The sequence below is a fragment of the Prosthecodimorpha staleyi genome (genome assembly GCF_018729455.1).
Classification (GTDB): domain Bacteria; phylum Pseudomonadota; class Alphaproteobacteria; order Rhizobiales; family Ancalomicrobiaceae; genus Prosthecodimorpha; species Prosthecodimorpha staleyi.
Window position 1 is genome coordinate 115094 of record NZ_JAHHZF010000014.1, and the last position, 57671, is coordinate 172764.

52 protein-coding genes and 1 tRNA gene (2 of these 53 running past the window's edge) are annotated in these 57671 nt (G+C 67.9%); 7 read left to right on the forward strand and 46 right to left on the reverse strand.

Going from position 1 to position 57671, the window contains the following annotated elements:
* On the forward strand, positions 1–518 hold the final stretch of the coding sequence (locus KL771_RS24420; RefSeq protein WP_261971115.1) for a CTP synthase. The gene continues 1111 nt to the left of window position 1, outside the view; only the last 518 of its 1629 coding nucleotides appear in the window; its start codon lies beyond the left edge, outside the window; its stop codon occupies positions 516–518.
* A 130-nt stretch (positions 519–648) separates the two neighbouring features.
* Here the strand turns inward: KL771_RS24420 and KL771_RS24425 are convergent, their stop codons facing one another.
* From KL771_RS24425 to KL771_RS24460, 8 genes are all read right to left on the reverse strand, one after another.
* The gene (locus tag KL771_RS24425) at positions 649–1617 is read right to left on the reverse strand and encodes a tripartite tricarboxylate transporter substrate-binding protein (RefSeq protein WP_261971116.1); all 969 of its coding nucleotides are present in this window, start codon (positions 1615–1617) and stop codon (positions 649–651) included.
* Positions 1618–1661: 44 nt separating this feature from the next.
* Positions 1662–3164: a tripartite tricarboxylate transporter permease gene (locus KL771_RS24430; RefSeq protein WP_261971117.1), complete on the reverse strand. Its 1503-nt coding sequence runs from the start codon at positions 3162–3164 to the stop codon at positions 1662–1664.
* Positions 3157–3753 (reverse strand): tripartite tricarboxylate transporter TctB family protein, encoded by a 597-nt coding sequence (locus tag KL771_RS24435; protein ID WP_261971118.1) that lies wholly within the window; start codon positions 3751–3753, stop codon positions 3157–3159. The genes KL771_RS24430 and KL771_RS24435 overlap by 8 nt, the downstream gene beginning before the upstream one ends.
* A gap of 162 nt (positions 3754–3915) precedes the next feature.
* On the reverse strand, positions 3916–5592 hold the full coding sequence (locus KL771_RS24440; protein ID WP_261971119.1) for a hypothetical protein: 1677 nt from the start codon (positions 5590–5592) through the stop codon (positions 3916–3918).
* 273 nt (positions 5593–5865) lie between these two features.
* Positions 5866–7560 carry a methyl-accepting chemotaxis protein gene (locus tag KL771_RS24445; protein WP_261971120.1) on the reverse strand — a complete coding sequence of 565 codons (1695 nt, stop codon included), beginning with the start codon at positions 7558–7560 and terminating at the stop codon, positions 5866–5868.
* Positions 7561–7798: 238 nt separating this feature from the next.
* Positions 7799–9475: a methyl-accepting chemotaxis protein gene (locus KL771_RS24450; RefSeq protein WP_261971121.1), complete on the reverse strand. Its 1677-nt coding sequence runs from the start codon at positions 9473–9475 to the stop codon at positions 7799–7801.
* A gap of 456 nt (positions 9476–9931) precedes the next feature.
* The gene (locus KL771_RS24455; RefSeq protein WP_261971122.1) at positions 9932–11023 is read right to left on the reverse strand and encodes a S1C family serine protease; all 1092 of its coding nucleotides are present in this window, start codon (positions 11021–11023) and stop codon (positions 9932–9934) included.
* A 94-nt stretch (positions 11024–11117) separates the two neighbouring features.
* Complete coding sequence (locus KL771_RS24460; RefSeq protein WP_261971123.1) at positions 11118–12149, reverse strand: cysteine synthase A; 1032 nt, start codon at positions 12147–12149, stop codon at positions 11118–11120.
* Between the two features lie 348 nt (positions 12150–12497).
* On the opposite strand from KL771_RS24460, the gene KL771_RS24465 reads away from it, so the two are divergent.
* Both KL771_RS24465 and KL771_RS24470 read left to right on the forward strand, forming a co-directional pair.
* A complete protein-coding gene (locus KL771_RS24465; RefSeq protein ID WP_261971124.1) occupies positions 12498–13136 on the forward strand; it encodes a ChrR family anti-sigma-E factor in 639 nt (212 codons plus the stop codon).
* Between the two features lie 112 nt (positions 13137–13248).
* Positions 13249–14052 carry an SDR family NAD(P)-dependent oxidoreductase gene (locus KL771_RS24470; RefSeq protein ID WP_390867637.1) on the forward strand — a complete coding sequence of 268 codons (804 nt, stop codon included), beginning with the start codon at positions 13249–13251 and terminating at the stop codon, positions 14050–14052.
* A 69-nt stretch (positions 14053–14121) separates the two neighbouring features.
* On the opposite strand, the gene KL771_RS24475 is transcribed toward KL771_RS24470, so the two are convergent.
* The 6 genes from KL771_RS24475 to KL771_RS24500 form a co-directional block, all read right to left on the reverse strand.
* Complete coding sequence (locus KL771_RS24475) at positions 14122–15645, reverse strand: MFS transporter (protein WP_261971126.1); 1524 nt, start codon at positions 15643–15645, stop codon at positions 14122–14124.
* A gap of 65 nt (positions 15646–15710) precedes the next feature.
* Positions 15711–16952, reverse strand: coding sequence for a class I SAM-dependent methyltransferase (locus KL771_RS24480; protein WP_390867640.1), 1242 nt, complete (start codon positions 16950–16952; stop codon positions 15711–15713).
* Between the two features lie 35 nt (positions 16953–16987).
* A complete protein-coding gene (locus KL771_RS24485; protein ID WP_261971127.1) occupies positions 16988–17878 on the reverse strand; it encodes a DUF1365 domain-containing protein in 891 nt (296 codons plus the stop codon).
* Complete coding sequence (locus KL771_RS24490) at positions 17875–19176, reverse strand: NAD(P)/FAD-dependent oxidoreductase (RefSeq protein ID WP_261971128.1); 1302 nt, start codon at positions 19174–19176, stop codon at positions 17875–17877. The genes KL771_RS24485 and KL771_RS24490 overlap by 4 nt, the downstream gene beginning before the upstream one ends.
* Positions 19177–19219: 43 nt before the next feature.
* Positions 19220–20689, reverse strand: a complete 1470-nt coding sequence (locus KL771_RS24495) for a cryptochrome/photolyase family protein (protein WP_261971129.1) — start codon at positions 20687–20689, stop codon at positions 19220–19222.
* 124 nt (positions 20690–20813) lie between these two features.
* Positions 20814–22031: an acyl-CoA dehydrogenase family protein gene (locus KL771_RS24500; protein WP_261971130.1), complete on the reverse strand. Its 1218-nt coding sequence runs from the start codon at positions 22029–22031 to the stop codon at positions 20814–20816.
* A gap of 214 nt (positions 22032–22245) precedes the next feature.
* Between KL771_RS24500 and KL771_RS24505 the strand changes: the two genes are divergently transcribed.
* A tRNA-Val gene (locus KL771_RS24505) sits at positions 22246–22320 on the forward strand.
* Between the two features lie 479 nt (positions 22321–22799).
* On the opposite strand, the gene KL771_RS24510 is transcribed toward KL771_RS24505, so the two are convergent.
* From KL771_RS24510 to KL771_RS24525, 4 genes are all read right to left on the reverse strand, one after another.
* Positions 22800–23183 carry a hypothetical protein gene (locus KL771_RS24510; protein WP_261971131.1) on the reverse strand — a complete coding sequence of 128 codons (384 nt, stop codon included), beginning with the start codon at positions 23181–23183 and terminating at the stop codon, positions 22800–22802.
* A 37-nt stretch (positions 23184–23220) separates the two neighbouring features.
* The gene (locus KL771_RS24515; protein WP_261971132.1) at positions 23221–23388 is read right to left on the reverse strand and encodes a hypothetical protein; all 168 of its coding nucleotides are present in this window, start codon (positions 23386–23388) and stop codon (positions 23221–23223) included.
* Positions 23389–23982: 594 nt separating this feature from the next.
* Positions 23983–24525: a hypothetical protein gene (locus KL771_RS24520; protein ID WP_261971133.1), complete on the reverse strand. Its 543-nt coding sequence runs from the start codon at positions 24523–24525 to the stop codon at positions 23983–23985.
* Positions 24526–24903: 378 nt separating this feature from the next.
* Complete coding sequence (locus KL771_RS24525) at positions 24904–25314, reverse strand: hypothetical protein (RefSeq protein WP_261971134.1); 411 nt, start codon at positions 25312–25314, stop codon at positions 24904–24906.
* Between the two features lie 239 nt (positions 25315–25553).
* On the opposite strand from KL771_RS24525, the gene KL771_RS24530 reads away from it, so the two are divergent.
* Entirely contained in the window at positions 25554–25919 is a 366-nt protein-coding gene (locus tag KL771_RS24530) for a hypothetical protein (protein WP_261971135.1), read from the forward strand.
* A 121-nt stretch (positions 25920–26040) separates the two neighbouring features.
* Here KL771_RS24530 and KL771_RS24535 read toward each other — a convergent pair whose 3' ends face one another.
* The 12 genes from KL771_RS24535 to KL771_RS24590 form a co-directional block, all read right to left on the reverse strand.
* Entirely contained in the window at positions 26041–26724 is a 684-nt protein-coding gene (locus KL771_RS24535; protein ID WP_261971136.1) for a glutathione S-transferase family protein, read from the reverse strand.
* Positions 26721–27707, reverse strand: a complete 987-nt coding sequence (locus KL771_RS24540; RefSeq protein WP_261971137.1) for a DMT family transporter — start codon at positions 27705–27707, stop codon at positions 26721–26723. Before KL771_RS24540 ends, KL771_RS24535 begins: the two co-directional genes overlap by 4 nt.
* Positions 27708–27786: 79 nt before the next feature.
* Positions 27787–28488 (reverse strand): glutathione S-transferase N-terminal domain-containing protein, encoded by a 702-nt coding sequence (locus KL771_RS24545; RefSeq protein WP_261971138.1) that lies wholly within the window; start codon positions 28486–28488, stop codon positions 27787–27789.
* 21 nt (positions 28489–28509) lie between these two features.
* The gene (locus KL771_RS24550) at positions 28510–29118 is read right to left on the reverse strand and encodes a TetR/AcrR family transcriptional regulator (protein WP_261971139.1); all 609 of its coding nucleotides are present in this window, start codon (positions 29116–29118) and stop codon (positions 28510–28512) included.
* Between the two features lie 163 nt (positions 29119–29281).
* The gene (locus KL771_RS24555) at positions 29282–30895 is read right to left on the reverse strand and encodes a gamma-glutamyltransferase family protein (RefSeq protein ID WP_261971140.1); all 1614 of its coding nucleotides are present in this window, start codon (positions 30893–30895) and stop codon (positions 29282–29284) included.
* Positions 30896–30912: 17 nt separating this feature from the next.
* Positions 30913–31887, reverse strand: coding sequence for an ABC transporter ATP-binding protein (locus tag KL771_RS24560; protein ID WP_261971141.1), 975 nt, complete (start codon positions 31885–31887; stop codon positions 30913–30915).
* Positions 31884–32900: an ABC transporter ATP-binding protein gene (locus tag KL771_RS24565; protein WP_261971142.1), complete on the reverse strand. Its 1017-nt coding sequence runs from the start codon at positions 32898–32900 to the stop codon at positions 31884–31886. The genes KL771_RS24560 and KL771_RS24565 overlap by 4 nt, the downstream gene beginning before the upstream one ends.
* Positions 32897–33811, reverse strand: coding sequence for an ABC transporter permease (locus KL771_RS24570; protein WP_261971143.1), 915 nt, complete (start codon positions 33809–33811; stop codon positions 32897–32899). The genes KL771_RS24565 and KL771_RS24570 overlap by 4 nt, the downstream gene beginning before the upstream one ends.
* 1 nt (position 33812) lies before the next feature.
* Positions 33813–34730: an ABC transporter permease gene (locus KL771_RS24575; RefSeq protein WP_261971144.1), complete on the reverse strand. Its 918-nt coding sequence runs from the start codon at positions 34728–34730 to the stop codon at positions 33813–33815.
* Positions 34731–34748: 18 nt separating this feature from the next.
* Positions 34749–36269 (reverse strand): ABC transporter substrate-binding protein, encoded by a 1521-nt coding sequence (locus tag KL771_RS24580; RefSeq protein WP_261971145.1) that lies wholly within the window; start codon positions 36267–36269, stop codon positions 34749–34751.
* A complete protein-coding gene (locus KL771_RS24585) occupies positions 36266–37114 on the reverse strand; it encodes an IclR family transcriptional regulator (RefSeq protein WP_261971146.1) in 849 nt (282 codons plus the stop codon). Before KL771_RS24585 ends, KL771_RS24580 begins: the two co-directional genes overlap by 4 nt.
* A gap of 54 nt (positions 37115–37168) precedes the next feature.
* Complete coding sequence (locus tag KL771_RS24590) at positions 37169–38782, reverse strand: GMC family oxidoreductase (protein WP_261971209.1); 1614 nt, start codon at positions 38780–38782, stop codon at positions 37169–37171.
* A 189-nt stretch (positions 38783–38971) separates the two neighbouring features.
* Here KL771_RS24590 and KL771_RS24595 point away from each other — a divergent pair, with 189 nt between their 5' ends.
* The gene (locus KL771_RS24595) at positions 38972–39316 is read left to right on the forward strand and encodes a thioredoxin family protein (RefSeq protein WP_261971147.1); all 345 of its coding nucleotides are present in this window, start codon (positions 38972–38974) and stop codon (positions 39314–39316) included.
* Here the strand turns inward: KL771_RS24595 and KL771_RS24600 are convergent.
* The 10 genes from KL771_RS24600 to KL771_RS24645 are packed head-to-tail and all read right to left on the reverse strand — an operon-like array spanning position 39294 to position 49128.
* The gene (locus tag KL771_RS24600; protein WP_261971148.1) at positions 39294–40076 is read right to left on the reverse strand and encodes a BtpA/SgcQ family protein; all 783 of its coding nucleotides are present in this window, start codon (positions 40074–40076) and stop codon (positions 39294–39296) included. The two genes, KL771_RS24595 and KL771_RS24600, sit on opposite strands and share 23 nt — an antisense overlap.
* The gene (locus tag KL771_RS24605; RefSeq protein ID WP_261971149.1) at positions 40073–41107 is read right to left on the reverse strand and encodes a carbohydrate kinase family protein; all 1035 of its coding nucleotides are present in this window, start codon (positions 41105–41107) and stop codon (positions 40073–40075) included. The genes KL771_RS24600 and KL771_RS24605 overlap by 4 nt, the downstream gene beginning before the upstream one ends.
* A complete protein-coding gene (locus tag KL771_RS24610) occupies positions 41104–42237 on the reverse strand; it encodes an SIS domain-containing protein (protein WP_261971150.1) in 1134 nt (377 codons plus the stop codon). The genes KL771_RS24605 and KL771_RS24610 overlap by 4 nt, the downstream gene beginning before the upstream one ends.
* 25 nt (positions 42238–42262) lie before the next feature.
* Positions 42263–43069 (reverse strand): ABC transporter permease, encoded by an 807-nt coding sequence (locus tag KL771_RS24615; protein ID WP_261971151.1) that lies wholly within the window; start codon positions 43067–43069, stop codon positions 42263–42265.
* Positions 43066–43980: an ABC transporter permease gene (locus tag KL771_RS24620; protein ID WP_261971152.1), complete on the reverse strand. Its 915-nt coding sequence runs from the start codon at positions 43978–43980 to the stop codon at positions 43066–43068. The genes KL771_RS24615 and KL771_RS24620 overlap by 4 nt, the downstream gene beginning before the upstream one ends.
* On the reverse strand, positions 43977–45035 hold the full coding sequence (locus tag KL771_RS24625; protein ID WP_261971153.1) for an ABC transporter ATP-binding protein: 1059 nt from the start codon (positions 45033–45035) through the stop codon (positions 43977–43979). The genes KL771_RS24620 and KL771_RS24625 overlap by 4 nt, the downstream gene beginning before the upstream one ends.
* Positions 45036–45043: 8 nt before the next feature.
* Positions 45044–45910, reverse strand: a complete 867-nt coding sequence (locus KL771_RS24630) for a carbohydrate kinase family protein (RefSeq protein ID WP_261971154.1) — start codon at positions 45908–45910, stop codon at positions 45044–45046.
* A gap of 8 nt (positions 45911–45918) precedes the next feature.
* Entirely contained in the window at positions 45919–46983 is a 1065-nt protein-coding gene (locus KL771_RS24635) for an SIS domain-containing protein (RefSeq protein ID WP_261971155.1), read from the reverse strand.
* Positions 46984–47009: 26 nt separating this feature from the next.
* Positions 47010–48050, reverse strand: coding sequence for an ABC transporter substrate-binding protein (locus tag KL771_RS24640; RefSeq protein ID WP_261971156.1), 1041 nt, complete (start codon positions 48048–48050; stop codon positions 47010–47012).
* A gap of 34 nt (positions 48051–48084) precedes the next feature.
* Positions 48085–49128, reverse strand: a complete 1044-nt coding sequence (locus KL771_RS24645) for an extracellular solute-binding protein (RefSeq protein ID WP_261971157.1) — start codon at positions 49126–49128, stop codon at positions 48085–48087.
* A gap of 396 nt (positions 49129–49524) precedes the next feature.
* Between KL771_RS24645 and KL771_RS24650 the strand changes: the two genes are divergently transcribed.
* Positions 49525–51063, forward strand: a complete 1539-nt coding sequence (locus KL771_RS24650; protein WP_261971158.1) for an amidohydrolase family protein — start codon at positions 49525–49527, stop codon at positions 51061–51063.
* Between the two features lie 324 nt (positions 51064–51387).
* Here the strand turns inward: KL771_RS24650 and KL771_RS24655 are convergent, their stop codons facing one another.
* The 6 genes in view from KL771_RS24655 to KL771_RS24680 are tightly spaced (at most 38 nt apart) and all read right to left on the reverse strand, a layout consistent with a single transcriptional unit that may run on beyond the window.
* Complete coding sequence (locus KL771_RS24655; RefSeq protein WP_261971159.1) at positions 51388–52977, reverse strand: isochorismatase family protein; 1590 nt, start codon at positions 52975–52977, stop codon at positions 51388–51390.
* Positions 52978–53015: 38 nt separating this feature from the next.
* Positions 53016–53864: an MBL fold metallo-hydrolase gene (locus tag KL771_RS24660; protein ID WP_261971160.1), complete on the reverse strand. Its 849-nt coding sequence runs from the start codon at positions 53862–53864 to the stop codon at positions 53016–53018.
* 10 nt (positions 53865–53874) lie between these two features.
* Entirely contained in the window at positions 53875–54756 is an 882-nt protein-coding gene (locus tag KL771_RS24665; protein ID WP_261971161.1) for an amidohydrolase family protein, read from the reverse strand.
* On the reverse strand, positions 54753–55868 hold the full coding sequence (locus tag KL771_RS24670; protein WP_261971162.1) for a vWA domain-containing protein: 1116 nt from the start codon (positions 55866–55868) through the stop codon (positions 54753–54755). Before KL771_RS24670 ends, KL771_RS24665 begins: the two co-directional genes overlap by 4 nt.
* The gene (locus KL771_RS24675) at positions 55865–56749 is read right to left on the reverse strand and encodes an AAA family ATPase (RefSeq protein ID WP_261971163.1); all 885 of its coding nucleotides are present in this window, start codon (positions 56747–56749) and stop codon (positions 55865–55867) included. The genes KL771_RS24670 and KL771_RS24675 overlap by 4 nt, the downstream gene beginning before the upstream one ends.
* A gap of 3 nt (positions 56750–56752) precedes the next feature.
* Positions 56753–57671, reverse strand: partial view of a xanthine dehydrogenase family protein molybdopterin-binding subunit gene (locus KL771_RS24680; RefSeq protein WP_261971164.1) — the 3' portion only. 116 nt of this gene lie beyond the right edge of the window; 919 of the gene's 1035 nt are visible here — the last part of the coding sequence; its start codon lies off the right edge, out of view — the gene reads right to left on this strand; its stop codon occupies positions 56753–56755.

The following is a 57671-nucleotide window of genomic DNA, read 5'->3' on the forward strand; positions in this document are numbered from 1 at the left end:
GGCGCGGCATCCCCTATTTCGGCATCTGCTTCGGCATGCAGATGGCGGTGATCGAGGCGGCGCGCAGCCTGGCCGGCGTCGAAGGCGCCAATTCCAGCGAATTCGGCCCCTGCGACGAGCCGGTCGTCGGCCTCCTGACCGAATGGGCGCGCGGCAACGAGCTGGAGCGGCGCGCCGAGGGCGGCGATCTTGGCGGCACCATGCGGCTCGGGGCCTATACGGCCAAGCTCGCGGCCGGTTCCAAGATCGCGGCCTGCTACGGCGCGACCGAAATCTCCGAACGCCATCGGCATCGCTACGAGGTCAACATCGCCTATCGCGACCGTCTGGAAGCGAACGGCATGCGCTTCGCCGGCATGTCGCCGGACGGCGTGCTGCCCGAGACGGTCGAACTGGTCGACCATCCCTGGTTCGTCGGTGTCCAGTATCATCCCGAACTGAAGAGCCGGCCCTTCGAGCCGCACCCGCTCTTCAAGGCCTTCGTCGCCGCCGCCAAGACGCAGAGCCGGCTGGTCTGAGAGACACCGCAGGGCCGGCCTGACCGGGCCGGCCTCGGCCCTCCACAGGCCTTGCGGGAACTTCTGAAAATGCAAAGGGCCGGAGGCGGTTTGCCGCCTCCGGCCCTTGTCGTCTTTCAAGGCCGGACGATCACTTCTCGCCCATGCCCTTCAGGATCGGGTTCCAGCGGGCGACTTCGCTTTCGACCAGCTTCTGCAGCGCGTCCGGCGTGCGGCCGGCCTTGTCGGGGATGACGCCGCCGAGTTCGAGCAGGCGCTTGCGGGTGTTCTCGTCGTCGAGCGCCTTGTCGAGCGCGGCGGCCAGCTTGGCGACGATCGGGGCCGGGGTGCCCTTCGGGGCGAAGACCGCGTTCCAGGCCGAGACCTGGTAGTCGGGCAGGCCGGCTTCCTTGGTGGTCGGCACGTTCGGCAGGGCCGGGGAGCGCTCCGGGGTGGCGATCGCATAGGCCTTGATGGTGCCGGCGGCGATCTGCGGGGCGACGTTGACGATCTGGTCGGCCATGTAGTCGACCGAATTGGCCATCAGGTCGTTCAGCGCCGGGCCGGTGCCGCGATAGGCGATCATGGCCGGCTTGATGCCGAGCTGGGCATTGAGCAGCACGCCGGTCGAATGAGAGACCGAACCGACGCCGGCATGGGCCATGTTGATCTTGGCCTCGTTGGCCTTCACATAGGCGATGAAGCCCTTCAGGTCCGGCGCCGGGAAGTCCTTCTTGGCGACGATCAGGATCGGCGTGCCGGCGGCCAGCCCGATCGGGGCGAAGTCCTTGGCCGGATCATATTTGAGGTTGGGATAGAGGGCCGGCGCGGCGCCGTGGGTGCCCATGTGGCCCATCATGATCGTGTAGCCGTCCGGGGCCGCCTGGGCGCCGCGCGTGATGCCGGTGGTGCCTCCAGCGCCGGCGACGTTCTCGACCACGACCTGCTGGCCGAGCGTCTTCGACATGTGGTCGCCGACGATGCGCGCCACCACGTCGGTGGGTCCGCCCGCGGCGAAGGGCACGATCATGGTGACCTGACGGACCGGATAGTTGTCCTGAGCCAGGGCTGCGGTGCCGAAGCCGACCACGGCGGCGACGGCGATAAGCAAGGATTTCATCGAGGTACCTCCCATTGTTGATTTGAAGCGCGAAGTCCCGGCCGTCACTCGGTGAAGACCTCGTCGCGTTCCCGGCGGATCGACGGGAGCAGGGCGACGGCGAGCGCCGCGAAGGCGATCACAAGCAGCACGGCACTGATCGGACGTTCGAGGAAGATCATCGGATCGCCGCGCGACAGCGACAACGCGCGACGGAGGTTTTCTTCCATCAGCTTGCCGAGCACGAAGCCGAGCAGCAGCGGCGCCGGTTCGAAGCCGACCTTGATGAAGCCGTAGCCGATCAGCCCGAACAGCGCGATCAGCATCACGTCGATCGGCTGCGAGCCGATCGAATAGATACCGATGCCGCAGAAGATCAGGATCGAGGGGAACAGCAGCCGGTAGGGCACCTTCAGCAGCCGGACCCACAGGCCGACCAGCGGAAGGTTGATGATCAGCAGCATCAGGTTGCCGACCCACATCGAGGCGATCATGCCCCAGAACAGGTTCGGGTTCTTGGTCATCACCTGCGGGCCGGGAATGATGCCCTTGATGGTCATGGCGCCGACCATCAGGGCCATCACGGCGTTGGGCGGGATGCCGAGCGTCAGGAGCGGGATGAACGAGGTCTGCGCGCCGGCATTGTTGGCACTTTCCGGGCCGGCGACGCCCTCGATGGCGCCGCGGCCGAAGCGGCTCGGGTCGCGCGCGATCTTCTTTTCGACCGCATAGGAGGCGAACGGGCCGAGCACCGCGCCGTTGCCGGGTAGAATACCGAGCACGGCGCCGAGAGCCGTGCCGCGCAGCACGGGATTGACGCAGTCCTTGAGGTCCTGGAGGCTCGGCAGCAGGCGGCCGATCGGCCGGCGGACCACGTCGCGCGACTCGCTCTCCTCCAGGCTGCGCAGGATCTCGGCGATGCCGAACAGGCCCATCGCCAGCACCGCGAAATCGATGCCCTCGGCCAGGAAGGCGAGGCCGAAGGTCATCCGCTCCTCGCCGGTCTCCAGGTCGTTGCCGATGGTCGAGAGCAGCACGCCGAGCACGATCATCGAGATCGCCTTCAAGATCGAGCCGCGGGCCAGCACGACCGCGAAGACGAGCCCCATGACCATCAGCGAGAAGTATTCGGGTGCGGTGAACAGCAGCGCGAGCCGGCTGAGCGGCGCGCCGAGCGCGGCGATCAGCAGGGTCGCGACCGTGCCGGCGAAGAAGGAGCCGATCGCCGCGACGCCGAGCGCGATGCCGGCCCGCCCGTTGCGGGCCATCATGTGGCCGTCGATGGCGGTGACGACCGAGGTCGCCTCGCCGGGGATGTTGACCAGGATGGCGGTGGTCGAGCCGCCATACTGGGCGCCGTAATAGATGCCGGCGAGCATGATCAGCGCGCCGACCGGGTCGATGTTGAAGGTGATCGGCAGCAGCATCGCGATCGTGGCGATCGGGCCGACGCCCGGCAGGACGCCGATCAGCGTGCCGACCAGGCAGCCGATGAAGCACAGCAGGATGTTCTGCAGCGTCAGGGCGACGCCGAAGCCGAGCGCCAGATTGGCGAGGAAATCAGACATGGGCCTTCTCCCGGCGAGCCGCGGCGAAGGCCGGGATGGCGGTCAGGGCGCCGAGCACCACATAGGCGCCGGCGATCGCGCGCAGGACGTCGTGATGCGACCAGCCGGCCGGGATGCGGTCCTGCAGGGCCTGCGGATAGACCGGGATGGCCAGATTGAGCAGGTCGCCGAACAGGATGATGCAGAAGGCGGTCAGGATGAGAGAGAGCGGGATCAGTTCGAGGAGGCGGGATTGCGGGCTCGCCTGCCCGCCGATCAGCATGGCGAGCGGCCCGGCGACCGCCAGGCCGAGGCCGGGCGTTACCACGAAACCGAGATCGAACGGCCGGATCGTCAGTCCGAACACGACCAGGCCGAGCGGAATCAGGATGGCCGGGCGCAGGTGCAGCCCTTCGACACGGGCATCCGGCTTCACGAACCCGAACACGACCAGAAGCAGGCCGCACAGCCCGAGCAGGGCCGCCAGCATCTTCGGCATCATGGCCGGCCCCATGGCCCGCATGGTGCCGGCGGAGAGCGGAGAGATCACCCACCAGGCGAAAACCGCCAATGCGATCAAAACGATGCCGCCGAGAATGCTCTGGTTCATTCCGCCGCGCCTGTCCGGCGCCGGACTCCCCTCGTGACCTGCCATCCCGGCCCTCCCATTGCTGCAGCGCGGAAGGTCCGGTCATTGCCGTCCCGAGACTTTCCGCACCGCGCCTCCCGGGCTCTTCATAGCAGACCTGAGGAGTAAGGAAACAGATAGCTCTCAGGGGCTTGCCGGGGCGACCGCCAGCGGAACCCGGATCGGCATGGCCGGATCGGAATCCTTGATGAGCGCTTCGACCGGAACATAGACGAGATCGTAGTCGCCCGTCTCGTCCGGTGCCTGCAGGCGGGCGGTTCGGGCGCGCGCTGCGAGCGTCGCCACCGGGGCATCCGACAGGCTGGTATAGCCGCGCCGCACGATCGCGATCCGGTCGCCTTCGGCTGCCGGCAGCGAGACGGCGAGATCGAGCCAGGTCCCGGGGCGCACATCGCGCGGCGGGGCGACGAAGTCGGGGCCGCCTGTGACCTCGATCACCCGTTCGGCAACCGGCAGGTCGGCCTGGCCGACATGGACCAGCCGCAACTGGCTGCGCCCCGGCGGCAGGCGCCACAGCGCCCGCGTCGGACCGGGTGTCGTCACCGTATCGGTCGGCCGGAAGCCGGGCCAGCCGGCGGGAACGAAGGGGCGGATCTCGAGCCGCAGTGCCGCCGGCACCTCGCTCGCCCAGCCGAGTTCGACCGGCTCGCGGAAGCGCGCCGACGCCGGCCCGATCACCCGGACGGCGGTCGGGGCAACCTCCAGGGTCGTCTCGGCCAGGGGGGCGTCGTCACCGTTGATCTCCAGCCTGAACCGTCCGCCGGAGAGCGGCGCGACGAAGTCGATCGTCTTGCCGGCATCGACGAAGCCGGAGGCGACGTTGCGGCGATCGCCCTCGGCCTCGCGCATCCCCCAGGTCGCCGGACGGGCGAAGCTGCCGGTGACCGGAAGCCTCAGAGAATCGCCCCCGCGAATCCGTTCGGGCAGATCGATCCGGGCGTCGCTCGGGCCGACCTCGACCACCCAACGCGCCACCCGCAGGATCGGCGCGCAGGACAGATAGGACGCGATATGGCGCCCGGGCCGGGCGCTTGCCTCCAGGCTGACCTCGCGTCGCGCACCGAGCGCTTCGGCCTTGCGGGGATCGCCGCCGCGCGCGCCGACGCGGGCCATCACGGCGAGGCCGTCGGGTGCCGCCGGGTTCGACCAGGCGAGCCGGATGCGGCTCGCGGCCGGGGGCATGGCCTCGACCGGGACGGGCTCGATCGCCGGCGCGATCCGGTCGAGCGGGATCGTCATCTCGGCCTGACCGCCCTCGACGACCGTGGCGGTCGCCTCGCCCCAGCGCATCGGCTGCGTCCCGAGCGCGACACGGAAACGATAGGCGCCGGCCGGCAGCGTCATCGCGGTGCCCGATGGGACCTGCTCCAGAAAACGATCGTCCGGATCGCGGATCGCCGCCACCTGCGCGGCCGCGGCCACCGCACCATCGCGCGGATCGAGGGCGCGGACCGTGATCGTGCCGCGCGGCGCGTTCAGGAGTTCGTCGCGCGAGAACAGGGCCGGGATGCCGTACCAGGGCATGAACACGGTCAGGAACAGGGCGCCGGTCGGGTTCGGCCCGCGCACCGGGCGGAAGCCGCCGGCCGGGCATTTCGGCGCGACGGGGGCGCCGAAAGCGGCCGGCACCGGGCCCGCGAAGGCCGCCGGGACCTCCGCCTCGTCGCTCCAGGCGGTCGGTGCCGCCTCCCAGCCCTTGAACAGGTCGCGCAGCACGAAGCTGGCGAAGGCCAGGAAGGCGAGGCCGGCCAGGGCGGCGAGCCCGAACAGCCAGGCGACGAGCTTCAATAGAAAGCGCATGGGCGGCAGCACTCCGGCGGACTCGGGATCGCTTCGGGCGGACGGCGGATGCAATCTGCCACAGCCGGGGCGCCCCTGTCCGATGCCGGCCGGGGCGTCGGGCGGCATGTCGATTGCTTTTTGGGGCGCCGGTCCGGCGGGGAGGGGCGGGACCGGGGAGCGCGATGCCGAGGCGGATCGCGATGCCTGTATGTCGATGGCCGGTGCGCGAATATGAAACGGCCCCGCGGTGGCGAACCGGGGGCCGTTCGATGACCGGAGACCTGATGGGCGTCAGGCGGCCTTGAGCTGCTCGACGAAGAGATTGACTTCCTTCTGCAGGTCCTTGGCCTGGCCCGACAGGGTGCCGGAGAGGCCCATCAGCTGGTTGGAGGCGGCGCCGGTCATCTCGGCGGCGCGGCCGACGCCGGTGATGTTCTCGGTCACCTGCTCGGTGCCGCGGGCGGCGAGCTGGGTGTTGGACGAGATCTCGCCGGTCGCGGCGCTCTGCTGCTCGATCGCCGAGGCGATGGCCGACGAGATGGCCTGGATGTCGGCGACGGTGCCGACGATCTTCTCGATCGCGCCGACCGTGCGGTTGGTGGCAAGCTGGATTTCGCCGATCTTGCCGCCGATCTCCTCGGTCGCCTTAGCGGTCTGGGCCGCCAGTTGCTTGACCTCGGAGGCGACCACCGCAAAGCCGCGGCCGGCCTCGCCGGCCCGCGCCGCCTCGATGGTGGCGTTGAGGGCGAGCAGGTTGGTCTGGCCGGCGATGTTGTTGATCAGATCGATGACCTCGCCGATCTTGTCGGCGGCCTGCGACAGGGCCTTCACGTCCATCTCGGTGCGGGCGGCCTCGTCGGCGGCGACCTTGGCGACGGAGTTGGACTTGGCGACCTGGCCGGCGATCTCGCGGATCGAGGTCGACATTTCCTCGGTCGAGGCCGCCACCGTCTGGACGTTGGTGGAGGCTTCCTCGGCGGCGCCGGACACGGCCTGGGCCTGCCGGCTGGTCTCCTCGGCGGTGGCCGAGAGATTGCGCGCGGCATCGGAGACTTCGCCGGACGACTTGGCGAAGGCGGTCGCGATCGCCTCCATCCGGGAGACGAACTGCTCGGCAAGCGTGCCGCGCTTCCTGATACGTTCCTGCTCGGCAGCGGCGGCAGCCTCCTGCGCCCGACGCTGGCGTTCGGCCTCGGCGAGGGCGGACCTGAACGACTCCAGGCCACGGGCGAACTGGCCGACCTCGTCCCGCCGCTCGGTATTCTCGACCGTCACCGAGTAGTCGCCCTTGCCGATCGTCGCCATGGTCTGCAGCAGGCGGGCGATCGGGGTGGAGACGGTGGCGCGCACGATCATGATGGCGAGGCCGACCACCAGAATGGTGGCCAGCACCATGCCGAGCAGCGTCATCATCGAGACCGAGCTGGCCATGGCGGAGTTGTCGTCGCTCATCTTGTCGACGGCGGCGATCAGAACGTCGTTGAACTTGACCAGCCGTCCCTGAGCGTCTCGCAACTGCGGCTCGCAGTCGGAGATCAACTTGGCCAGGGCCTTCTGATTTTCCGTCGGATCGGTCGATTGTGACATCCGGGCGACGTCGCCGCAGACACCGTTCATGACCGACCGGACTCCGCTCGTCAGCGCATCGAGATCGGCCGCCTTTGCGGGCATCGACGTCCGCGCCTTGCCGAGATTCTCCTCGAACTGCTCCAGAGCCTTGCGACGGTTCCCCGTCATCTGTTGGTTCGTGGCCTCGGTGGTGGCAGCGGCATTGCCGTAGAGCGAGGCGATCAGGTCCGAGATGTTCCGGTTGGCGCGCGCGACATAGACGGTCGCGTTGGATTCGGCGGCCAGAAGACGCGAATAGGCCTCGTCGATCGTCTTCATCGAGTGGGTCGCATACAGAATGCCACCCATTGACGTTAGAGCCAGCAGGAGCAGCAGGGCGGTGATCTTGGTGGCAAGCGTCAGATCTTTGAATGACATCGGTTCCCCCATCCCATTTTGGGTGTCTCTGTCAGCTTGGAGGATCATGGTTAAGAATCACTAAAAAGCTGCCGGAGCCAAATCGTTGCCGCACGCCATTCGTGCTTTCGTCTATATGAAAAGATGATGGCGCGAGTACAATTATGTGAAACTTAAATATTCCGGTTCTGGACTGTGAAAATGAAACAGCCCCGAGCGCTGAACCCGAGGCTGTTGAGCGGGGAATTATGGTGGCGCGTCAGGCAGCTTTCAGCTGGTCGACGAAGGCGCTGACTTCCTTCTGCAGATCCTTGGCTTGGCCCGACAGGTTGCCCGAGAGGCCCATCAGCTGGGTCGAGGCGGCGCCGGTCATTTCGGCGGCCCGGCCGACCCCGGTGATGTTGTTGGTGACATCCTCGGTGCCGCGAGCGGCTTGCTGGGTGTTGGACGAGATCTCGCCGGTTGCGGCGCCCTGCTCTTCGATGGCCGTGGCGATGATCGAGGAGATGCCCTGGATCTGCGAGATGGTGCTTACGATCCGGTTTATCGAGCCAACCGTGCGGTTGGTGGCCTGCTGAATCTCACTGATCTTCGAGCCGATTTCCTCGGTCGCCTTGGCGGTCTGCGACGCGAGCTGCTTGACTTCGGACGCGACCACTGCGAAGCCGCGGCCCGCCTCGCCGGCTCGGGCCGCCTCGATGGTGGCGTTGAGGGCGAGCAGGTTGGTCTGGCCGGCGATGTTGTTGATGAGGTCGACGACCTCGCCGATCTTGGCGGCCGACTCGGCAAGCGCCTTAACGTCATTCTCGGTGTGGCTGGCCTCGGCGGCTGCGACGTTGGCGACTTCGCTCGACCGGGTGACCTGACCGGCGATCTCGCGAATGGAGGCCGACAGTTCCTCCGTCGACGCCGCAACGGTCTGGACATTCGCGGAGGCCTCTTCGGCGGCGGCGGCAACCGACTGGGCCTGACGCGAGGTCTCTTCCGCCGTGGCGGAGAGGTTCTTGGCGGCGTCGGACACCTGGCCCGACGACTGGGTGAAGCTGGAGGCGAGCGACTGCATGCGATCGACGAAATTCTCCGCCAGCCTGGCGCGACGCTCGGTGAGGGCGCGGTCCGCGGCTTCGCGGTCGGCCTGATCGCGGCGCGCCTTCTCGGCGGCCACGAGGCTATCGCGGAAGCTGAGCAAGGTCGTGGCGATCATGCCGACTTCATCCTTGCGGTCCTGATAGGGAACTTCCGTCGCAAGATTGCCGTCGGCGATGGCATGCATGCGGCCGGTGATGGTCATGATCGGCTTGGCGATCGTGCTCGCCAGCATCACGATGCTCAGGATCGCAACCACGGCCATCAACAAACCGCTGACGATGATCGCCCAAGAGATCGCACTGAGCGAATCGGTGAGGGTCTTCGAGCGGACGACCAGGAGCGCTTCCTCGCCGGCCTTGATGTCCTTGATCAGAACCCGAATTCCATCCATCGACTTCTTGCCGGCGCCGCTGCGCTCGAGGTCACGCGCCTGCTCGCGCGTCGCCTCAGTGGCCATCCACTGGATGCCCTTTTCGGCAACGTCCCGGCGCCAGCTCTCAGCGGCCGCCAGGATTTCGTCCAGCCGTCGCTGCTGGGCCTGATTGTCCGAGGTCAGCGACTTGATCTTGTCGAAGGCGATCTTGAAATTGGTCAGGCCGGACTTGTACGGGTCGAGATTGCCGGGATTGTTGGTGATCAGGAAGCCGCGGAACCCGGTCTCCTGGTCGACGATCGCCGCGCCGACGGCGTCGGCCTGTTGCAGCACCATGTAGGTGTGCGCGTTCCAATCACTCGCCTGTTCGACCGATCGCTTGTTCATGAAGATGTAGAGATTGGCGGCGATCGCGACGACAATTAAAAATGCAAAGGTGAGCGCAATCTTGTAGGAGATGCGTAAGTTGCTCATGCTGACCTCGCTCGATAGCCGCTGTGAAATGCAAACTATCCGTTGGGTGTTGGGAGGGGTTCCTTACGGAGTTTGATCTTCGGCCTTGCTCAGCAGACAAGATATCAGAGTGGAAATATTTCAATAGCGTAAGGTGGCATTTCCATCTCCAGGTTTCCGGTCTCGCGCTGGCACGCGTCCGCCGTTGTCACCCTCTTCTGCAGCATTTTTGTTTTTTGCCGATACGTGTGCCAGAAGGCCATGACGATGCACTGAGGCGCTTCGTTAATTTAAGAACGATTTGATTAACGCTACGTAAAACCTGTCGAAGCGCGAATTGATCGGGATTATTGCGCTCAGTAAGTGAATCTCTTTGCGTTCGATATGCAAATAATAATATTCATCTATTGGATTTGCTTTGCGTCAATCGTCCGTAGTAGTTGCCGAGCTGTGGCTCCTCGTGCCATCGGCACGGCATCATCCCCGGCCTGCGCCGACATCGCGCACGATCAATTTCACCTCGAAAGTGCGGCCATTGCGTTCGACGACGAGGGTCATCTGGCCGCCGATGCCGACCGCGGCCATGATTTTCTTGAGTTCGGCCAAGCGGGTGACGGCCTTGCCCTCGGCGCCGACGATGATGTCGCCGAGCGATCCGGTCGCCTCGTCGATGCCGCGCAGGCCGGCCCGTTCGGCCGGAGATCCTGGCTGGGTGCGGACGACCACCAGGCCCTCGATGCCGAGCCGGGCGGCGACCGCCTCGTCGCCGACCACGATGCCGATGCCCGGCGTGGGGACCCGGCCGTTGGCGATCAGTTGCGGCACGACCCGGTTGACCGTGTCGACGGGAATCGCGAAGCCGATGCCGGCCGAGGCCCCGGACGGCGAGAAGATGGCGGTGTTGACGCCGATCAGCCGGCCCGAGGAATCGAGCAGGGGGCCGCCGGAATTGCCGGGATTGATGGCCGCGTCGGTCTGGATCACGTCGGCCAGTTCGCCGCCACCGTCGGTCGGCAACTGTCGCTGGACGGCGCTGACGATGCCGGTGGTCAGGGTCTGCTCGAGGCCGAAGGGATTGCCGATCGCATAGACGCTCTGGCCGACCGCCAGTTGGGCGGAACTGCCGATCGCAATCGGTGGCGCCGGCTTGTGGATCCGCCCGAGCGCCAGGACGGCCAGGTCGTTGTCGGGCGCAAGGCCGACCACCTCCGCGTCGACGATTTCGCCGGTCGCCATGCGGACCCGAATCCGGCCGGCATTGGCGACGACATGGTTGTTGGTCACGACATGGCCGGCGGCGTCCCAGACGAACCCTGTTCCCGAGGACTGGCCGCCCTGCTGCCGGTTGAAGCGCGCCGAGGCTTCCGCGAAAACGTGAACCACCGAAGGAGACGTCTGGCGAAAGAGTTCGATGACGGCGGTCTCTCCGGCGCCGAGGCCCGCCGGCGGCGTCACGGGCCGGGGGGCGCCGGACGCATAGAGCAGGCGGGCCACATACGGCTCGCCGACGAAGCCGAGAACCGCCAGGGTCAGAACCAGCAGCAGGATGCGCTCGATACGGTCGAACATGACGGTTTCGCTCCGGCGGCGTCAGGTCGGATCAACGGGCTCGGCGGCCTGCACCGGGCCTCGGCGGCGTGGTCCGGCGGCGGGAGATTACGGCTCACGTCGGCTCGAACGGGACCTCGATGGCAACCTGCCGCTCCAGCCAGGCCGGCACCGGCAGGGCTTTCGAGCGCAGGAAGTCGGGGTTGAACAGCTTGGACTGGTAGCGCGTGCCGTAGTCGCAGAGGATCGTCACGATCGTATGGCCCGGCCCCAATTCGCGGGCCAGCCGCACGGCGCCGGCGACGTTGATGCCGGACGATCCGCCGAGGCACAGGCCTTCATGTTCGAGCAGGTCGAACACGATCGGCAGCGCCTCCTCGTCCGGGATGCGATAGGCGAAGTCGGGCCGGAACCCGTCCAGATTGGCGGTGATGCGGCCTTGGCCGATGCCCTCGGTGATGGACGAGCCTTCTGCCTTCAGCACGCCGGAGGTGTAGAAATCGTAGAGTGCGGCACCGTGCGGGTCGGCAAGCGCGATCTTCACGTCGGGTGAGGCCTCGCGCAGCCCGGCCGCGGTGCCGGCGAGCGTCCCCCCGGTGCCGACGGCTGCGACGAAGCCGTCGATCCGGCCGCCGGTCTGCTGCCAGATTTCGCGCGCGGTCGTCCGGGCATGGCCGTCGCGGTTGGCGATATTGTCGAACTGGTTCGCCCAGATCGCGCCATTGGGCTCGCTGCGGGCGAGTTGCTCGGCGAGGCGGCCGGACACCTTCACGTAATTGTTCGGGTTCTTGTAGGGAACGGCCGGGACCTCGATCAACTGTGCCCCGCACAGCCGCAGCATGTCCTTCTTTTCCTGGCTCTGCGTCTCCGGAATGACGATCACGGTCCGGAAGCCGAGCGCATTGCCGACCAGCGAAAGACCGATGCCGGTATTGCCGGCGGTGCCCTCCACGATCACGCCGCCCGGCGCCAGGGCGCCCCGTGCCATCGCGTCCTCGATGATGAACAATGCGGCGCGATCCTTGACCGACTGACCGGGATTCATGAACTCGGCCTTGCCGAGGATGGTGCAGCCGGTCAGGGCGGAGACCCGTTCGAGGCGGATCAGCGGCGTGTTGCCGATCGCGCCGAGAAGGCCTGACGTCATGGGGTCGATCTTGCTCAAGGGTGGCCTCGATGGTGGCCGCGCAGCGGCGGGCGCCGGTCGGACCGGCTCTGCCGACTTTATTGTCGCGCCGAACTTCATTATCAAGGCACCCGGTTGCGCCGGAAGGCTCCGGATGGAAATGACCCACCGGGCCGGTCAGCAATGGTGCCGGTTCGTTTCCGTCCCGCCATCTAGTCTGCGGCTGCGGACTCGGTTTTGATTGTTGCCGAGTTTGGGGATCGTTGCGATCCGGTGCGGAATTCGACGGGTCGCTGTGATCCGATCGGCGCCGGATGCGTAGACTGGCTGAATGGCCAGGACTTCATCGGACGGATCGGATACCGCGGTATGACCAGCACGGATGCCCTCGATACTTTGCTGGCCGGCTACGTTGCCGGCGGTCTTCCGGAGCCTGCACGCGTGCTCGTGGCGTCGCATCTGGAGATCAGCGAGCGCAACCGTCCCTTCGTGCGTCAACTCGAGGCGATGGCCGGGGCCGAGCTCGAGACGATCGAGCCGATCCCGATCAGGCATCGCGACGAGCGTCTCGCCCGCATCTTCGCCCTGACCGCCGACGAGCCGCCGCGCGCGCCGCCGTCCCGGCACGATCCGCGCCTGCCCGATGCGCTCGCCCGCTTCCTCGGCCGGGACCTTCCCGATCTGCGCTGGCGGACCGTGCTCCCGGGCGTGCGCGAATGCCGGCTCGGCGAGACCGACGGCTGCGGGGCGACCATGTACTGGATTCGGGGTGGCAAGCCGATCCCGGCGCACACCCATGAGGGTCTGGAACTGACCCTGGTGCTCGATGGCGCCTTCTCGGACGGCGAAGGCCGCTACGGACGCGGTGAGATCGCGATCGCCGACGACGAGGTCGATCACCGGCCGATCGCAGAGCCGGGCACCGACTGCCTGTGTTTCGCCGTCACCGATGCGCCGCTGCGCCTGACCGGCCCGATCGGACGCTTCTTCGCACCCTTCCTGCGCTGAGCGCGCGTCCGCCGGCGGGCGGCAAGGCGTCGGCGCCGTCGTTGGGCGGCCGGCAGATCGGGTCGGAATCGTCATCCGCGCGGCCGGCGGGCGTCGTCCGGGAAGGAAACGCATGACCATGGCTGCGCATGACAAGCCTGAGGGCGTCGCCCTGGTCACCGGCGCCAGTTCGGGTATCGGCCGCGCGCTCGCGCTCGAATTGGCCAGGCGCGGCCGTGCCGTGGTCGCGACCGCCCGCCGCCTCGATCTCCTGCACTCCCTGTCGGCCGAAGCCGAGGCCCTGACGGGCGCGATCCGTGCGGCGGCGGCCGATGTCACCGACGCCGCCGCGATGCGCGCCCTGTTCCCGGCCGTCGAGGCGGCCCATGGCCCGATCGGGCTGGTCGTCGCCAATGCCGGCATCTACCTGCCGGTCAGCGCCGACCGGCCCGACCCGGACGCCTACGCGCGGACGATCGCCGTCAACCTGCAGGGTACCGTCAACACGGTCCTGCCGGCCATCGAGGCCATGCGGGCGCGCGGGGTGGGACGGATCGCCATCGTCTCATCGGTCGCCGGCTATTCCGGCCTGCCGACTTCGGCCGCCTACGGGGCCACCAAGGCGGCGCTGATCAATCTGGCCGAGAGCCTGAAATTCGATCTCGATCCGATCGGCATCCGCGTCCAACTGGTGTCCCCGGGCTTCGTCGAGACCGAGGCGACCGACCGCAATGCCTTCCCGATGCCGTTCATTGTCCCCGCCGCCACCGCCGCGCGCCGGATCGCCGACGGGCTGGAACGCGACGCCTTCGAGATCACCTTTCCGCGCCGCTTCACCTGGTGGCTGAAATTCGGCCGGATGCTGCCCTACAGCGTCTATTTCCCGCTCGTGCGCCGGTTGACCGGGGCATCGGCCGGGCCATCCCGCACGCCTTGACCCACCGACGCGCAACGGCCCGCCGATGGCGGGCCGCAGGTCGTCCGGCGCAAGCAGCGGAGGGCGGTCTCAGCCGGTCGTGCCGGACTGCCTCTCGCGCATATGCGCCTCGATCTCCTCGCGCAGGCGGGCCTGTTCGTTCGCGCCGATCGGGAAGTTCCAGATCAGCAACACCGACAGCATCTTCAGCACCACCGGAACCCAGGCATACAGGATGGCGAGCGTCCAGAGAGCGACGGGGGTCTGCTCGATCGGCGCGGCCTTGCGGGCGACCTTGTGGTTCTGCGCGGGGGTGGCGTTCGGATCGGCCGGCACGCGGGGCAGGGTGGCGGGCGCCTCGGGCGCTCCGACGGTCTGGATCTGATGCAGCTGGGTCTGGGTATCGATGCGGTCGTGCCGATCGACCTTGAACCCGGCGAAATAGCCGAGCACCACGAGGCTGAGGCCCAGCGCGACGGCTAGCGCCAGCTTGGTCGCCAGCGCCCAGATGGCGAAATAGAAGCCGGTATGCTGCTCGCCGGAACGCGCGGTATCGACGTCGATCACGTCGGCCTGCATGGACGGTGGCAGCATCAGATCCGCGCCGACCGCCGACCCGGCGATCGAGACGATGATGCCGAAGGCCCAGATGCTCGCATCGCCGATCTGGTGATGGCCGATGAAGGGCGAGAAGACGATCACCGCGCAGGCGACCATCATGGCGATGCACCAGGCGCGGTGCTTGGAGGTGCGCCGCGCGACCCAGAGCCAGAGCGGGGTCGAGAGAACGCCGAACAGGAAGTAGAGCAACAGAAACAATCGCTGCGTCTGCTCGTCGCCGCGGACATAGTCGCGCACGAAATAGATCAAGAGGGCCGCGGCCATGCCGTTCGCCATGTAGGACAGGGCGAAGGCCGCGAGCAGGCGCCGGAACGGCTTGTTGGCGGCCATGCCCTTGAGCCCGCCGATGAAGTTCAGCGGGTGGTTGGTCGCCTCGCGCGGCTCCGGCACCGTGGTTACGGTCAGGAAGACGAAGAGCGGCGTGGCGACGCCGACCAGGATCGACAGGGCGACCAGAACCGGCCGGTCGCCGTGATAGCCGAGTTTCGACAGCACGAAGGGCAGCCCGGTCGCAATCAGCGTCCCGACGACGATCATCACCTCGCGGGCCGCGAACATGCGGTTGCGGCCGTAGTAGGACGGCGAGAGTTCGGCCGCCCAGGACTGGTGCGACAGCGACAGCGCCGTGTAGCCGACCGAGAGCATCGCGCTCCACAGGAAGAACCACCCCGCCCAGAACCAGGTGTTCGACACGTCGATCGCCGGGAACGGGTTGAAGACCATCAGCGCGCCGAGGGTCATCGGTATCGCGGCGACCGCGAACCATGTCCGGCGGCGGCCCCAGCGCGGCCGGATGTGGTCCGCGCCGTAGCCGATGAACGGATCGAGGATCGCATCGATCGCCCGGACGGCGAAATTGAGGATGCCGACCGTTGCCAGGCTGAGACCGAGGGTCTCGGCGTAGAAGTTCGGGACTATGATGACGAAGGGGAGTTGGAAGGCGGCGACGGGCAGCGCCGGCATCGCAAAGGCGATCAGGCGCGCGAGGCTCAACTCCCGGCTTTGAGCCGGAGCCTGCCCCGGAACGGACGTGGATCGTGTCATCAGGCGGGGTGACCTCAGGCGCTTCTCGTATAGACGAGTTGGCGCACGTCTATGTTGCCGGAGCGGAAGCCCGCTTCACAATAGTGGAAATAGTATTCCCACAAGCGTTTGAACCTCTCATCGAAGCCGAGCGGCACGATCCGGGGCCATGCGTCCCAGAAGCGCCGACGCCATTCGGCGAGGGTTCGTGCGTAGTCCTGCCCGAAAGCCTTCTCGGATGTCAACACGAGACCGACCTTGCGGCCGAGCTCGGTCATGATCTCCGGCGTCGGCAGCATGCCGCCGGGAAAAATATATTTCTGTATGAAGTCGGGATTGCGACGGTAGCTCTCGAAGAGGCGGTCCTGAATGGTGATCACCTGCAGGCCGGCGACGCCGCCGGGCTTCAGGGTCTGCCGCAGCCGGTCGAAGTAGGTCGGCCAGAAGCGCTCGCCGACCGCCTCGAACATTTCGATCGAGGCGATCCGGTCGAAGCGCCCGTCAACGTCGCGGTAGTCCTGCAGCCGAATCTCGACCTTGTCGCCGAGTCCGGCCTGCTGGATCCGCTGCGAGGCGAAATCGAACTGCTCGCGGCTGATGGTCAATCCGGTGACCTTGCAGCCGATCTCGCGCGCGGCGAACTCGGCGAAGCCGCCCCAGCCGCAACCGATCTCCAGCACGCTCTGACCGGGCTCGATCCGGGCGAGGCGGGCCAGCGAACGGTACTTCTCGGTCTGTGCCGCGGTCAGATCGGTCGTGTGGTCGTCGAACACCGCCGACGAATAGGTCATCGAGGGGTCGAGCCACAATTCGTAGAAACGATTGCCGAGATCGTAGTGGGCGGCAATGTTGCGCCGCGACCCGGCCCGGGTGTTGTTGTTCAGCCAGTGCTGAAACTTCAGATAGAGCCGAACGAGCGGGCTGGCGGTCAGCTTCTCGTCCAGGATCTGGTGGTTCACGCAAAACAGCTCGAGAAATGCGGTCACGTCGGGGCTCGACCAGTCGCCCAGCACGTAGCTCTCGTGGATGCCGAGATCGCCGGAGCGCAGGGCCCGGGCGATGACGTTCCAATTGTTGAATTCGACCGTCGCATCCGGGCCGGGCTGCCGGCCGCGAAAGCGGAGGGCCAGGCCCTCGGGCGTCAGCACCGAAAGACAGCCGAACTCGATATGAAGGGCGGCGCGCAGACCGTTGCGCGCCAGGCGCGGCAGGCCGACGGTCTCGCGATCGAAATTGGCAGCGTCGATATCGCGCATCGTGCGGATGGTCTCGGTCATGTTCGGCTCCCAGCCCCCGTCCGGCGGTGGCGCGGTCACGATCCGGCTGGACCGGAAATCGGCGCCGCGCCCGTCTCTTCGTTGCCCTGGGTCTTGCGGAGGGCGACGCCGTCGCGATGGCTGACGGGGTGGGGCGGTTCTGGCCGGCCGAAGAACGGCATTCCCTTCAGCCAGAGCCGCAGCGCCTCGTAGTGGATCGCTCCGACGACCTTCAGCGACACCCAAGGGACCCGCAAGAATGATCGCGCGATGCCTGCCGACGTCAAGGGCTGCAATCGCGCGACGTGGCTCGCGGCGAGCATTGGACCGTCGCGGTCGACCTCCAGGATGCGGATGCGCAGGCCGCGGCCCGGCGGCAGGATGCGGAAGCGGTAGCGCATCGCCAGATCCATGAACGGCGAGACATGGAAAAGCTTGGCCCGCTCCTGCCGGATGCCGTCCGGTCCAGCCTCGCCGGGCGCCACCGGCGCCACATAGCTGTGCCGGTCGCCGAAGGTGTTGCGGACCTGGTAGACGAGCGCGGTCAGGGTGCCGCCGGCATCGTAGCAGAACCAGACCGAGATCGGATCGAAGCCGAAGCCGAGCACGCGCGGCCCGCAATGCAGCAGGATGCGTGCCGGCGGGTCGGCGAGGCCCGCGCGGGCAAGTTCGCGCTCGATCCAGGCGCGCAGGTCGGAGCCGTCGGCCGGGCCGTGGTCGGCCCGCCGGAAGGCGTAGAGGTTGAACCCGTCGACCGAGAACAGGGGCGAGGCGCGGCCGGCTTCGTCGAGCCGGTCGATGTCGATCAGCAGCGATACGATCCGATAGTTGAAGCGATGCGGCTTTGGTCGGAACCGCGCATGCATCACGGCGCCGTCGCAGAGCGACAGGGCGGCGTCCGGCGGCGGACCGTTCCCGGCGATCGTTGTGGCGGTACCGAGGCTCATGCGGCCCGGTCCAGCGGCGCAGCCGCAGCGACCCGCCAGGGCACGGTCCCGCCCAGGGCCTCGGCCGCGGCGAGGCCGGAGACCAGGCCGTCCTCGTGGAAACCATAGCCGGCCCAGGCGCCGCAGAACCAGGTGCCCTGCCGCCCCTGGATCTCGCCGAGCTTCTTCTGCGCGGCGATCGCCGCTTGGTCATATTGCGGATGGTCGTAGGAGAACCGGCGGAAGACCAGGTCCGGATCGGGCTGGCGCGACGGATTGAGGGTGACGAAGAGCGGCGCGCTGTCGGGGATGCCCTGCAGGGCGTTCATCCAATAGGTCACGCAGACATCCGCCTGCGTTTCCGGCTGTGACGGATAGGTCAGCACGTTCCAGGACGCCCAGGCGCTGCGCCGTTTCGGCATCAGGCTCGGGTCGCGATGCAGCACCGCCTCGTTCGGCCGGTACCGGATCGCGCCGAGGATTTCGCGTTCGGCCGGCGTGGCATCGGCCAGCATGGCCAGCGCCTCGTCGGTGTGGGCGGCGATGATGACCCGGTCGAAGCGCTCCGTCGCGCCGGTGCTGTCGGTGACCCAATGGGCGCCGTCGCGCCTCTCGACCCGGCGCACGCCGGTGCCGGTGCGGATGCGGCTCCGGAACGGCGCGGTCACCGCCTCGACATAGTGCCGGCTGCCACCCGACACCGTGCGCCAGACCGGCCGGTCCATATGGACGAGGCGGTGATTGGCGAAGAAGGAGACGAAGGATTGCGCCGGGAACTGCAGCATCCGGTCGAGCGGTGTCGACCAGATCGCGGCGCCCATCGGCACGATGTAGTCGGTCACGAAGCGGCCGCGGAAACCGCGTTCGGCGAGCCACGATCCGAGCGGCCGGTCGGTCAGCCGGCCCGCGTGGCGGTCGGCGAGGGCGAGCTTGTTGAAGCGCATGATCTCGCGCAGCATCCAGAGATGCGCGGGCGAAAAGATGTGCCGCTTCATGGCGAAGAGGCCGGACAGCAGCGGCTCTCCGCCCTTCCATTCGCGCCGCCCGCCATCGACCGAGACCGCGAAGCTCATGTCGCTCGCCTGCGTGTTCACGCCGAGATGCGCAAAGAGCGCGGTCATGTTCGGATAGTTGAGCTCATTATAGACGATGAAGCCGGTATCGACCGCGATCGGACGGCCCAGATAGTCGATGTCGACCGTATGGGCATGGCCGCCGAGCCGCGCCTCCTTCTCGTAGACGACGAGCTCGTGATCCGCCGACAGCACCCAGGCGGCGGCGTTGCCAGAAATTCCGGTTCCGATCACGGCAATACGCATGAAATTTCCTTATGGACGGCAGGCAGGACGAACGGCGGGCGGATCAGGCGGCGGCCTGGCTGGCCTTGAGCTGGTCGAAGGCGGCGAGCGCCCGGTCGCGGCCGACCGCAACATCGACCACCGGCCGCGGATAGGTCGAGCCGAGGCGGATGCCGGCAGCGGCGAGCAGGGCGGCGGGCGCCGTCCATGGGGCGTGCAGATAGGCGGAGGGCAGGCCGGCGAGTTCCGGCACGAAGCGGCGCACATAGGCGCCGTCGGGATCGAACTTCTCGCCCTGCAGGACGGGATTGAACACGCGGAAATAGGGCGCCGCATCAGCGCCCGAGCCGGCGACCCATTGCCAGCTGGCCGGATTGCTGGCCGGATCGGCATCGACCAGCGTGTCGTGGAACCAGGCCTCGCCGGTGCGCCAGTCCTGCAGCAGATGCTTGACCAGGAAGGAGCCGCAGATCATGCGCACCCGGTTGTGCATCCATCCGGTCTGCCAGAGCTGGCGCATGCCGGCATCGACCATAGGGATGCCCGTCCGTCCGCGTTGCCACGCCGAGAGGAGCGCCGGGTCCGGCTGCCACGGGAAAGCGTCGAAGCGCGGCTGGATGTTCCGCCGCTCCATGTCCGGGAACTGGCCGAGCAGGTGATAGGAGAATTCGCGCCAGCCGAGTTCGGCCAGGAACTTGTCCAGGTCGCGCCGGCTCGCCGCCGACCGGCCGCTCTCGACCGCATGGCAGGCTGCCTGACGGATCTGGAAGGGCGATATCTCTCCGAAGGCGAGATGCGGCGACAGGCGCGATGTCGACGGAAGGTCCGGCCGGTCACGGCGCTCGGCATATCCGGCGAATTCGTCTTCGAGGAAGGTTTTCAGCCGTACTGCCGCGCCGGCTTCGCCCGGCGTCCAGGCCGCGGCGATCCCGCCCGACCAGTCGGGTCGCGCCGGCAGCAGGCCCCAGTCCTCGAGACGGTCGGAGGCGGGCATTGCCTGGAGCCCGCGTCCCGGTGCGGGCGCGGGCAGCGGCAAGCGGGGCTCGGCACCGGCGCAGGCGCTGCGCCAGAACGGCGTGAAGACCCGGAAGGGTTCGTCGGCCTTGCTGCGGATCGACCAGGGCTCGTGGAGAAGATGCGCCTGAAAGCTCTCCGGCGCATGCCCCTTGGCGGCCAGGTCTGCTTTGATGGCCCGGTCGACCTCGATCTCGGCCGCCCGGTATCGGCGGTTCCAGGCGACCAGCCCGGCGCCGAGCGCGGCTGCCAGCGCCGGGACGATGGCGCCGGCCGCCCCGCGTCTGAGAACGAGTGCGATGCCGAGACGCGCGAGATCGGCGCCGAGCGCCGTCAGGCTTCGATGGAGCCACCAGCGCCGAGCACCGCCGGACGGGCGGATGCCGGGCGAGATCTCGTCGAGTACATAGAGCGCGATCACCGGACGGCCGCTCGCCGCAGCCCGGGTCAGCGCCGGGTTGTCGGCGATGCGCAGATCGTCCCGGAACCAGACGAGGGCAGGGGCTTCGGAGGTCGGCATGGGAGGTGGACGGGTCCTATTGGAGAGGGCACGTCCGGATTACGCAGGCCGCAGCCGCCCGGATTGGTCCGAGCGGATTGTTTTTTATCGACAATGGCGCAAGACGGCGGCCAGGCCGGGATTGTCAGTGCACCGCGTCGGTCACCGGCGCCGCCTCCGCCAGCCGGGATTCGGCTTCGGCATCCTTGAGGAGCTCGCGCGCGATGATCAGCTTCTGCACCTCGGTGGCGCCTTCATAGATGCGCAGCGCGCGGATCTCGCGATACAGGCTCTCGACGATCTCTCCGGTGCGCACGCCGCGACCGCCGAACATCTGCACGGCCTGATCGATCACCCATTGGGCGGATTCGGTCGCGGTCATCTTGGCCATGGCGGCGGCACGGGTGGTCGGCTTGCCCTGGACGTCGCGCATCCAGGCCGCCCGGTAGGTCAGCAGAGCGGCGGCGTCGTTCTGCGCGGCCATGTCGCCGAGCTTGGCCTGGGTCAGCTGGAAATCGGCGAGCGACTGGCCGAACATCTTCCGGGCGCGGGTATGGGCGACGGCCTCGTCGAGCGCGCGGCGGGCAAAGCCGAGCGCGGCGGCGGCGACCGAAGCGCGGAAGATGTCGAGCGTGCGCATGGCGAGCTTGAAACCCTCGCCGGGCTTGCCGATCAGGCGGCTGGCCGGGATGCGGCAATTCTCGAACCGCAGCCGGGCGAGGGGGTGCGGTGCGATCGTCTGCAGCCGCTCGGCGACGACGAAGCCCGGATCGCTCGGCAGGACCAGGAAGCAGGACAGGCCGCGCGTACCGGGCGCCTCGCCGGTGCGCACGAAGACGGTGTAGATGTCGGCGATGCCGCCGTTCGAAATCCAGGTCTTCTCGCCGTCGAGCACGTAGCTGTCGCCGTCGAGCCGTGCGGTGGACGCGATGGCGGCCACGTCGGACCCAGCCTCCGGTTCGGTCAGCGCGAAGGCGGCGATCGATTCGCCGCGCGCGATGCGCGGCAGGATGGCGGCCTTGATCTCGTCGGAGGCGGCGAGGCTGATCGCGCCGGTGCCGAGACCCTGCATGGCGAAGGCGAAATCGGCCAGCCCGTCCCAATAGGCGAGCGTTTCGCGCGTCAGGCAGACGAGGCGCGAATCGATCGTGTCGGTCAATCCGCCATAGGCCGCCGGAACGCAGGCGCGCAGCATGCCGACCTCGCCGAGCCGCTTGACGATGTTCAGGCAGGCGAGGTCGGTGTCGGAATGGTCGATGCCCTTCAGGCCGCCGGCCGTGATCCACTTGTCGAGTGCCGCGACGATGTCGCGATGGCCTTGGGCGAAAAAGGGCCAGTCGAGGTGGTCGCGGGTCGGTTGCACGTCCGTCTTCTCCGGTTCGGCTTGGCAAAATGGGCGCCGACCGTTCTATCCGCACCCCGCCCGCGATGCCAGCACTCCGACGGTCCGGTCGCAGGCTGCCTCCGGCCCTCCGTCGGCGAAGCGGGATGATCGGTGCGGCCGACTTCGTGCCGCTTGCGCCGAACCACGACGCGAGGCTATTGCTTTGCGCGCAATCCGGCCGCCGGCCGGGGTAGGGCGGTTAGCTCAGCGGTAGAGCGACGGTTTTACACGCCGTTGGTCGGGGGTTCGATCCCCTCACCGCCCACCATTTCCCCCTTATTGCATGGGGTTATTTTCGGTTTTGCGAATCCGGTTAGCACGCGGTTAGCACAGCGTTCCTCAGGACGATTTTCCGGCCTTGGTCACGGCGAGGCCGCGGGTGCGGAGTTTGTCCATGCCGCTTCTAGCGAAGCCGACCGGAGTCGGCGTCTCCGGCCTTGCAGGCCTCCGCCGGTCAGCTGCGGGACGCCCGGCAATCACTGGTCCACATCGAGGGCATGCCAGCTTGCCCGTTGCTGCATGTGTCAATCGCTCATTCGACAAATCCGATCGACCAGAATTGCCGTATAGAACAAAGTACGTTGAAAATCGGAAGGTAGTGGAAATTTTTTAGAAACATTTGGATTGATCTGACTAGTTTAGTTTCAGAATCACCAAAGTCAGTATTGATCCTTATATTGTTCATTTTGCACTATCAATACGATAAGCATGTTGGCTGCGGGTAGTATAGGTATCATGTGTAGCTTGTTACAACCAGATATACAGAGATTGGTTAAGGAGGCAAACCGCTTCATCTTGACGTTCAATCGGCTGCGCGACGCTCATGGATTGGAGTTTGACGACTTCCTGGCTGTGCTGGCTGTCGTCGAAATCAACTTCAGATATGGAGTCCTTTATCCCGCATCCGCGCAGTCCGTCGCTTCGTTCATCCAGATGCCCTATGAGACGACGCGTCGCCGGCTTGTCGTGCTGGCCGGAAGGGGACACCTCCTGCGGAGCGAGAACGGCGGCTACATCGTCGCCGATATCGAGTTCCCGAAAACGTTGCTTCGCACGTTCCGGCAGGATCCCAATACGCAGGGGTGAGTCTTTGATTTCGAGGTTCGACCATGGGTGATCGCTGGCCGTCACGGAAACATCTTCAGCGGATCTGAAGCGCTCCGCTTCGTCATTTCGAGGCGACGAACAGAGCGAAGATCGGAAGCCACACGGCGATCGCGAGAAGAAAGACCAGCAGCGTCAGGAGCCGATCAGTCGGTGTGCGCGGCGACTTGTCGATGATGGCTTCGACCTCGTCGAGATCCGGAGGGGCGTCGTCGATCAGGTGTCGGCGCACGAACCTTCTCCATGCCCGCCTTGGGGCAGGCAGTATCCGTTTGCGGTTTCGGGTGTTCCCGGGCGACGTAAGCATGGCATGACTGACCTGGCTCGCATGGTTCTATCGGAGCCATGAATATAGTGGGCATGGGCAAGTCTCTCGATTGACTTGCAGTTGTTATGGGATTTTAATTATTAACCGACCGTAAAAACAATCGATGAGAATTGATTAATACATTGATAAAATAATGTATAGGCCAATAATAAAGGTTACATATTCGCGTTTTTCCAAGTGAAATCAGGTGATCTCTATCCGATGGAAGGCATGATTGCGTTACCCAAAACGGGTAATAAAAAGGGGGATCGATGGATGAGCGGGGGCAGCGGAACGGAACGATTCGGAGTTCTGCAACCGACGTCGCGACGCCGGCATCCGCGAGTCGATCGCGTCTGAGGAGAGGCGCGTCGCGCTGGGGCGACCACGACATGACAGGACCGCAGACAGCGATCTCGGCAACGTGAGTATCGCAGCCAGTCTACAACGGGCCCGCCTATCGGCCGACAAAGTCCAGATGTCAGCCTGGCGGGCGCCGTCGCACATCGAGCGGACGGTTTACCTCCGCGGCCTATTGCTAAAAAAAGGGTCCGATAGGGTCGCGATGAACGAACCATTTGATATCGCTTCGCTCAATTTAAAATGAAATTCTTCGAGATGAGCGAGGACCTCCGCTTCAGTGATGCCTGCTCGGCCGTAGGACGGTAAGCTCAATAATGCGACTTCGTCCAGAATCGACTCTATGATCTCATGAATCTCGTCCACGTCGGCTCCGCCGAATGGTTCCATGAAGAGGAGGCGGAAGTAAAAGCGGCTCGGGAATGGGCGCTTGCTCTTCTTATTGAAGATCTGTGCAATCTCGCGAATCCATTCCAGGGTTTCTGCCGTCCAGCGGCGCCGGTATGTTTCGGGTGCAGTAACGACGGCCAGTCTGATGAGGTTTCGGTTGATCGGCTTTTGCTGTGTGGCGATAATGGCTTCGGCTCTTTGCCTGGACATGGCAAGTTCTATTTGCTCGGTCAGCACGTCGGCTTCCTTTGAATAACTTTCAATTGCGATGCGGGATCTGTCGTCCAGGGAAGCGACGGCAGAATTCTGCATCGCGACCCACCAGATCTCGTCGGTTAGGATTTTGCAGATAACATGAAGCTGACATCCGCTCAGATCGCAGACCTCCCAATTTGAGGAGCCCGAAACGATGTGGACTTTCGAAAATTGGAGAGCCGTACAGAGCCAGAAATGGGTGATTGGTAGCCTCTGCGGCATCCTTCAGGGCTTGGTTGATAACAAGCGCCAGGCTCAGGAGAAACGAGGCGGAACGCAGCGCTTCAAATCAAGTTGCGAACCTAGCCACAAGTCGTTGCAAATTAACAGCTGTGTGGGCTCCTCACCGCCCACCATTGCGGCTGACCGACCGCCGATCGGGTCGCCGGGTCGGCAGCGCGGCCGGGCTGCCAGGGCCCGAACACCGGAGGCAGGTCAGCGCACCTGAATTGTCACGACATCGGTGCTGTAGACGTCGCTGACCGGATCATCGAGATACTGCGCATGGATGGTTTCGACCGTGACCGTATCGGTGCCGCGGAAGCCGGGGCGCGAGCGGTACATGAGGACGCTGGCTTTCAACTGCATCCCGGCGCAGCGCCGTCCCTCCGGCACCTTCCACGGCATGAGAGCCATGCGGGCCGTCCCATTGGCCGGGGGCACCCGGATGGAAGCCCTTTGCCCGCCGCCGCCGGTGCAGTCGTCCCGGATGAGGTAGAATGCGGCTACGACCGTTTCGACACCGGACTTGGCGTCGGTGGCGAATGCCGGCGTCGCGGCCGGGACGGTCGCTGCGGACAGAACACCCCCGAGAAGGGCGATCGGGAAGAGGCGCGGCAGAGGCATGGTTGGTCCTGAGGCTGAGGAGCGGGAACAAACTACCCAGCCAGCATGTCGGCGCCACGACACAACCGTCAATCTATCAAAACTGCGGGTCCGATACGCCGGGAGCGGCGGGCCGATGCCGGAACGTCACGGCCATCAACCCTGTCCGCTTTTCGCCCCTGTGGAGCGTTGACTCCGTTGGGCTATCCGGTAAACCCAGGCGGAGGGGGTACTCGGATCCTTTCCAAGGAGGGGGAATTATGAAGTCTCTGGTTATCGCTGCCGGCCTCGCTATCGGTGCCGTGTTCGCGGCTGCGCCCGCTTCCGCTCTGCCGATCGCCAAGATCGCCGGTGCTGAGAGCGCTCCGCGCGCCGAGACCGTGGCCTGGTACTGCAACGCCAACGGCAAGCATTGCGTCAAGGCGCCGCGCGCCGGCTACGTCATCCGCCCGGCTTGGGAGCCGGCCTGCGCCGTCGGCTGGACCTTCAACGGGTATACCTGCGTCGCGCCGGTCGTCGTGAAGCCGCGTCCGATCGTGGTCGCCCCGGCTCCGGTCGTCGTCGTCAAGCCGAAGCCGGTCGTGGTCGTCAAGAAGCCGGCCGTCGTGATCAAGGTCAAGCCCTGATCCAGGGCCCCGGGATCGGCCGATCCCGTAACGGATGCAGCGGGGCGCCTTCGGGCGCCCCGTTTTGTTTGGTGCGACGGACGCCCGGATGGGGCGCCGGCCGGCGTTCAAGGTCAGGCGGTCACGCCGCCGGCTGCAGATGCTTGAACATGTGGCTCCGGGCTTCGGCATCCATCGTCTGTTTGAACGCGAAGCGATCCTTCAGCGCCTTGGCCCGGCCGGCGGCCGGGCGCGCATCGACCTCGTCGTGCAGGCGCTTGAGATTGGGCAGGCCGGCCCAGGCATCCTCGCCGAGGATGAAGGGGACCATCCGGGCCCAGCCCCAGACATCCATGTCGACGATGCTGTAGGCATCCCCGACCATGTAGCGCCGATCGGCGAGGCGCCCGTCGAGGACGGTGAAGTGCCGGCGCGCCTCGAACTGATAGCGGTCGTGGGCATAGGGAACCGGTTCGGGCGCGAAATGCTTGAAGTGGACGGCTTGGCCCGAGAAGGGGCCGACGCCGGTCGCCACGAACATCAGCCAGGACAGCAGTTCGGCGCGCAGCGCCGGCCCCTCTGCCGGCAGGAATTGTCCGGTCTTCTCGGCCAGATAGAGCAGGATGGCATTGCTGTCGAAGACGGTGGCATCACCGTCGACGATCGCCGGAACCTTGCCGTTCGGATTGATCGCCAGAAAGGCCGGGTCGAACTGCTCGCCCTTGCGGGTATCGACCGGGTGGGCCTCGTAGGCGAGACCGGCTTCCTCCAGAAACAGCGCGACCTTGGTCGGATTGGGCGAGCCGTTGAAGTAGAACTTGATCATGTCGTTTCCTCTGAAGGTCCGGCCGGCTTGTGGGCCGGGTTGTGAAGCGATGCAGGGGACGGCGGGTCCCCGGCGGCCGCGCGCGACGGCGTCGCAGGCAGGCCCAGCACGCCGACCGCGGTCAGCAATCCGACGCTGACGGTCAGGATGCCGGCGATCTGAACCGCGTCCGGAATCTCGCCGACGAGCGGAATCCCGATCAGGACCGAGACCGCGGGAACAATCGCCGGGAACAGGACGGCACGGCTGACGCCGAGCAGCGCGACCGCCTTGCTGTAGGCCATGATGGTGATCACGCCCTGGATCAACCCCTGGGTCAGGCCCTGCACGACGATCGGGCCGAGCGGCAGGGCGGCCAGATGGTCGATGCCGCGAACGGCAAGGTAGATCGGGCTCGCCAGCACGCAGGACATCACGCTGACCACGGCCGTCGCGCGGGCCGCCTCGACCCGCCATGCCCGCAACAGGAGCGTGAACGCCGCCCAAAGGAGGCTCGATGCGACGAACATCAGATCGCCGATCCAGGATGCCGGCATGCCGTTGTCGGCGGCGATGCCGTGCCAGCCGATCAGCAGGATGCCGGCCAGCACCAGCGCGGCGCCCGACAGATGGGCGCGGGTCAGGCGCTCGCCAAGGAACAGGCCGGCGGCGATCGTACTGACGATCGTCACCGTCGAGGGGGCGATCACGGCACCATGCGCCAGCGGCGCATAGGCATAGCCGCCGGTCTGCAGGATCGCGAAGAGCGGTCCCCCGGTCAGAGCCAGGACGAGACCCCGGCGCCAGCCGATGCCCGCCAGATCCGGCAAGCCCCAGCGCACCAGGAACGGCAGCATGACCAGACCGGCAACGAGAAAGCGGGCGAAGATCAGATCGTCCGGCGCCAGCCCGCCGAGAATGCCGGCGCGCGCCGAGGCAAAGGCCAGCGACGCGCCGACGGCCATGACGAGGCCGCAGGCATGCCCCAGACCGAATCTCGGCATGCGGGGCGATCCGGTCGGGCCCGGCGTCATCGCCGGACCCGGCCGAGGCGACGCGCGGTTCGGGAGGCGCCGGCCGGCATCAGCGCGGCGCTACGGACGCGGCGGTCTGGCCGAACAGGACCTTCTTGGCCGCGTCGGTCGTGGCCGGCTGGGTGTTGATGCTCTTTGCCAGTTCGTAGGCGCGGATCGTCGCCGGGCGCGCAGCGATCTCGCCGAACCAGCGGCGGAGATGGGGGAAGTCATCGAGATTCTGGCCCTGCCGTTCGTGCGGCACGATCCAGGGATAGCAGGCCATATCGGCGATTGAGTAGTCCCCGGCGACGAAGGCGCGGTCGGCGAGGCGCCGGTTGAGGACACCGTAGAGGCGGTTGGTTTCCTTGACGTAGCGATCGATCGCGTAGGGGATCGGCTCGGGCGCGTAGATCTTGAAATGGTGGTTCTGCCCGGCCATCGGCCCGAGACCGGCCATCTGCCAGAACAGCCATTGGCGAACTTCGAGCCGGCCGCGCAGGTCGGCCGGGATGAACTGCCCGGTCTTCTCGGCGAGATAAAGCAGGATCGCACCGGATTCGAACATCGCCACCGGGGCGCCGCCATCCTCCGGGGCGTCGTCCACGATGGCCGGAATGCGGTTGTTCGGCGCGATCTCAAGGAAGGCCGGCTCGAACTGCTGGCCGGCGCCGATATTCACCGGCACGATGCGGTAGGGCAGGCCGGTCTCTTCGAGGAACATCGTGATCTTGTGGCCGTTCGGCGTCGTCCAGTAGTAGAGATCGATCATGGGTTCACCCGTTTGAGGACATCAGGCCGGCGTGCGGATGTCGGGCCGCGCCTGGATCAGGCCGAGGATCGGACGCACCATGCCGTCGAGACGGCTTCGGTCCGAGACGGTTCGTGCCATCACACGCACCGCGATGACCAGACCGAGCAACAGCCGGGCCATGTCGGTCGGCTCGACGGTCGCCGGCAGATCGCCGCGCGCGGCGGCCCGGACCAGAGCGCGGCGGAAGAAGGCTTCGATTTCGGCGAGATAGGCGGCGATCAAGGTCGCGATTTCTGGATCGTGCGGCGCGACTTCGAGCGCGGAGTTGACGATCAGGCAGCCGCGCCGATCCGGATCGGCCAGCGAGCCGGAAATCAATTCGTCGAAGAAGGCGGCGATCGCGGAGCCCGGGTCCGGCAGCCGCTCCATCCGGCCGATCCGCTCGCGCATCGAGCGGGCCGCATAGTGTTCCAGTGCCCGCATGAAGAGCGAGCGCTTGTCGCCGAAGGCGTTGTAGAGGCTCGGTCCGTTGATCCCCATGCGGCCGGCGAGGTCGCGCACCGACGTCGCCTCCAGACCGCGCGCCCAGAAGCAGTCGGTCGCCGCCTCCAGGACATCGGTCTCGTTGAAGCTTCGAGGGCGGGACAAGGGGCGCTCCGGCGCAGACCGCGGCGAAGCACCGCGCCCGCCGTTGGACGCGATCATGTCGCTTCTTTTTGTATCGAGCGATACAAAAATCCGTGATCGACCGTACCCCGGACAGCGCACCGGCGTGCACCGGCTGAACCGGGAGCGTCGGACGGTTTGCCGGTCAGATGCGCATCGCGACACCGTCATGGCCGGGATCGGCGCCGCCATCGAGATGGTCGCCGTCGATCCGGATGCCGTGAACGGCCGCAAAGCCGAACGGGAAGGGGTTCCGGATGACGTCGTAGCCGAGCCCGTTCAGGTCGCGTTCGACCGCGTAGGGGATGCGGTTCGAGACGTCGATCGCGTTGCTGGTCGCGGAGAAGCGCGGTGCCGAGACGGCCTCGGTCATGGTCATATCGAAATCGACCACGTTGAGGATCGCCTGCAGCACGCCCATGGCGATCTGGGTCGCGCCCGGCGCGCCGACGACCAGCGCCGGATCGTCGCCGCGGAACAGGATCGACGGGCAGATCGAGCTGAACCGCGCCTTGCCGGGCGCGATCGAGCCGGCATGGCCCGGCCGCGGGTCGAACACGCCCATGCAGCCGTTGTAGAGGAAGCCGAGACCCTCGGTGATCACGCCGGACGGCATGCCGAGCGAATGGGTCATCGTTACGCAGGTGCCGTCGCGGTCGACCACCGAAATATGGGTGGTGTCCTTGGTCGGCATGCCGGCATTGAACCGCGGCACGGCGGTCTTCTCGCCGGCGCGGATGCGGGCGGCGGCCGCCTCGGCATGGGCGGCACCGGTCAGGCGCGCGACGGGGATGTCAACGAAGGCCGGATCGCCGACATGGCGGTCCTTGTCGACGGTGGCGTGCTTCATCGCCTCGGCGACCACGCGAAGATATTCGGTGGAATTGTGCCCCATCGCCGTGAGATCGAAATGCTCCAGCACGTTGAGCATCTCGACCAGCATAATGCCGCCACCGGGCGGCGCGTTGGTGGCGAGCCGCAGGCCGCGATAGGAGCCCCACAGCGGCGCGGTGTCGACCGGGCGATAGCCGTCGAGATCGGCGCGCGACAGGAGCCCGCCATGGGCGCGCATGTCCTCGTCGATGCGCTCGGCGATCTCGCCGCGGTAGAAGACGTCGGCGCCGTCGCGCGCGATCAGCCGCAGGACGGTTGCGTAGTCGCGATTGACGACGCGCTCGCCGACCCCTTTCGGGGTCCCGTCGGCACGGCAGTAGAGCGCGCGGGCCGCAGGCGTCTCGGAGATGCGACGGGGATTGGGCACGCGCCCCATCTGGCCGGGATCCGACCAGAAGCTGTGGACGTGGCGCCGGACGTTCCAGCCGCCTTCGGCCCAGTGGATGGCGGGCTGCACGACCTCCGACCAGGGCATGCGTCCGAATTCGCGCTGCGCCGCATAGAGCGCCGCGAGCGTGCCGGGCACGCAGATCGACTGGTAGCCGATGTCGTTGACGTTGCCCTTGAGGATGAAGCCGTAGCCGTCGCGCGCCTCGCCCTCGATCAGGTCGGCCCACATGTCGGGCCTGGCCGCGCCGGGCGCCGGCGAATGGAAGTCGACATAGCCGTGAAAGCCGCGCTCCGGCATGAAGATGCCCAGGCTGCCGAAGCCGGCGATGCCGCACATCAGCGGATCGACCACCGTCTGCACCAGCGCGCAGGCGATCGCGCCGTCGACCGCATTGCCGCCGGCGCGCATCACGTCGGCGCCGGCCTCGACGGCCTCGGGCTGCGGGGCGCAGATCATCCCGTGGGAGTAGGACACGATTTCCTCCGATGCTTTCAGTCTGTCGAGACGGGGTCGTGCAGGTGGCAGGCGACACGATCGCCGTCGACCTGGTGGAAGGCGGGGACGACCGACGCGCAGCGCGGCCGGCGGAATTCGCAGCGCGGATGGAACCCGCAGCCGGACGGGCGTTCGGTCGGGTCGGGAAAGCCGCCGCCGAGATGCATGTCGGGAATGCCGCGGCCCGGCTCCGGGGTCAGCACGGAAGCCATCAGGGCGCGCGTATAGGGATGGCCCGGGGCGGCGAACAGGCGGCTGGTCTCCGCCTCCTCGACGATGCGGCCGAGATACATCACCGCGACGCGGTTGGCGACATGCTCGACCACCGCCATGTTGTGGCTGATCAGAAGGTAGGTCAGGCCCAGCTCGTTCTGCAACGACAGGAGCAGGTTCAGGATCTGCGACTGGACGGACACGTCGAGCGCCGAGGTCGGCTCGTCGCAGACCACGATCGGCGGGCGCATGATCAGCGCGCGGGCGATCGCGACGCGTTGGCGCTGGCCGCCGGAGAGCTGGCTCGGGCGCGCCTCGGCGAGCCGGGCCGGCAGCCCGACCAGATCCATCATCTCGGCCACCGCGCGCCTCGTGCCGGCCCGGTCGGCGAGCCGATGCACGCGCAGCGGCTGGCCGATGATCGCGCCGATCGCCTTCTGCGGATTGAGCGACGAATAGGGGTCCTGGAACACCGGCTGGATCCGGCGCGCGCGCTCGGCGACCGACAGGCTGCCGACGGGCGTGCCGTTGACGAGGATCTCGCCCGCCGACGGCTGCTGCAGCCCGAGCAGGATGCGGGCGAAGGTGGTCTTGCCGCAGCCGGACTCGCCGACCAGGCCGAGGATCTCGCCCTTGCGCAGGGTCAAATCGATGCCGTCGACCGCCTTCAGCGCCTTGGCCGGGCGGAACAGGCCGCCGCCGACCGCGAAGGCATGCGAGACGCCGCGCGCCTCGAGCACGGGAGGTTCGCCGCTCATCGTCCGATCGCCCCCAGGGTTGCCGTCGGAGCGGCGGCTTCGAAAGTGCCCGGCGCGAGCGTGCACCGGGTGCGGTGGCCGGCACCGAGGCTGCGGACCGGGATCGCGCCGGCACAGGCCTCGTGGGCCTGCGTGCAGCGGCCCGCGAAGGCACAGCCGCGGATCGCGCCGACGAGGCTCGGCACGATGCCGGGAATGGCGCCGAGCGGACTGCGCCGCGGCGTCCGTCCGGGGATCGGGATGCAGCCGAGCAACGCCCGGGTATAGGGATGCGACGGCCGCGCGAAGACCTCGCCGACGGCCCCCTCCTCGACCATCTCGCCGGCATACATGACGCCGATCCGGTCCGCGACCCGGGCGACAACACCCAGATCATGGGTGATCAGCAGGATGGCGATGCCGAGTTCGGCCTGCAGGTCGCGCAGGAGCCGCAGGATCTGCGCCTGGATGGTCACGTCGAGCGCCGTGGTCGGCTCGTCGGCGATGATCAGGTCCGGGCCGCACATCAGCGCCATGGCGATCATGACGCGCTGGCGCAGGCCGCCGGAGAGCTGGTGCGGATACTGGCCAAGCCGGGCCGCGGCGGCCGCGATACCGACCCGCTCCAGGAGGTGCACGGCCCGGTCGACGGCCGCCGCGCGGCCGACCTGCCGATGGGCCAGCATCGTCTCGACCAGCTGGTCGCCGATGGTGAAGGCCGGGTTCAGGCTGGTCATCGGATCCTGGAAGATCATCGCCATGCGGTTGCCGCGCAGGCCCGCGATGGTGCGCCGCGATCCCCCCGCCAGGTCGACGCCGTCGAAGGCGAGCCGGGCCGCGCTGCGCCGCGCCTCGCGCGGCAGAAGTCCCATGATCGCGAGCGAGGTCAGTGACTTGCCGCAGCCGGATTCGCCGACGATGCACAGCGTTTCGCCGCGGCGGACGGAGAGCGAGATGCCGCGGACGGCATGCAGTTCGCCCGCCGGCGTCGGGATGCGGACATGCAGATCCTCGACCTCGAGCAGCGCCGTCATGCGCGCCCCCTGGAGACCGAGGCGTCGCGCAGGCCGTCGCCGACCAGGTTGATGGCGAGGATCAGCGCGAACAGGCCGAGGCCCGGAATGGTGATCATCCAGGGCGAGAAGAAAATGTCCTCCTTGGCCTCGGCCAGCATCAGCCCCCAGCTCGGCAGAGGCGGCTGCACGCCGAGGCCGAGGAAGGAGAGGGCGGCTTCGAACAGGATCGCGTTGGCCATCTCCACCGTGGCGATGACGATCAGCGGATTGGCGACGTTGGGCAGGATCTCGCCGATCAGGATGCGCGGCGTCGAGCAGCCGAGCGCCTGGGCGGCGGTGACGTAGTCGCGCGAGCGCGCCTGCTGGGTCACCGAGCGCATGACCACGGCGAAGCGGTCCCACAAGAGCGAGCCGAGCACCAGGATCACGACCACGAGCGAACTGCCCTGCTTGGCGACCACCGCCAGCGCGACCAGGACGACCGGCATGGCCAATCGCGTCGTGACCAGGAAGGACACGACGAGATCGACCTTGCGGCCGAAATAGCCGGCCGCCATGCCGAGCGTGGTGCCGATCAGCCCGGACATGAGCGTCGTCGCTGTTCCGATCAGGAGCGAGATGCGGGCGCCGTAGACGAGGCGCGCCCAATAGTCCCGGCCGAGCTTGTCGGTGCCGAGCGGATGCGACCAGGTCGCCTTGGGGTGGTCCCAGAACCAGCCGTACCAGATCGGCGGCACCCGCCGGGCGACGATGTTCTGCGCGTAAGGGTCGTGCCAGGTGATCAGCGGGGCGAACAGGGCGGCGCCGACGATCAGGACCAGGATGGTGCCGCCGATGACGAGGCTGCCGTGGCGCAGCGCACGCGGCAGCCGCCAACGGCGCGGGGCCGGGGCGTCGACGTCGGGAGGGCTGGTGGTGGTGGCGGTCATGTCAGCCCATCCGGATGCGGGGGTCGAGCCAGGCGTTGAGCAGGTCCGCCGACAGGGTCAGGACGATGTAGATGAGCGAAATCATCAGAACGATCGCCTGCGTGACCGGCAGGTCGGACAGCGAGATGGACTCCCAGGCCAGGTAGCCGACCCCCTGCATGGCGAAGATGGTCTCGATCACCACCGAGCCGCCGAGCATGAAGCCGAACTGCACCGCCGCGACCGAGACCACCGGCAGGACGGCATTGCGCAGGGCATGCTTCAGGACGACGCGGGCCTCCGACAGCCCCTTGGCGCGGGCGGTGCGGATATAGTCGGAGGCCAGAACGTCGATCATACCGGCCCGCATCAGCCGCATCAGTGTCGGCGCGGCGTAGTAGCCGAGCGCGACCGCAGGCAGGATGAAATGCGCCGTGGTCGCCGAGCCGGAGGCCGGCAGCCAGCGCAGGTTGACGCTGAAGATGACGATGCCGAGCAGGGCGAACCAGAAGGTCGGCATCGCCTGCCCGAACAGCGCCAAGAGCAGCGCCAACCGGTCGATCCAAGAGTTCGGCCGCAGCGCCGCCGCGATGGCGAGCGGGATCGAAAGGACCAGCGCGAAGGCAAGCGCCAGTCCGCCGAGCTTCAGCGTCACCGGCAGCCGCTCCAGGATCACGTCGACCACGGGGCGGCGCTGCCGATAGGATGTGCCGAGGTCGCCCTGCAGCGCCTGACCGAGCCAGGCGACGTAGCGCGCCGCCAGCGGACGGTCGAAACCGTAGGACTTGCGGATCGCCTCGACATCGTCGGACGTCGCCCCCTCGCCGGCGATCGCCCGGGCCGGGTCGATCGCCGCATTGGTCAGCGTGAAGGTGATGCCCGACACGACGAACATCACCAGGACGCCGATGACCATACGTCGCAACGCATAGGACAGCATTGGCCGGATCCTCGGCGGTTACTTCCAGCGCGACAGGAAGAAGCGCGGGTTTTCGTCGGGGAAGCTCTGGAACTCGAGATCCTTGGCGTGGGCATAGACCACCGGATGGACCCAGAGCGGGAACCAGTAGAGCTGTTCGGCGATGCGGGCGACGGCCTGGTCGTAGTTGGTCTTGCGCACCGCGGTATCGACCGTGGCCGCGCCGGCCTTCAGCCAGCCGGAGACATCCTTGTCCTGCGCCATGTCGTCGGGGCCGAGCGTGAAGAAGTTGTTCAGGATCGCCGACACGTCGTTGATCGAATAGGAGCCCCAGTCGCCCAGGAACAGATGCGCGGTGTTGTTGACCACGCGTTCGCGGGCGGCGGCATATTGCAGGAAGGTGATGTTGGTCTTGATGCCGACGGCGTCGAGATAGCCGGCGAGCGACTCGGTCCATTCGCGGTTGCGGTAGGCGACGAGTTCCAGTGTGGTGCCCGGCGCGATGCCGGCCTCGGCGAGCAGCTTCTTGGCCTTGGCCGGATCGTAGTCGTACTGCGCCACATCCTGCCGGCAGCCGAATTGGGTCCGGTAGCAGGGCGCCTTGACGACGCTGGAACCGGCGCTGATGACATATTCGACCAGCTTCGCGCGGTCGACGGCATGGGCGATGGCTTGGCGCACGCGCGGATCGCGCAGCGGGTTCGGCTTGGCCATCTCGCGGGTGTTGTAGGCGAGATAGCTGATCCGCATGGTCTCCGCCGGCACCACCTTGGCGGTCCCGGTGGCGGCCAGGCGGCCGGCCTGATCCGGCGGCACGTACCAGATCCAGTCTAATCCGCCGCTGAGCAGTTCGGCCATCTGGGTCGACTGGTCGGGGATCATCCGGTAGATGATCGACTTGATGGTCGGCTGGCCCTTCGGGCTGTCCTTGAAATACTGGCCGGTGAGTTCGACCTCGATCGAGGTGCCGGGCGTGAACTTGACCAGCCGATAGGGCCCGGTGCCGACGACCTTGCCGCCCGCGCCCGCCACGCCGCCCGGACCGAAAAAGTCCTTCGGCAGGATGGCGATCAGGCTGGCGAGATATTCCAGCGCCGGCGGGAACGGCGCCTTGAGATGGATCTTGACCGTATGGTCGTCGATCTTCTCGGCGCTCTTCATCCAGTTGACGTTGCTCGGAACGTTGATCTTGTTCTCGGGCGCCACGACATAATTGATGGTGTAGACGACATCGTCGGCGCTGAAGGCCCGGCCGTCATGGAATTTGACGTCGTCGCGCAGGGACAGCTGCAGCGTCACGTCGTCGAGCCACTTCCAGGACTTGGCGAGCAGGGGCTTGAACTCGCCGGAGACCGGATCGCGGTAGACAAGCGTATCCCAGATCAGCTGGCCATTGATGATCATCGCCTCGCGATGCGCATTGTAATAGGGGTCGACCGCCGTGATCGACGAGACGCTCGCCCATCGCAGGCTGTTGTTGGCCTTGTCGGCGAAGCTCGGCGAAACGGTCGCGGCGGTCACCGCGCAGGCAGCCAGCAGCATCCTCAATCTGCGCATCATCCAACTCCCTCCAAAGACGATTTTTCACGGAGCGAGGCCGACAGCGCCGCCGCGGCGTCACGCAGTCGGGCTCCGATCTCCAGGACGCGGGTCGCGTCGTAACGCGGCTTGATGCCGCCCACGCTGATGGCGCCGAGCATGTGGCCGCCGGCACCGAAGATCGGCGCACCGACCGCGACCACATATTCGAACAGGTCCTCGTCGCCGATCGAGAAGCCGCGGGCACGCGTATCGGCGATCCGTTGGCGCACGACCGCCGGATCGACGGTGGTGCGCGGTGTCGCCTTGGCCAGCGGCCGGCTCAGCACCTCGTCGATGAAGGCGTCGTCCGAGAAGGCCAGGATCGCGAACGGCGCGCCGCCGCAATGCAGCGGCAGGCGCGAGCCGATCTGCGAGCCAGCCACGATCACCGGCGCGCGGCCTTCGACCCGGTCGACGCACAGCGCCTCGCCGCGGTTCTCGACCATCAGCAGGATGACGTCGTCGGTCTCCTGCGAAAGCTGGTGCATCAGGTTGATGGTCGACAGGCTGATCGGATGCTGGCGCTGCGCCCGCCGGGCGAGTTCGACGAAGCGCATTCCGAGCCGATAGCGGCCGGTGGACGGCTCGCGCTCGACCAGCTGTTCGTGATCGAGCGTGGCGAGCAGGCGATGGCAGACGGTGGTCGATACGTCGAGGGCGCGGGCGATGTCGGTCAGCGTCGATCCGCCCTCGCCGGCGGAGACGGCCTGCAGCACCGACACGGCCTTGCGGACCGTTTGGCTGAGGTCGCGATCGGGAATGGCGGCGTCGCCCGACTTGCGCGGACGACCGACGGAGCGGCGCGGGGGGGATGGTTCATTCATTTCCGATATCCAGAAATTATTTCCGAAATATCTGAGCATGGCGCGCATCCGGGTTCAAGTCCGCGCATCGGCGAGCGCGAAGGCGGCGGCGCGTTCGCCGATCATGATCGTGGCCGCGTTGGTGTTGCCGCTGACGATGTCGGGCATCACCGAGGCGTCGGCGATGCGCAGTCCGTCGAGGCCCCGCAACTTCAGCCGCGCGTCGACCACCGCCATCGGATCCGGCCCCATCCGGGCGGTGCCGACCGGGTGATAGACGCTCGACGCGGTCGCCCGGACCCAGGCGGCGATCTCGGCGTCGCTCTGTGCCGCGGCCATCGGTGCCAGTTCCGGCCCGCGGATGCCGTCGAAGGCCGAGCCCGAGACGAGGTCGCGGACCAGCCGCACCCCCGCCACGGTCGCGGACATGTCGGCCTCCTCCGCCAGATAGTTCGGCTGGATCAGCGGCGCGGCGAGGGGATCAGCGCTGCGTAAGCGCAGATGGCCGCGGCTCTGCGGCCGGATCGGTCCGATCCGGATCGAGAAGGTGTCGGTCGGTCGCCGTCGCCCCGGCAGCGGCATCCAGAGGGCGGCGTTGGTCGCCGCGATCGGCAGCACGAAAGCCTGCAAGTCCGGCGCGTCCAGGCCGTCCCGCGAGGCGAAGAAGCCGCCCGCCTGGATCGGGCTGGCGCCGGCCGGCCCGGTTCCGGTGGCGGCGAAGCGCAGGAGATTCAGTGCGAAGCGGTCGAGCCGCAGGTTGTCGACCATCGAAACGGGCTGCCGGCAGGCGAAGGCCGGAGCGACGTCGAGATGGTCGTGCAGGTTTTCGCCGACGCCCGGCAGGTCGTGCAGCGTCCGGATGCCGACCGAGGCGAGATGTCCGGCCGGTCCGATCCCTGACAACAGAAGGAGTTGCGGCGTATTGACGGCGCCGGCGCACAGAATGACCTCGCGGCGCGCACGCAGGGTGGTGGTGCGGCCGCCCGAAAGCACCTCGACGCCGGCGATCCGTCCGCCCTCGACGACCAGGCGCAAGGCACGGACCGAGGGGCGGACGGTCAGGTTTCGACGCCGCCGGGCCGGCGCCAGGAAGGTCGTGGCGGTGGTCTGCCGGCGGCCGTTGCGGATGTTGAAATGATAGAAGCCGACCCCGGCCTGGCGGTCGCCGTTGAAGTCCGGGTTGAGCGGATGGCCGGCCGCGACGCCGGCCTCGATGAAGCGGTCGAACAGGCCATAGGCGCGGCTGGCGGGGGTGACGGGCAGCGGGCCGTCGGTGCCGTGATGACGGTCGGCCGGACCGGCGAAGCCCTCCGACTTGCGGAAGGCGGGCAGTACATCGGCATGGCTCCAGCCGGGATTGCCGCGCTGCGCCCAGCCGTCGAAATCGGCGGCGGCGCCGCGGATATAAACCATGCCATTGAAGATGAACGAGCCGCCCAGCATGCGGCCGCGCGGCCAGAAGATGCGCCGGCCGTCGAGATGCGGCTGCGGCTCGGTTTCGTAGAACCAGTTGTTCGGGCGCGCCCGGTACAGCCGCCCGGCCAGCATCGGCACCCGGTAGAGCGGATTCCAGTCGGACGGGCCGGCCTCCAGAAGGCAGGTGTCGACGCTCGCATCCTCGCTGAGACGGGCCGCGACCACGCATCCGGCCGAACCGCCCCCGACGACAACGAAGTCGAACTCCTGCATTCGTGACACCTATTTTCCGATAATCGGAAATTAATTTCCGAATTCTTGCGAATTTATAGGCGGGTGTCAAGCGTGCCGGCGCAAGCTTTCCGGCGGCCGGATTGGCGCCGGCGATGCGGTCGGAAACGGGGGAGGGGCGACCCGCGACGGTGCCCGAGGCGGACGGAGATCGTCACGAAGAACGAGACAGTGCCCGGTCCGGGCTGTGCTCACTGCAAGGCGACCGAAGACATGGCGGGCGATCAGGTCGCCCGGCTCGGTCTCGCCGTTGCGGTCGAGAAATCTGCCGACTGTGCGGCGATCGCGGGCTTCGGCATCGCCGCGATCCCCGGCATCCTCGGGGGCGGCAAGGCGGTGCATGTCGGCGGCTTGCCCAAGCCGGAAGGCGTGGCGCGACGACCGTCGGTTTCAGCGCAGTCTCGCCCCGGGGCGAAGTCGGCGTCCCGGCGTCGCGCGCCGCCGGGCAGGCCCCCGCGCGATCTGGCGGCGCCGGGCATCTACAGGTTCGCGATCAGGCCTTGGCTGCGTCCATGAGGCGGTGGCACTTGTCGAGGTCCCACTTCAGCGGGTCGTTCGCTCCGGCATCCGAGCGCATGATCGAGGTCGACACGACGACGCCGGCCGCCTCGGCCAGGGCGCGTCCGATATTGCCGGCATCGACGCCACCGCCGACGAGGACCGGAGCCTTGATGCCGGCGGTGCGCAGCGCTCGGATCCGGGCGAGGCTGTCGTCGAAATCGGAGCCGGTGATGACGAGCCCGTCCGCCCCCATGTCGACGGCCCACTTGGCGGCCTGCGGCTGCGGGACGCCGGCGATCGGCAGCGAGGTCCGGTCGTGGATGTCGGCCAGGATGGCGACCCCGTCGGCACCGGCCGCCTGACGATAGGCCCGGGCGGCAACGCACAAGGCCGACTTCTGGCCCTCGGACGACATGACCGCCCCGACATAGACCTTGAGACGCACGAAGCTTGCGCCGCATGCCTCCGCAATGGCGATCGGGCTTTCCGCATCGTGCGCCTGCACGATGATGCCAAGCGCGAGACCGGGGTATTCGCGGCGGATGAGACGGCCGAGGGCGGTGGTGCGGGCGACGGTCGCGATGCTGGCAGGGCCGGCCGCGCGCGTCTGGTCCTGCAGCTTGACGGCGGGAATGCCGGCTTGCGCGAACACGGCAACGTTGGCGAGCACGTAGTCTTCGAGAAAGGCCATCGACAGGCCCGGCTGCACGACCGGGTCGGGGAGATGCAAGGCGGCGATCACCGTGTGGTCGAAGGCAAGGCGGTTCGGGGTCATGGTTGGTTCCGGATTGGGTGTGGGGCGCAGAAGACGCGCAGCCTCGCCTCCGCCTGCGCGCGCGTGACCGCCAGGAGCGGCAACGGGCCTCTCGTCTCGACCGCGAAGGCCGCCGAGACGGTGGCCCTTCTGGCGGCGATCAGGGGCGGCTCGCCGAGCAGCAGGCCGCTCAGGAAGCCGCCGCAATAGGCATCTCCCGCGCCGGTCGGATCGACCACCGGCACCGTCAGGGCGCCGATCGCTTCGCAATGGTCCGAGCCGCGCGTCGCGACCAGAGATCCCTCGCCCGCGAGCTTGACGCCGACCGCGCCGCGCACTCTCGCGGCCAAGGCGGGAAGCGCGGCCTCCGGAGGGCGGCCGGGGGCCAGCATGGCGAGTTCGCGCCGGCTCGGCAGGAAGGCATCGACGAGCGGCAGGAGTTGGTCGAGATAGGCGGCGTCCATGGCGGCCGCGTGCGAGCCGGGATCGCATGTCACTATCAGCCCGCGGGCCCGCGCCGCCCGAGCCAGGGCGAGCAAGGCGTCGGGGCGGTTGGGGGCCAGATGGATGCCGTCGGCCGCCCAGAGGGCATCCGGCACGTGGCCCGGCTCGACCGGATGGGCGCGGCGATAGCCGGCGAAGTCGCAACCCTGCGGGGCGTGATCGGACAGCATGCGTTCGAAAGCCGCCGCGGCAGCCGGCGACACCTGGTCGCCGACCATGCCGCAGGCGTCCGCCGTGGCCGCGGTGGCGTGGAGATGATCGCGCCGCTCGCCGTCGGACCGGTAGAAGAACCATTCCTCCAACTCGACGGTGACCGGATCGACGCTCAGCGCCAGGGGGGCGAGGCCGCCGGCCGCGAGCGCCGCCAGCATCGGGCGCGGATAGTTTTCCGGAATGCGTGCGCAGACGCCGACCGGGTCCAGCCAGAGCCGGGCGCCGGCCGCGGAATAGACCGCATTTCCGCCGATCTGCCCCCGGACCAGCGCGCCGTCATGCGACACGACATTGTCGATGATCACGCCGCCGGTGGTGAAGAGGCGGGGTGTCAAGACCAGGGTCCGCCGAGCCCGAGATCCGCGCGGGCCATCGCCGAATGAAAGGCCAGCGCGTGCAGGGGCACGGTGGCCATGATGGCGGCCAGCGGACCCGTCGCCTCGGCAACGACGAGGTGATGGTCGACCCGTGCGACGATCTCCGCGTCGTCTTCCCGCAGGAGCGCGAAGCTGGTGCTGCCCTCGGCCTGGGCGACGAGGGCCGTGTCCAGGGCCCGCTCGCGGGCTTCCGGCGCCGTCGCGACGATGACCAGCCGGTCGCCCCGCTTCGGAAGGCGGTAGTGGTGCATCTCCTCCAACGGGAGGGCGAAGGCATGCGCGGGAGTCAGTTCCCGGAGCTTCGCGGCCCCGAAGGAGGCGGCCGCGAAATCCGGGCCGGCACCCGTGAAGATCGTCATGGGAGCATCGGCGAAGGCCGTCGCAACCCGGGCGACGGGACCGTCGATCCGCCCGATGAGGGCGTCGATCGAGGCCGGGAGCGCATCGAGCGCGGCCGCAAGGTCATCGGTCGCACTGGCGTCCGGGACGGGAGGGGATGCGGCGGCCAGATGCGACGCGAGCGCGGCGAGCAGGGCGATCGAGGCCATCGACGACTGGGTCGGCCATCCCTTTCGTGACGCTTGCACGAGGAGCCCGGCGTCGAAGCCGGTCATCGCGGGGCTGCCCGAGGTGTTGGACATGCCGACCGCGATCGCGCCTTCGGCCTTGGCCCGAGTGAGGGCGTTGATCACTGCCGGCGTGTTGCCGCCGGAGGTCAGCCCGATCACCAGCGCGCCGCGGTTGATCGCGGCGCCCGCGAAGGCGGCATGCTCGAAGGCTTCGACCGCGAAGCAGGGTACGCCGAGGGTGCGTTCCATGATCGGCGCGGCGGCCAGCCCGACGAACCAGGAATCGCCGCAGCCGACCACGACGATCCGCTCGGGTCGGCCGGGCAATGCGGTGCGGACCCGTTCGAAATCGGGGCCGGCACCCGCCAGGGTGTCGGCGATGGCTGCCCCCTGGGCCAGCATCTCGGTGCGCGTCCGGCCGACGCGGGCCAGCCGGGCCGCGTCGCGTGGGGCGTCGGTGGACGGTTCGGCCCGCAATCGGGCCAGTCGTTGCGTCCAGTCCGTGGTCGGTTCGGTCATGGTCACTCTTGCATGTTGCGTGAGGTCAGCGGCCCAGCCGCTCGAGGCCGACGGTCCGGGCGACGACCAGCATCACCAGGAAGGACAGGCCGATCTCGATCGCCGAAATCGCCGCGATGGCGGGCGTGGAGTCGTTCTGGACCAGATAGTAGAGTTCAACCGGCAGCGGACGGCCGCGCACGTCCGATGTGAACAGCGCGACCGTGACGTTGTCGAAGGCCTCGATGAAGGTGAACGCCCCCGCGGCGAGCAGCGCCGGCCCAAGCTGGGGCAAGGTGACGCGCGCGAAGGTCTCGAGCTTTCCGGCGCCGAGATTGGCCGAAGCCTCGTCGAGCCGCGGATCGAGCCCGGCGAGCCGCGCCATAGTGATGCGGATCACGAAGGGCAGGCAGAAGACGGACAGCGCGGCGACCAGCATGGCATTCGACGCCCGGAAGGCGAAATAGGCGCCGAAGAACAGGCTGGCGATGCCGATGACCATTCCGGGCATCATCTGCGGCGACAGCAGGAACGCATTGAGGGAGGCCTTTCCGGGGAACGTGCCTCGCACCGCCGCGAAGGCCGCCGGAACGCCGAGCGCCAGGCCGATCAGCGCGACATAGATCGAGATGGTCAGGCTGACCCAGATCGAGTCGGTCAGCTGCCGATTCTGAAGCAGCGACTGATACCATTTCAGGCTGAAGCCCGAGGGCGGAAACGAAATGTAGGCGCGCGGTTCGAACGATATGGCGATCACGACCAGGCTTGGCGCGACCAGGAGCAGCAACGCGAAACCGGCAAGCAGGGCGAACAGCGCCGTCCATAGGCGGTCGGACCAGGTCATGGTTCTCATGCGCGCGCCTCGCTCCACCGATTGATGCGGCTGCCGACCCAGACGATCAGGAAGACGAACGCGAAGGAACTCGACAGGAGAATTGCGGCCAGCACGGCGCCGCGCGTCCAATCCAGCACCACGACGGTCTGTTCGTAGACCTGCACGGCGAGCGTGGCGTAGTTTCCGCCGCCGAGAAGTTGAGGCACGATGAAGTTCGTGTAGGAGATCGCAAAGACCAGGGCAAGGCCGGCGAAGATCGCCGGGACGCTCATCGGCACCACCACCTTAAAGAAAGTCGCGGCCCGGCTGGCACCGAGATTGAACGACGCCTCTTCCAGGCGCCGGTCGCGCTCGGCCAGCACGGCGAGCAGGGGCAGGATCATGAACGGCAGGTGGATCTGAGTCATGCCGATGATCACCGCATAGTCGGTGTTGAGAATGCGCAGCGGCTCGTCGATGACCCCGAGTTGAATGAGCGTGTGGTTTACGATGCCCCGCCGGCCGCCGAGGATCACCAGCCACGCATAGGCGCGGACGAGCGCGCTCGTCAGGAGCGGGGAGATGACCGCCACCAGGATCAGGGTGCGCCAGATGCCCTTGGTCTGGCTGTAGAGATAGGCCACCGGATAGGCGAGCAGCAGGGTCATGACCGTCGAGATCACAGCCACGTAGAAGCTCCGCCAGGTCAGGCGCCAGACCAGGGTGTCGTTGAGAGCCGCCCAGAGCGGCTCGAGCGTGAAGCTATCGCCCACGATCCGCCCCCGCTCGATGGTGACGAAGCCGAAGGCGAGCAGCGTCAGCATGGGCAGAACCAGAAAGACGACCAGGAACAGCACCGCCGGCAGGGCGGGCCAGAAACCGCCGCCGTGCAGCAGGCGCCGGACGAGGCGGCCGGGGCGCCGGCCGGGCGTGATCGCGGCTGCGGTCATGCGGCCCCCCGCTCGATGACCCGGCACGCGGCCGGATCGATGACGCCGATCGACACCGGACTTCCCGCCGCGAGCGGCACTTCGCCGGACCGGCGGCCGACCGTGACGCGCAACGGCTCGGGGAAGCCTGCATCCACTTCGTATTCGATCGTCGGACCCTGGGCGATGGCGAACAGAACCGTGCCGGGCGGTCCGGATTGTCCGGTGCCCGGGTCGATCCGGCCTGCCGCAAGCGTCAGGTTCTCGGGCCGCACGATCAGGTCCGCCGGGCCATCGGGCCGTTCGGCGACGACCGCCGGAAAGCCGACCACGGCGCCGGCTCGCAATCCGACCGGAAGGATGTTGGCGCGGCCGATGAAGGTTGCGACGAACGGGTTGGCAGGGCGGTCGTAGATCGCGAGCGGCGGTGCGACCTGCTCGAAGGTGCCGGCGCGCATGACCGCCACCTGATCGGACAGCATCATCGCCTCGCTCTGGTCGTGGGTCACGAAGATCGAGGTGATGCCGAGCCGCTCGATCAGCTTGCGCAGTTCGGTCTGCATCGACAGCCGGAGCTTGGCGTCGAGCGCATTGAAGGGTTCGTCGAGGAGCAGCACGTCCGGCTCCAGCACGAGCACGCGGGCGATGGCGACCCGCTGCTGCTGTCCGCCGGACAATTGTGCCGGATAGCGGTCGCCGAGCGGACCGAGCGAGACGGTCTGGAGCGCCCGCGCGACGCGTTCCTTGATTTCGGGTGCCGGCCTGCGGCGCACCTTGAGCCCATAGGCGACATTCTCGGCGACGGTCAGATGCGGGAACAGGGCGTAGTTCTGGAACACGTAGCCGACGCTGCGCCGGTTCGGGGGCAGGGCCGTGATGTCGATGCCTCCGACCAGGACACGGCCGGCATCGGGCTCGACGAAGCCCGCCAGCGTTCGCAGCAAGGTCGTCTTGCCGCAGCCGGACGGCCCGAGCAGGGTCATCACCTGGCCCTTCTCGACGGACAGCGAGCATCCGTCGAGCACGCGAACGTCGCCGTAGCTTTTGGTGATCGACTCCATGACGATGTGCGGCATTGTCGGGCTCAATGGGTTGTAGCGTGAGACGGGAAGGGGGGCACGTCGAGCCCCAAGGCGGAGGGGCCGACGCCGGCAACCGCCGCGGCTCCGACCCGGACGGCGACACGGCACGCCGCATCGAGCGCGTCGCCCGCCGCGATGCGGGCGGCGAGGGCCCCGACCGTCGCGTCACCGGCCCCGGTCGGGTCGCGTACGGTGGTGGATGGTGGTGCGACGGTGACCACGCGGGTGTCGCCGGCCCGGCAATAGGCGAGCCCGGCGCTGCCGCGTTTCTGGACGATGTCGCAGCCGCGCGATGCCAGCGCGACGACGGCCGCGTCGTCCGCCACATCCGGGAGCAGGAGCGCGGTTTCCTCGCGGCTCGGTGCGAACAGGCGGAGGCGGGGCAGGAGTTCGAGACAGTCGGCCGGTCCGGCCGACGCGAAGGCTTCGCTGGTATCGGCGACCGCCGGACAGCCGAGCCCGGCCAGGATTCCGGCGGCGTGCCCTGGCGGCATCGGGCACAGCACGGCGATGTCGGCGGCCGGGCCCTCGACGGGCGGACGCAAGGCCGCCGTGCGTTCCCACCACAAGGCCTCGCCATAGTGGCTCGACGATCGGTCGCCGCCGGATGCATGCCGGATGCGGGCGCGCCGGGTCGGTCCGGAGGCCGGCCGGATCCAAGCGACATCGATGCCGATGCCGGCCAGGGCCGCGATCCATGCCGTCGGATAGTCATCGCCCCGGCATGCGACGATCGCCGCTTCCGCGCCCGCCATCCTGGCACCGAGCGCCCCATAGAGCGCGGCACCGCCGGCAACCGCATCGGAACGAACGCCCGGGGCGACGATGTCGTCGATGGAGAGATAGCCGTAGAGGACGACCTTCGGCATGGCTTTCACTATTGCCCCGTGCCGATCAGCGATCGCCGGGTCAGCATGCGGCTGACCGTGAAGCGCGCTTCGTCCGCCTTGAGATGCAGACGGGTGTTCGGGTCGAGCCCGCTCGCCTCGGCCATCCGGTAGGCGAGCCGTTGGAGCGGTATCGGCGTGACCAGCGGGGCGAGCGACACCGGGACGGCCGGCAAGGTGATGCGATGCGCTGCGGAGGCGACCGGGGTCGCTTCGGTGTCGATCGCCAAGGTCGACACGCCGAGCCGCGTCAGTGCCGAGCAGGACGCATCGGCATATTCGGCCAATGCCGGATCGGCCGCGACGACAACGACCAGATCGGTGACCGGCATCGCCCAGTACTGGCTATGGGCGAATTCCTCCAGATCGCCGGACCAGACGGGCAAGCGCGTCAGTTCGACGAATTTCGCCGCTCCGTAGCGCGTGGTTCCGCGGTCCGCGCCGGCCGAGAGAATGCGGATGCCGGTCGGGACGGGCGTGCCCAGACGGGGCAGGATCGCGGATGCGGCGGGCTCGGCCGCAGCCTGCGCATCGGCGATCCGCACCAGGTCGATCCGGTCCGAGGCCCCCGCGGCACCGGCGGCCAGAAGCATCAGTGCCAACAGGGTGGCGGTATAGCTCGCCGTGCCGCACAGAAACGGCGCGATATCCGGGAGATCCAGCGAGACCTTGCGGGTTGCGATTTCGCCGAGCCGTCCGCCGCTGCCGTTGACGAGTGCCAGGAGCGGAACGCCGGCTGCCGCGACCGCGCGCGCCGCCTCGACCGTCCGGTCGACATTGCCCGACATGGAGATGCAGACGATCCGATCGTCGGGACGCAGGCGGCCGGCCGACAGCACGAGATCGAGGGCCCCGATCGCCCGCCAGTCGAGCCCGAGCTCCGCCGCTCGGTGTGTTGCGGCCTCCGCCGCGAACACGCCGTCGCCGCAGCCGGCCACGAACACCCGGCCACGCGGGCCGGGTGCCAGCACGTCGCGGCCGAGCGCCGCGAATGCGTCTGCCCGCGCGCCCAGGCTGCGCAGGACATCGGGCTGGCGCGCGATGTCGCGAAGCATGGGCGGCGTGCTTTCCGAGGCCGTGGTCATGATGCAAACAGCCGATCGAACTGCTCGACGATCTTGCCGCGCTGCGGAGCGATCTTGCTCCAGTCGACGGACTGCAGCTTCGAGATTTCGGCAGGGGTCGAAGGCGTGTAGGACTTGGCGGCCTCCGGCACCGTGACGCCGCGGACGGTCGGGCCGAAGAAGTATGGCGCGTTGGCGGCGAACTGCTGGTATTCGGGCGACAGGATCTCGTTCATCCACGCGTTCACCAGGTCCGGTTCGCGCGTCTTGGCGATGGCCGACATGAACGAGATGATGGCGACCGGACCCGGATCGGGCTGGACGAACTTGATCGGCAGGCCCTTGGCGGCGGCACCGGCGGCATCGTTGTTCCAGATCGGGGCGAGGGCGATCTCCTCGCGCTCCAGCATCTGGATCAGCGCGGTCGGCGAGCGGCCGACCATGGGCTTCAGGTCCTGCAGCTTGGCCCAACCCGGCTCCAGGTTGTCCTCGGAACCGCCGTAAATCTTGGCCGCGATCGCCAGAACGCCGAGGCCGAGATTCGAGGAGGCGCGCGGGATGGCCACCTTGCCGCGGTATTCCGGGTTCCACAGGTCGGCCCAGCTCTTCGGCACCGTCTTGAGGAGCTTCTCGTTATAGGCGATGCCGATCAGCGAATAGCTCGCCGGCACGCCGAAGCCGCCCGACTTGGCCATCAGTTCGGGGACGACGTTCGCGGCGTTCGGCACCTTCGACGGGTCGAGCTTCAGGATATAGCCTTCGCGCTGCGCGGTCAGGTGCGGCGGCTCGCCGTTGGGCATCGCGTCGAAGGGCGAGAAGCCCTGCGCGGCCTTGATCTGCGCCACGATGTCCTGGCTCTCGCTCGGCACGAGCCGGATGCGCAGGCCAGGGTGTTTCGCCTCCATCTTGCGCGCGAGCCACTGGTGCGGCTCCTGCAGCTGGCCGGCGAAGGAGACGATCACCAGCTCCTTTGCGCCCTGGGCTCGGACGATGGAAGGGAGAGCGAGCGTGGCGCCTGCGCCGGCGAGAAGGGTCCTGCGGGTGAATGCGGTCGACATGGCGGATCTCCGGTTGGGTTGGTCTGGCGATCGTTCAGATTGCGAAGGTGCGGTCGAAGCGTTCGACCAGACCGCCGCGCTGGGGCGCGATCTTCGGCCAGTCGATCGTCTGCAGGGCGAGCACCTCGGCCGGGGTCGAGGGCGTATAGGGGCGCGCGGCTTCCGGTACGGTGACGCCGCGAATGGTCGGGCCGAAGAAGTAAGGGGCGCCGGCGGCGCGGGCCTGGTATTCGGGGGTCAGGATGCCGTCGAGCCACTCGGCGATCAGGTCCGGATTCTGGGACCGGGCAATGCCGGAGAAGAACGACAGGATGGCGATGGCGCCGGGCGTCGGCATCACGAAGCGGATCGGCAGGCCCTTTTCGGCGGCCGAGGCGGTGTTGTTGTTCCAGAGCGGCGCGATCGCGATTTCCTCGCGCTCGAGCATCTGGGTCAGAATGGCCGGCGACCGGGCCGCCTTCGGCTCCAGCGCCCGCAGTTTCTCCCAGCCGATGTCGAGCGCGGTTTCCGACCCGCCGAAGCTCTTGGCCGCAATGGCGAGCGTGGCGAGGCCGAGATTGGACGAGGTCCGCGCGATGCCGACCTTGCCGCGCAGGTCCGGGCGCCACAGGTCGGCCCAGGACTTCGGCGGGTCCTTGATCAACTGGCTGTTATAGGCGATGCCGATCAGAGAATAGGTCGCCGGAACGCCGAAACCCTGAGATTTGGCAAGCAGTTCCGGGAAGACGTTGCCGAGATTCTTCAGCTTCGCGTCGTCCCGCCTGGCGATGTAGCCCTCCGTCATCGCGGTGATGTGCGGCGGCTCGTCGTTCGGCATGGCGTCGAAGGGGGAGAAGCCCTGTCCCGCCTTGATCTGGGCGACGATATCCTGGCTGTCGGACGGCACCAGCCGGACGCGCAGGCCCGGGTGCCGGGTCTCCATCTGGTCGGCCAGCCAGCGATGCGGCTCGGAAAGCCGGCCCGGATAGCTCACCACGACGAATTCGCGGGCCTGCTGAGATCGAGCGATCGACGGCGCTGCGAGTGCGGCCGCCGAGGCCGCGGCGACGAATGTCCTGCGGGTGATGGATTGCGACACGGGTGAGACCCCCTCGATGAACAGCGAAGGACGGCCTGCAGATGGCGGATCGCGCATGGAGGGACGAACGGGACGTCAGTCCCCGGAACGTGCCGATGAGGGCGTCTTGATGCCGTCGCGCTTCCGCCGCCCTCAGGCAGCGAACCGACCCGGCGAAACGGGCGCCGGGGTCGAGGTCAGACGGTCGTTCGGTTGGCGGCCTTCAGCCCAGCGACGAAGCTGCGGCAGGAATGCGATCGCGCGGCCCACGCACGCCGCGAGCGGCGCATGCGTTTGAAGCGGGGCGTCTGAGGCGACGATCGGTCCATGGGCGATTGTTGTCAGGATGGTCCCCCTTGCGCAAGACCGATCTTTCGGCAGAGCTTGCCCGCTCGATGATCAATCACCGAGGACGCCATGACCGAGCTCATCATCGCCGCCGACCATGTCCTCGAGGGGTTCGGTCCCGACGGAACGCCGATCCTGCATCGGGACGCGGCGATTCTCGCGCGGGACGGCAAGGTCGCGGAGATCGGCGCCGCCGCCGACATCCGGCGGGCCCATCCGACGGCGCCGGTGATCGGAGGGGCCGGACGGGTGGTCGTGCCCGGTTTCGTCAACGCGCACCATCATGTCGGGCTGACGCCGTTCCAGCTCGGCTCGCCGGATCATCCGCTCGAACTCTGGTTCGCCTCGCGCCTCGCCCTGCGCGATGTCGATCTCAGGCTCGACACGCTCTTTTCTGCCTTCGAGATGCTCGCGAGCGGCGTCACGACGGTCCAGCATCTGCACAGCCGGGCGGCCGGAAACCCGGATCAGGTGGTGGCCGCCGGCTGCAAGGTCATGGACGCCTACCGGGAGGTCGGCATGCGCGCCTCCTATTCGATGGCGCTGCGCGACCAGAACCGGCTCGTCTACGCGGACGACGCGGTCTTCACCGCCGGCCTGCCCGAGGCCCTCAGGCCCGCCATGGCTGCCTATTTCGAGCGCTTCACCATTCCGCTCGCCGACCAGCTCGCGATCTTCGAGGCCCTGCGGCAGAGCGCTGTGGGCACGGAGCGGATCGCCGTGCAGGTCGCGCCCGCGAACCTGCATTGGCTGACCGACGCCGCGCTCGAGGCATCGGCCGATCTGTCGCGGCGCCACGATCTGCCCATCCACATGCACGTGCTCGAGACCCCCTACCAGAAGGAATACGCCGCGCGCCGCACCGGCGGCTCGGCCATCGCCTATCTGGATCGCTTCGGGCTGGTCGGACCGCGCTTCACCGTCGGGCACGGCGTCTGGATTAGCGAGGCCGATATCGAGCTTTGCGCGCATGCCGGCGCTCATGTCTGCCACAACTGCTCGTCCAATTTCCGGCTGAAGAGTGGTATCGCCCCCGTCAACCGGTTCCTCGCCCAGGGCATTCCGGTCGCCATCGGCATCGACGAGGCCGGGATCAACGACGACCGCGACATGCTGCAGGAAATGCGGCTCGTGCTGCGCGCCCACCGCGAGCCCGGCATCGACGCACCCCACCCGACCTCCGCGCAGGTCATGAGAATGGCGACCGAGCATGGTGCGGCGACGACGCCCTTCGCCGGTCGGATCGGTCGGCTCTCGCCGGGCTTCGAGGCCGATCTGGTGATGTTCGACTGGGACGGAGTGACCTGGCCCTATCAGGACGAAACCATGCCGCTGGTCGACGTGCTGGTCCATCGCGCCCGCACGGCCGCGGTCAAGACCGTGATGGTCGCGGGCGAAGTCGTGTTCGCGGACGGAGCGTTCACGCGGATCAGCCGGGAGGCCGTGCTGGAGGACATCGCCGCCGCGCTGTCGCGCCCGCGCACGTCGCAGGAACTGGAGCGGATCGAACTGTCCAGGGCAGTGCTGCCGCATGTGCGCCGCTTCTATGACGGCTGGCTCGCCGGCGAGGCCCCCGAGCCCTTCTACCGGCCCAACGCGGCTCGGTGAATGACGGGCCGACGGCGCCCAGGCGCAAGCGTCGTTTGGCCGTCGAGCCGGGACGCTTCCGGACTGGCGCAGATCCTCCGGCAAATGCCGGCGGAACCCGCCAGACCTTCCAGGCCGACACCTTCGGGGCCGACACCTTCGGAGCCGAAGCTGTCGGGGACGAAGCTGTCGGGGACGGGCGCCGGGTCAACGACATCGTCGAGCCGGATGCGCGGCGCCGCCGCCCCGTCTATACGCCAGACGCTCGGACGGGAGTCCTTCAGAAAGCGGCAGTTCCTGCGATCCACCCGGCCGATCCGTTGCCTCTCCTTCGCCCTTCGATGTTCAGCCCCAGGCGGACAGGAGCGCGTCGGCGTCGGTGACGACGGCGACATTCTGCAGGGCGTAGTTGACTGAGGCCGTGTGCCATTCGGCGTTCATGGTCGAGCAGCAGTCCTCCGGCACGATCATGTAGTAGCCCTTGTCGGCGCCGGTCCGGGCGGTGTGCTCGATCGACATGTTGGTCCAGGCCCCGGTGACCACCACGATGTCGCGCCCGAGGGCCTTCAGGACGGTTTCGAGCCGCGTGCCTTCCCAGGCGCTCATCCGGCACTTCTCCACCACATGGTCGCCCGGCTCGGGCTCCAGCCCCGGCACGGGCGCGGCGCCCCAAGTGCCGCGCACCATGGCGCGGGCGTCCGCGAGGCCCTCGAAGAGCGGCGCGTTCATGGTAACGCCCGGACATCCCGGCTCGACCACGAACCAGACATGGATCACGGGCACGCCCAGCCGCCGCGCCGCCGCGGCGAGGCGGGCGGCATTGCCGATGGCATTCTGCTCGCGGCAATGGGCGGGCGACCCCGATGCCGCGAAGGCGCCGCCATCCATGACCACGTCGTTCTGCATGTCCTGCACGATGACCGCGCAGCGCGCCGGGTCGAGCACATAGCCGGGCGCGGCCTTCTGGGTCCCATTGCGGGCGACGCTCGCCGCCGGCTGGACAGATACGGCGCGCGGCGCGGCGTCGCGGCGCATATAGGGCTCGTTGCGCGGGCCGACCTTGGTCTCGACCGCATAGACCGAATGGGTCGCGGTCAGGAACAGGGTGTGGAAATCCGGTCCGCCCCAGGTGAGGTTGCCGACCAGTTCCGGAATCCGGATCTTGCCGATCAGCCGGCCGTCCGGCGCGTAGACCCAGACCCCGCCGGGCCCGCAGACCCAGACATTGCCCTTGGCGTCGCATTTCATGCCGTCCGGCACGCCCGGCTCGGTCGCGGAGACGATGCCGGAGGCGAAGATGCGCCCCTGCGCGAGCGTGCCCTGCGGCCCGACCTCGAAGACCCGGATCACGTGCTGCGCCGTGTCGTTGATGTAGAGAAGGCTCTCGTCGGGCGAGAAGCAGAGCCCGTTCGGCTGTTCGAACAAGGTGCGCTCGACGACGAGCTGCGGCGGGCCGCCGCCCGGGGCGATCCGGTAGACGCCCTGGAAGCCGAGCTGGCGCGGTCGCTCCACGCCGTAGACCGGCATCCGGCCGTACCAGGGATCGGAGAAGTAGATCGATCCGTCCGACTTCACCACCACGTCGTTGGGGCTGTTCAGCTCCCGCCCGTCGAAATGCGACGCGAGGATGTCGCGTCGTCCGTCCGGCCTTTCGCGCACCAGGGTCGAGGTCGCATGCTCGCAGACGATCAGGTTCAGATCGGCGTCGTAGGTCATGCCGTTGCACTTGTTGGCCGGACGCATGACCTCGCGGATGCCGCTGCGATCCCAGCGCCGGCGCACGTCGCCGGGCATGTCGGAGAAGAGCAGATGCTGCTCCTTCGGGTGCCAGATCGGCCCTTCCGTGAATTCGAAGCCCGTGCCGATCTGGCGGACGGGCGCCCAGAGATCGACAAGCTCGGCGAAGGCCGGCGTGATCGCGACATGGGTCGTCATCGAGGCTCTCCCTGGCGGCCGGCGGTCGGCCGCCTGCTTCAGACCGGGAACCAGTTGCGCCGCGGCACCGTTTGCGAGACCGGCCCGGGAACCGCCATGTCGAGACGGCCGACCACCTGTCCGGCCTCGATCTTGGCGGGCTTGTCGTGGATCGGCAGGAGGAAGCGCGACGAATTCAGCAGCTTCTTGATCGCCGCCTTCTCCTGCCGCTTGGTCGTGCCGTGGTTGCCGGTGACGCGCGGCTCGTTGGCGTGGATCTCGTGGAAGGGCTCGATGATCTGGTCGTGGAAGTCGTAGATCACGTCGCCGCAAATCGTCGCCCGGCCCTCGGCGGTGTCGACATGGACGTTCATCGAGCCTTCGGTGTGGGCGCCGGCCGCCTCGAGATAGCAGCCGGGGAAGAGTTCGATCATGCCGGTCAGATCGAGATCCTCCAGCCGGAGCGCGTGGCGGGTGTGCAGCCGGTCGATCAGATGCTTGATGTCGGGCGCCGGATACTGCGGATGCATCAGGCCGGAGACCGAATATTCGAGTTCGCGCCGGTTCACGATCACGGTCGTGTTCATGGGAAAGAGGTCGTCCTTGCCGGCGTGGTCGATATGCAGATGGGTGTGCGCGACATAGCGCACGTCGCCCATGCGCACGCCGTGCCGCATCAGCTGGTTCTCGATCATGTTCTCGTGGAACTGCAGCCCGCGCATGCCCAGGCTTTCCATGATCTGGTTGTGGCGGTAGCCGGTGTCGACGACGACCGGCCACGGGCCGCCCAGGATCAGGAAGCCGAAGGTGTAGGTGCGCTTGCGCTGGCCACAGCCGCGGCCGAGGACCAGGAAGCTCGATTCCAGCTCGATGTCGCCATAGTCGAGCACCTTGATTTCGAGCGGCATGGGATCCTCCTCAGTCGTTCAGATGGTAGACGGCGCGGGCGGTCCCTTCGAGGACCAGGGCCCGGTCGGCCGGGGTGAGATGGTCGATCGCGGCCCGGTGGGCGGCCGCCAGGTCGGCATAGGTCGTCCAGAGCTTTTCGATCGGGAAGTTCGAGCCGAACAGGCAGCGTTGCGGGCCGAACAGGCCCAGGGTCTCGCGCGCCACGAAGCCGATATGGGCGGCATCGTTGCGGCGCAGGAAGGTGCCGAGGCCGGAGAGCTTGGAGACCACATTCGGGCGCCGCGCCAGCATGTCCATGCCGTGGCGCCAGGCCTCGATGCCGGCCGGCGACAGATCCTCCAGCATGCCGGCATGCTGCAGCACGAAGGTCACGCCAGGGCAGGCCTCGGCGAGCGCCGCCGCACCGGCCATCTGGCCGGCGAAGACCTGCAGATCGAAGCTCCAGCCATAGTCGGCGAGGCGCGCGACATTGCGCTGCAGCGTCGGATTGAGCGCGAGATCCGGTGCGGAGGCGAAACGATAGAGCGGATTGTCGTGCCAGTGCAGTTGCATGCGGACGCCGCATACGGTCGGCTCGGCGGCGAGCGCGTCGAGCTGCGGCCGCACATCCTCGGCGAGCATGTCCGCATAGGCGACGATCGCGATCGGAAAGCCCGAGCTGCGGCCGGCATCTGCCACGAACCGCACCTCGTCGAGCGCGCGCGCCGGCGCCCAGTTGGCCTGGACGTAGACCGCGCCGGTAACGCCCGCGGGGCGGCAGTCGGCCAGATATTCCTCGATTCCGTAGTCGCGCCGGATCGGCTCGTAGGGACCGAAGATGCGCGGCTGCATCGGGCCGACGAGCCAGGGCAGGTCGGCTTGCCGCCAGATGTGGAAATGAGCGTCGATCATGCGGCCCTGCCTCCTGCGAGCGTGACGAGATGACGGGCCACCGCCGCCGTGGAGGCGCCGTTGCCGAGCGTGGCGAGGAGCGGTCGGATCGCCGCCATCGCGTCCGTCTCCGGCCGGTAGTCCGGGTCCGCGGCGAGCGGCGAGAGCCAGTCGATCCGGAAGGCGCGCGCCGCAAGCCGGCGCATGGCGGCGATCATCGCGGTCGGGTCGCCGCGTTCGAGCCCGTCGGAGAGCACCACCACCACGGCGCCGCGGGCGTAGCCGGCAAAGCGGGGGACCGCCAGGAAGGCCTGCAAGGCATCGCCGATGCGCGTGCCGCCGTCCCAGTCGGCGACGAGCCCGGAGGCGAGCGCCAGCGCCTGCGCGCGGTTCTTCAGCTTCAGGACGCGGGTGACCCGGGTCAGCCGGGTGCCGAAGGTGAAGACCTCGGCGCGCGGCGCGGACTGCACGAGCGTGTGGGCGAGCGCCAGATTGGCGTCGCTGCGGCTCTTCATGGATCCGGACACGTCGATCAGCATCAGGACTGGCCGCGCCCGCGTCGCCCGCCGCCGCCGCTTGAGTGTCATCACCTCGCCGTCGGTGCGGATGGCGGCCTTCAGGCTCCGGGCAAGGTCGATCCCCCGGCCGCGCCGCGCCATCCGGAAGCGATAGCCGCGCCGGCGGGGCAGGGCGGTGGGCAGGTCGCGCGCCAGCCGGGCGAGGACCGCGCCATCGTCGCCCGGACGCAGCTGCCGGACCGCCAGCGCTTCCGCCTCGATGGCCTCCCGCCCGGTCTCGTTGACCGTCTCGCCGATCAGGATCTCCCGCTCGCCGCCGTCCTCCTGAATCTGCGTCTCCTCGTCCGGCTGCCAGTCGTCGGCCTCGTCGGGCTCGCCGTAGCCGCCCAGGAAATGCAGATCGAACAGCGCGTCGAAGCGGGCGAATTGGTGCGGATGCGGGGCGAGCGTGGCGTGCGCGGCCTGGCGCATATGCTCGATCGAGCGCGGCCCGAGCAGGCGGACGGCCTCCAGGAAGGCGATCGTCTGCTCCGGCGCCACGGCGAAGCCGTTCTGCCTGAGGAGGGTCGGAAAGGCGACGAGAGGGCGGCTCGCGGCCGGCAGCCGGGCGGTCATGACGCGATCGCTCCGATCAGGGCATCGAGCCGCGGCCGCATGTGGGCAAGATCCTCCTCGTCCTTCAGTGCCGCCCCGATCGACCGGCGGAACGCGTCCGGCCAGGGCGCGCCGGTGCGGCTGAGCGCGGTGGCGGCCTCGGCCCAGTCGACCGCCTCGGCGACGCCCGGCGGCTTGGTCAGCGGTTCCTGCCGCAGGATGCCGACCGCATGCACCACCGCCCGCGCGGTCGCCTCGGCGACGGCGGAGGAGCGCAGCATGATGATCGCGGCCTCGCGGGCCGGATCCGGATAGGCGATATAGTGGTAGATGCAGCGCCGCCGCAGCGCCTCGTGCAGGTCGCGCGTGCGGTTGGAGGTCAGCACCACCACCGGCCGCTCTGCCGCCCGGAGCGTGCCGCGCTCGGGGATGGAAATCGAGAAGTCGGAGAGGAATTCCAGGAGGAAGGCCTCGAACTCGTGGTCCGAGCGGTCGATTTCGTCGATCAGCAGCACGGTGGCCCGCGGCCGGCGCAGGACGGCCAGCATCGGCCGCTCGATCAGGAAGTCGTCGCGGTAGATGTCCGCGCTCTCGCCCTCGCGCGCCTGCCGGATCGCCAGCATCTGGCGCGGATAGTTCCACTCGTAGAGTGCCGCGCTGGCGTCGATGCCCTCGAAACACTGCAGCCGGATCAGCTGGCGACCGAGGATGCCGGAGAGCGCCTTGGCGGCCTCGGTCTTGCCGACGCCCGGGGCGCCTTCCAGCAGCAGCGGCTTGCCCAGCATCAGGGCCAGATAGGCGGCCGTGGCGACCCCGTCGTCGGCCAGGTAATAGGCCGCCCGCAACGCCTCGGCGAGCGCTTCGGGACTGGTGAGACCGGGGATCGGCGCCGCGATGGCCATGGCCTAGAGGGCTCCCCCGCGGCGGGTCTGGGGACGCGGGCCGCCATTGGCGCGGATGCCGCGCAGGATCTTCTCGGGCGTGATCGGCAGGTCATTCACCCGCACCCCAACGGCGTTGTAGACCGCGTTGGCGATCGCCGGCAGCACCGGATTGGCGCACATCTCGCCCGGTCCCTTGCCGCCGAAGGGCCCGTCCGGCGCCGGCCGCTCCAGGATCGAGATGTCGTAGGGGGCGATGTCGCCCGGGCCGGGCATGAGATACTCGACGAAATCGCGCGGCCCGTGGTCCGTGTTGGGATAGTAGGGCTCGGGCGTTTCGTAGAGGGCGTGGCTGATGCCCATCCAGGCCCCGCCGACGAGCTGCTGCTCGACCATCTTCGGATTGATCACCCGCCCGAGTTCGTAGGCCGAATTCATGCCGAGCACGGTGACCTCGCCGGTCTCGTCGTCGACCTCGACATCGGCGACCAGGCAGGCATGCGCGAAGGCCGTGTTCGGGTTCATCTCGCCGGTGTCGGGATCGACCGACGACAGCGGGATCAGGAAGATGCCGCGCCCGGCGATGGTCTTGCCCTGCTTGAACTGGGCCGCCTGGGCGGTCGCCTTGACGGTGATCGAGCGTGACGGCGCGCCGCGGACGTGAATGTTGCCGCGGCCGTCGGTGACCAGGTCGGCGGCATTGACCTCGAGTTCCTCGGCGGCCGCCTCCAGCAGCACCCCGCGCGCCTCGCGGGCGGCGGCGATCACCGCATTGCCCATCCGGTGCGTGCCGCGCGAGGCGAAGCTGCCCATGTCGTGCGGACCGGTGTCGCTGTCGGCGGTGTCGACATAGACATCCTCGACCGGCACGCCGAGCGTCTCGGCGGCCACCTGCCGGGTGACCTGCTTCATGCCCTGACCGAGATCGATCGCCGACAGCGCC

Coding starts and splice junctions, on each gene's coding strand:
- KL771_RS24600 (WP_261971148.1), bottom strand. CDS start 40,076: ATGACCCCGAACCGCCTTGCCTTCGACCACACGGTGATCGCCGCCTTG.
- KL771_RS24490 (WP_261971128.1), bottom strand. CDS start 19,176: ATGCGTATTGCCGTGATCGGAACCGGAATTTCTGGCAACGCCGCCGCC.
- KL771_RS24620 (WP_261971152.1), bottom strand. CDS start 43,980: ATGACCGCAGCCGCGATCACGCCCGGCCGGCGCCCCGGCCGCCTCGTC.
- KL771_RS24565 (WP_261971142.1), bottom strand. CDS start 32,900: ATGACGGCGCTGCTCGAGGTCGAGGATCTGCATGTCCGCATCCCGACG.
- KL771_RS24435 (WP_261971118.1), bottom strand. CDS start 3,753: ATGAACCAGAGCATTCTCGGCGGCATCGTTTTGATCGCATTGGCGGTT.
- KL771_RS24430 (WP_261971117.1), bottom strand. CDS start 3,164: ATGTCTGATTTCCTCGCCAATCTGGCGCTCGGCTTCGGCGTCGCCCTG.
- KL771_RS24640 (WP_261971156.1), bottom strand. CDS start 48,050: ATGTCGACCGCATTCACCCGCAGGACCCTTCTCGCCGGCGCAGGCGCC.
- KL771_RS24570 (WP_261971143.1), bottom strand. CDS start 33,811: ATGACCGCCACCACCACCAGCCCTCCCGACGTCGACGCCCCGGCCCCG.
- KL771_RS24560 (WP_261971141.1), bottom strand. CDS start 31,887: ATGAGCGGCGAACCTCCCGTGCTCGAGGCGCGCGGCGTCTCGCATGCC.
- KL771_RS24540 (WP_261971137.1), bottom strand. CDS start 27,707: ATGCCGAGATTCGGTCTGGGGCATGCCTGCGGCCTCGTCATGGCCGTC.
- KL771_RS24535 (WP_261971136.1), bottom strand. CDS start 26,724: ATGATCAAGTTCTACTTCAACGGCTCGCCCAATCCGACCAAGGTCGCG.
- KL771_RS24615 (WP_261971151.1), bottom strand. CDS start 43,069: ATGAGAACCATGACCTGGTCCGACCGCCTATGGACGGCGCTGTTCGCC.
- KL771_RS24670 (WP_261971162.1), bottom strand. CDS start 55,868: ATGACCGCCCGGCTGCCGGCCGCGAGCCGCCCTCTCGTCGCCTTTCCG.
- KL771_RS24610 (WP_261971150.1), bottom strand. CDS start 42,237: ATGACCGAACCGACCACGGACTGGACGCAACGACTGGCCCGATTGCGG.
- KL771_RS24520 (WP_261971133.1), bottom strand. CDS start 24,525: ATGCAGAATTCTGCCGTCGCTTCCCTGGACGACAGATCCCGCATCGCA.
- KL771_RS24465 (WP_261971124.1), top strand. CDS start 12,498: ATGACCAGCACGGATGCCCTCGATACTTTGCTGGCCGGCTACGTTGCC.
- KL771_RS24575 (WP_261971144.1), bottom strand. CDS start 34,730: ATGCTGTCCTATGCGTTGCGACGTATGGTCATCGGCGTCCTGGTGATG.
- KL771_RS24485 (WP_261971127.1), bottom strand. CDS start 17,878: ATGAGCCTCGGTACCGCCACAACGATCGCCGGGAACGGTCCGCCGCCG.
- KL771_RS24455 (WP_261971122.1), bottom strand. CDS start 11,023: ATGTTCGACCGTATCGAGCGCATCCTGCTGCTGGTTCTGACCCTGGCG.
- KL771_RS24425 (WP_261971116.1), bottom strand. CDS start 1,617: ATGAAATCCTTGCTTATCGCCGTCGCCGCCGTGGTCGGCTTCGGCACC.
- KL771_RS24660 (WP_261971160.1), bottom strand. CDS start 53,864: ATGCCGCTCGAAATCAAGGTGCTCGACTATGGCGACATCGAGCTGGAA.
- KL771_RS24585 (WP_261971146.1), bottom strand. CDS start 37,114: ATGAATGAACCATCCCCCCCGCGCCGCTCCGTCGGTCGTCCGCGCAAG.
- KL771_RS24630 (WP_261971154.1), bottom strand. CDS start 45,910: ATGCCGAAGGTCGTCCTCTACGGCTATCTCTCCATCGACGACATCGTC.
- KL771_RS24480 (WP_390867640.1), bottom strand. CDS start 16,952: ATGACCGAGACCATCCGCACGATGCGCGATATCGACGCTGCCAATTTC.
- KL771_RS24470 (WP_390867637.1), top strand. CDS start 13,249: ATGACCATGGCTGCGCATGACAAGCCTGAGGGCGTCGCCCTGGTCACC.
- KL771_RS24580 (WP_261971145.1), bottom strand. CDS start 36,269: ATGATGCGCAGATTGAGGATGCTGCTGGCTGCCTGCGCGGTGACCGCC.
- KL771_RS24665 (WP_261971161.1), bottom strand. CDS start 54,756: ATGATCGACGCTCATTTCCACATCTGGCGGCAAGCCGACCTGCCCTGG.
- KL771_RS24460 (WP_261971123.1), bottom strand. CDS start 12,149: ATGACGTCAGGCCTTCTCGGCGCGATCGGCAACACGCCGCTGATCCGC.
- KL771_RS24525 (WP_261971134.1), bottom strand. CDS start 25,314: ATGCCTCTGCCGCGCCTCTTCCCGATCGCCCTTCTCGGGGGTGTTCTG.
- KL771_RS24445 (WP_261971120.1), bottom strand. CDS start 7,560: ATGTCATTCAAAGATCTGACGCTTGCCACCAAGATCACCGCCCTGCTG.
- KL771_RS24675 (WP_261971163.1), bottom strand. CDS start 56,749: ATGGCCATCGCGGCGCCGATCCCCGGTCTCACCAGTCCCGAAGCGCTC.
- KL771_RS24655 (WP_261971159.1), bottom strand. CDS start 52,977: ATGACGACCCATGTCGCGATCACGCCGGCCTTCGCCGAGCTTGTCGAT.
- KL771_RS24590 (WP_261971209.1), bottom strand. CDS start 38,782: ATGCAGGAGTTCGACTTCGTTGTCGTCGGGGGCGGTTCGGCCGGATGC.
- KL771_RS24530 (WP_261971135.1), top strand. CDS start 25,554: ATGAAGTCTCTGGTTATCGCTGCCGGCCTCGCTATCGGTGCCGTGTTC.
- KL771_RS24545 (WP_261971138.1), bottom strand. CDS start 28,488: ATGATCGATCTCTACTACTGGACGACGCCGAACGGCCACAAGATCACG.
- KL771_RS24635 (WP_261971155.1), bottom strand. CDS start 46,983: ATGCTTCGCGACATCGCGCGCCAGCCCGATGTCCTGCGCAGCCTGGGC.
- KL771_RS24625 (WP_261971153.1), bottom strand. CDS start 45,035: ATGCCGCACATCGTCATGGAGTCGATCACCAAAAGCTACGGCGACGTT.
- KL771_RS24495 (WP_261971129.1), bottom strand. CDS start 20,689: ATGCCGACCTCCGAAGCCCCTGCCCTCGTCTGGTTCCGGGACGATCTG.
- KL771_RS24450 (WP_261971121.1), bottom strand. CDS start 9,475: ATGAGCAACTTACGCATCTCCTACAAGATTGCGCTCACCTTTGCATTT.
- KL771_RS24440 (WP_261971119.1), bottom strand. CDS start 5,592: ATGCGCTTTCTATTGAAGCTCGTCGCCTGGCTGTTCGGGCTCGCCGCC.
- KL771_RS24650 (WP_261971158.1), top strand. CDS start 49,525: ATGACCGAGCTCATCATCGCCGCCGACCATGTCCTCGAGGGGTTCGGT.